The organism is Pedobacter yonginensis, assembly GCF_003173595.1.
Lineage (GTDB): Bacteria > Bacteroidota > Bacteroidia > Sphingobacteriales > Sphingobacteriaceae > Pedobacter > Pedobacter yonginense.
This window is the reverse complement of sequence record NZ_QGNZ01000001.1, coordinates 1-57,671: the sequence shown is the minus strand read 5'-3', so window position 1 is coordinate 57,671 and position 57,671 is coordinate 1. Positions and strand designations below refer to the sequence as shown.

General features: G+C 39.0%; 50 protein-coding genes (1 of these 50 running past the window's edge). 30 read left to right on the top strand and 20 right to left on the bottom strand.

The window, feature by feature from the left end; genetic code table 11:
* The 3 genes from dnaE to DHW03_RS00255 all read right to left on the bottom strand — a co-directional run.
* Positions 1-3,245, bottom strand: partial view of a DNA polymerase III subunit alpha gene (gene dnaE, locus DHW03_RS00265; RefSeq protein ID WP_109923775.1) — the 5' portion only. 1,189 nt of this gene lie to the left of the window's left edge; 3,245 of the gene's 4,434 nt are visible here — the first part of the coding sequence; it begins with the start codon at positions 3,243-3,245; the stop codon falls past the left edge of the window.
* A 433-nt stretch (positions 3,246-3,678) separates the two neighbouring features.
* A complete protein-coding gene (locus tag DHW03_RS00260; RefSeq protein WP_109923774.1) occupies positions 3,679-4,131 on the bottom strand; it encodes a lipocalin family protein in 453 nt (150 codons plus the stop codon).
* Positions 4,132-4,155: 24 nt separating this feature from the next.
* Complete coding sequence (locus DHW03_RS00255; RefSeq protein WP_240618434.1) at positions 4,156-4,704, bottom strand: lipocalin family protein; 549 nt, start codon at positions 4,702-4,704, stop codon at positions 4,156-4,158.
* A 119-nt stretch (positions 4,705-4,823) separates the two neighbouring features.
* Between DHW03_RS00255 and mdh the strand changes: the two genes are divergently transcribed.
* The 10 genes from mdh to DHW03_RS00205 all read left to right on the top strand — a co-directional run bounded on the left by mdh (position 4,824) and on the right by DHW03_RS00205 (position 13,114).
* Positions 4,824-5,762, top strand: a complete 939-nt coding sequence (mdh, locus tag DHW03_RS00250) for a malate dehydrogenase (protein WP_109923773.1) — start codon at positions 4,824-4,826, stop codon at positions 5,760-5,762.
* Entirely contained in the window at positions 5,763-6,188 is a 426-nt protein-coding gene (locus tag DHW03_RS00245) for an aspartyl protease family protein (RefSeq protein ID WP_109923772.1), read from the top strand. It abuts the gene before it with no gap.
* Between the two features lie 73 nt (positions 6,189-6,261).
* A complete protein-coding gene (locus DHW03_RS00240) occupies positions 6,262-6,657 on the top strand; it encodes a group III truncated hemoglobin (RefSeq protein WP_109923771.1) in 396 nt (131 codons plus the stop codon).
* Positions 6,658-6,717: 60 nt separating this feature from the next.
* The gene (locus tag DHW03_RS00235) at positions 6,718-7,254 is read left to right on the top strand and encodes an SRPBCC family protein (protein WP_133248473.1); all 537 of its coding nucleotides are present in this window, start codon (positions 6,718-6,720) and stop codon (positions 7,252-7,254) included.
* 279 nt (positions 7,255-7,533) lie between these two features.
* Entirely contained in the window at positions 7,534-8,211 is a 678-nt protein-coding gene (locus tag DHW03_RS00230; RefSeq protein WP_109923769.1) for a response regulator transcription factor, read from the top strand.
* Complete coding sequence (locus DHW03_RS00225) at positions 8,211-9,563, top strand: sensor histidine kinase (RefSeq protein ID WP_109923768.1); 1,353 nt, start codon at positions 8,211-8,213, stop codon at positions 9,561-9,563. Before DHW03_RS00230 ends, DHW03_RS00225 begins: the two co-directional genes overlap by 1 nt.
* A gap of 132 nt (positions 9,564-9,695) precedes the next feature.
* Positions 9,696-10,193: a hypothetical protein gene (locus tag DHW03_RS00220; RefSeq protein WP_109923767.1), complete on the top strand. Its 498-nt coding sequence runs from the start codon at positions 9,696-9,698 to the stop codon at positions 10,191-10,193.
* Between the two features lie 25 nt (positions 10,194-10,218).
* Positions 10,219-11,145, top strand: a complete 927-nt coding sequence (locus DHW03_RS00215; protein WP_109923766.1) for a bestrophin family protein — start codon at positions 10,219-10,221, stop codon at positions 11,143-11,145.
* 191 nt (positions 11,146-11,336) lie between these two features.
* Positions 11,337-11,858 (top strand): acyl-CoA thioesterase, encoded by a 522-nt coding sequence (locus DHW03_RS00210; RefSeq protein WP_109923765.1) that lies wholly within the window; start codon positions 11,337-11,339, stop codon positions 11,856-11,858.
* Between the two features lie 68 nt (positions 11,859-11,926).
* On the top strand, positions 11,927-13,114 hold the full coding sequence (locus DHW03_RS00205) for a cation:proton antiporter (RefSeq protein ID WP_109923764.1): 1,188 nt from the start codon (positions 11,927-11,929) through the stop codon (positions 13,112-13,114).
* A 54-nt stretch (positions 13,115-13,168) separates the two neighbouring features.
* Here DHW03_RS00205 and DHW03_RS00200 read toward each other — a convergent pair whose 3' ends face one another.
* Positions 13,169-13,582, bottom strand: a complete 414-nt coding sequence (locus DHW03_RS00200) for an EVE domain-containing protein (protein WP_109923763.1) — start codon at positions 13,580-13,582, stop codon at positions 13,169-13,171.
* A 407-nt stretch (positions 13,583-13,989) separates the two neighbouring features.
* On the opposite strand from DHW03_RS00200, the gene DHW03_RS00195 reads away from it, so the two are divergent.
* The 4 genes from DHW03_RS00195 to DHW03_RS00180 are packed head-to-tail and all read left to right on the top strand — an operon-like array spanning position 13,990 to position 20,108.
* Positions 13,990-14,742 (top strand): ImuA family protein, encoded by a 753-nt coding sequence (locus DHW03_RS00195; RefSeq protein ID WP_205940948.1) that lies wholly within the window; start codon positions 13,990-13,992, stop codon positions 14,740-14,742.
* Entirely contained in the window at positions 14,739-16,235 is a 1,497-nt protein-coding gene (locus DHW03_RS00190; RefSeq protein ID WP_109923762.1) for a Y-family DNA polymerase, read from the top strand. The genes DHW03_RS00195 and DHW03_RS00190 overlap by 4 nt, the downstream gene beginning before the upstream one ends.
* Positions 16,236-16,253: 18 nt before the next feature.
* Positions 16,254-19,490 carry an error-prone DNA polymerase gene (locus DHW03_RS00185; protein WP_109923761.1) on the top strand — a complete coding sequence of 1,079 codons (3,237 nt, stop codon included), beginning with the start codon at positions 16,254-16,256 and terminating at the stop codon, positions 19,488-19,490.
* A 9-nt stretch (positions 19,491-19,499) separates the two neighbouring features.
* Positions 19,500-20,108, top strand: coding sequence for an alpha-ketoglutarate-dependent dioxygenase AlkB family protein (locus tag DHW03_RS00180; protein WP_109923760.1), 609 nt, complete (start codon positions 19,500-19,502; stop codon positions 20,106-20,108).
* 82 nt (positions 20,109-20,190) lie between these two features.
* On the opposite strand, the gene nhaA is transcribed toward DHW03_RS00180, so the two are convergent.
* The 4 genes from nhaA to DHW03_RS00160 are packed head-to-tail and all read right to left on the bottom strand — an operon-like array spanning position 20,191 to position 23,202.
* A complete protein-coding gene (gene nhaA, locus DHW03_RS00175; RefSeq protein WP_109923759.1) occupies positions 20,191-21,342 on the bottom strand; it encodes a Na+/H+ antiporter NhaA in 1,152 nt (383 codons plus the stop codon).
* 55 nt (positions 21,343-21,397) lie between these two features.
* Positions 21,398-21,925: a DUF892 family protein gene (locus tag DHW03_RS00170; RefSeq protein WP_109923758.1), complete on the bottom strand. Its 528-nt coding sequence runs from the start codon at positions 21,923-21,925 to the stop codon at positions 21,398-21,400.
* An 11-nt stretch (positions 21,926-21,936) separates the two neighbouring features.
* Positions 21,937-22,299 (bottom strand): response regulator, encoded by a 363-nt coding sequence (locus DHW03_RS00165; protein WP_109923757.1) that lies wholly within the window; start codon positions 22,297-22,299, stop codon positions 21,937-21,939.
* 54 nt (positions 22,300-22,353) lie between these two features.
* Positions 22,354-23,202 (bottom strand): PAS domain S-box protein, encoded by an 849-nt coding sequence (locus DHW03_RS00160; protein WP_109923756.1) that lies wholly within the window; start codon positions 23,200-23,202, stop codon positions 22,354-22,356.
* A 255-nt stretch (positions 23,203-23,457) separates the two neighbouring features.
* On the opposite strand from DHW03_RS00160, the gene DHW03_RS00155 reads away from it, so the two are divergent.
* The 7 genes from DHW03_RS00155 (at position 23,458) to DHW03_RS00125 (ending at position 30,987) form a co-directional block, all read left to right on the top strand.
* Positions 23,458-25,302, top strand: coding sequence for a PAS domain-containing sensor histidine kinase (locus DHW03_RS00155; RefSeq protein ID WP_165825334.1), 1,845 nt, complete (start codon positions 23,458-23,460; stop codon positions 25,300-25,302).
* Positions 25,303-26,204: 902 nt separating this feature from the next.
* Complete coding sequence (gene folE, locus DHW03_RS00150) at positions 26,205-26,885, top strand: GTP cyclohydrolase I FolE (RefSeq protein WP_109923754.1); 681 nt, start codon at positions 26,205-26,207, stop codon at positions 26,883-26,885.
* Positions 26,885-27,601: an SDR family NAD(P)-dependent oxidoreductase gene (locus tag DHW03_RS00145; protein WP_109923753.1), complete on the top strand. Its 717-nt coding sequence runs from the start codon at positions 26,885-26,887 to the stop codon at positions 27,599-27,601. Before folE ends, DHW03_RS00145 begins: the two co-directional genes overlap by 1 nt.
* 75 nt (positions 27,602-27,676) lie before the next feature.
* On the top strand, positions 27,677-28,930 hold the full coding sequence (locus DHW03_RS00140; protein WP_109923752.1) for an NAD(P)/FAD-dependent oxidoreductase: 1,254 nt from the start codon (positions 27,677-27,679) through the stop codon (positions 28,928-28,930).
* Positions 28,927-29,991, top strand: a complete 1,065-nt coding sequence (locus DHW03_RS00135; protein WP_109923751.1) for an oxygenase MpaB family protein — start codon at positions 28,927-28,929, stop codon at positions 29,989-29,991. The genes DHW03_RS00140 and DHW03_RS00135 overlap by 4 nt, the downstream gene beginning before the upstream one ends.
* A gap of 19 nt (positions 29,992-30,010) precedes the next feature.
* Positions 30,011-30,694, top strand: coding sequence for a MarR family winged helix-turn-helix transcriptional regulator (locus tag DHW03_RS00130; protein WP_109923750.1), 684 nt, complete (start codon positions 30,011-30,013; stop codon positions 30,692-30,694).
* Positions 30,694-30,987 carry a TIGR03643 family protein gene (locus tag DHW03_RS00125; RefSeq protein ID WP_109923749.1) on the top strand — a complete coding sequence of 98 codons (294 nt, stop codon included), beginning with the start codon at positions 30,694-30,696 and terminating at the stop codon, positions 30,985-30,987. The genes DHW03_RS00130 and DHW03_RS00125 overlap by 1 nt, the downstream gene beginning before the upstream one ends.
* Positions 30,988-31,846: 859 nt before the next feature.
* Here DHW03_RS00125 and DHW03_RS00120 read toward each other — a convergent pair.
* The 3 genes from DHW03_RS00120 to holA all read right to left on the bottom strand — a co-directional run bounded on the left by DHW03_RS00120 (position 31,847) and on the right by holA (position 36,435).
* Entirely contained in the window at positions 31,847-34,414 is a 2,568-nt protein-coding gene (locus DHW03_RS00120) for a zinc-dependent metalloprotease (protein WP_109923748.1), read from the bottom strand.
* Between the two features lie 562 nt (positions 34,415-34,976).
* The gene (locus DHW03_RS00110) at positions 34,977-35,342 is read right to left on the bottom strand and encodes a VOC family protein (RefSeq protein ID WP_109923746.1); all 366 of its coding nucleotides are present in this window, start codon (positions 35,340-35,342) and stop codon (positions 34,977-34,979) included.
* Positions 35,343-35,412: 70 nt separating this feature from the next.
* Complete coding sequence (gene holA, locus DHW03_RS00105) at positions 35,413-36,435, bottom strand: DNA polymerase III subunit delta (RefSeq protein ID WP_109923745.1); 1,023 nt, start codon at positions 36,433-36,435, stop codon at positions 35,413-35,415.
* 82 nt (positions 36,436-36,517) lie between these two features.
* Between holA and DHW03_RS00100 the strand changes: the two genes are divergently transcribed.
* A complete protein-coding gene (locus DHW03_RS00100) occupies positions 36,518-36,976 on the top strand; it encodes a type I restriction enzyme HsdR N-terminal domain-containing protein (protein WP_109923744.1) in 459 nt (152 codons plus the stop codon).
* A 17-nt stretch (positions 36,977-36,993) separates the two neighbouring features.
* On the opposite strand, the gene DHW03_RS00095 is transcribed toward DHW03_RS00100, so the two are convergent.
* From DHW03_RS00095 to DHW03_RS00060, 7 genes are all read right to left on the bottom strand, one after another.
* Positions 36,994-38,187 (bottom strand): Gfo/Idh/MocA family protein, encoded by a 1,194-nt coding sequence (locus DHW03_RS00095; protein WP_109923743.1) that lies wholly within the window; start codon positions 38,185-38,187, stop codon positions 36,994-36,996.
* Positions 38,188-39,552, bottom strand: a complete 1,365-nt coding sequence (locus DHW03_RS00090) for a 3-keto-disaccharide hydrolase (protein WP_109923742.1) — start codon at positions 39,550-39,552, stop codon at positions 38,188-38,190. It abuts the gene before it with no gap.
* Positions 39,553-39,570: 18 nt separating this feature from the next.
* On the bottom strand, positions 39,571-40,926 hold the full coding sequence (locus DHW03_RS00085; RefSeq protein ID WP_109923741.1) for a Gfo/Idh/MocA family protein: 1,356 nt from the start codon (positions 40,924-40,926) through the stop codon (positions 39,571-39,573).
* 284 nt (positions 40,927-41,210) lie between these two features.
* Positions 41,211-43,877, bottom strand: coding sequence for a valine--tRNA ligase (locus DHW03_RS00080; protein WP_109923740.1), 2,667 nt, complete (start codon positions 43,875-43,877; stop codon positions 41,211-41,213).
* Positions 43,878-44,337: 460 nt separating this feature from the next.
* The gene (locus DHW03_RS00075) at positions 44,338-44,973 is read right to left on the bottom strand and encodes a Uma2 family endonuclease (RefSeq protein WP_109923739.1); all 636 of its coding nucleotides are present in this window, start codon (positions 44,971-44,973) and stop codon (positions 44,338-44,340) included.
* Positions 44,974-45,375: 402 nt separating this feature from the next.
* Positions 45,376-46,011, bottom strand: a complete 636-nt coding sequence (locus DHW03_RS00065) for a Uma2 family endonuclease (RefSeq protein ID WP_109923738.1) — start codon at positions 46,009-46,011, stop codon at positions 45,376-45,378.
* A 27-nt stretch (positions 46,012-46,038) separates the two neighbouring features.
* Positions 46,039-48,027: a heavy metal translocating P-type ATPase gene (locus DHW03_RS00060; protein WP_109923737.1), complete on the bottom strand. Its 1,989-nt coding sequence runs from the start codon at positions 48,025-48,027 to the stop codon at positions 46,039-46,041.
* A gap of 434 nt (positions 48,028-48,461) precedes the next feature.
* Here DHW03_RS00060 and DHW03_RS00050 point away from each other — a divergent pair, with 434 nt between their 5' ends.
* Together DHW03_RS00050 and DHW03_RS00045 are read left to right on the top strand one after the other, a co-directional pair.
* Positions 48,462-50,498 (top strand): M13 family metallopeptidase, encoded by a 2,037-nt coding sequence (locus DHW03_RS00050; RefSeq protein WP_109923736.1) that lies wholly within the window; start codon positions 48,462-48,464, stop codon positions 50,496-50,498.
* Positions 50,499-50,641: 143 nt separating this feature from the next.
* Positions 50,642-51,421 (top strand): DUF2625 domain-containing protein, encoded by a 780-nt coding sequence (locus tag DHW03_RS00045; RefSeq protein ID WP_205940947.1) that lies wholly within the window; start codon positions 50,642-50,644, stop codon positions 51,419-51,421.
* A 303-nt stretch (positions 51,422-51,724) separates the two neighbouring features.
* Here the strand turns inward: DHW03_RS00045 and DHW03_RS00040 are convergent, their stop codons facing one another.
* Entirely contained in the window at positions 51,725-52,063 is a 339-nt protein-coding gene (locus DHW03_RS00040; protein WP_133248471.1) for an MmcQ/YjbR family DNA-binding protein, read from the bottom strand.
* 133 nt (positions 52,064-52,196) lie between these two features.
* On the opposite strand from DHW03_RS00040, the gene mnmD reads away from it, so the two are divergent.
* The 6 genes from mnmD (at position 52,197) to DHW03_RS00010 (ending at position 57,509) form a co-directional block, all read left to right on the top strand.
* On the top strand, positions 52,197-52,892 hold the full coding sequence (gene mnmD, locus DHW03_RS00035) for a tRNA (5-methylaminomethyl-2-thiouridine)(34)-methyltransferase MnmD (protein WP_109923734.1): 696 nt from the start codon (positions 52,197-52,199) through the stop codon (positions 52,890-52,892).
* A gap of 50 nt (positions 52,893-52,942) precedes the next feature.
* Positions 52,943-53,890 carry an aldo/keto reductase gene (locus DHW03_RS00030; protein ID WP_109923733.1) on the top strand — a complete coding sequence of 316 codons (948 nt, stop codon included), beginning with the start codon at positions 52,943-52,945 and terminating at the stop codon, positions 53,888-53,890.
* A gap of 79 nt (positions 53,891-53,969) precedes the next feature.
* Positions 53,970-55,079: an AI-2E family transporter gene (locus tag DHW03_RS00025; protein ID WP_109923732.1), complete on the top strand. Its 1,110-nt coding sequence runs from the start codon at positions 53,970-53,972 to the stop codon at positions 55,077-55,079.
* 1 nt (position 55,080) lies between these two features.
* Positions 55,081-55,377: a hypothetical protein gene (locus tag DHW03_RS00020; RefSeq protein WP_109923731.1), complete on the top strand. Its 297-nt coding sequence runs from the start codon at positions 55,081-55,083 to the stop codon at positions 55,375-55,377.
* A 16-nt stretch (positions 55,378-55,393) separates the two neighbouring features.
* Positions 55,394-55,849, top strand: coding sequence for a DoxX family protein (locus tag DHW03_RS00015; protein WP_109923730.1), 456 nt, complete (start codon positions 55,394-55,396; stop codon positions 55,847-55,849).
* 73 nt (positions 55,850-55,922) lie between these two features.
* Positions 55,923-57,509, top strand: a complete 1,587-nt coding sequence (locus DHW03_RS00010) for a M20/M25/M40 family metallo-hydrolase (RefSeq protein WP_240618433.1) — start codon at positions 55,923-55,925, stop codon at positions 57,507-57,509.
* A 70-nt stretch (positions 57,510-57,579) separates the two neighbouring features.
* Here DHW03_RS00010 and DHW03_RS19645 read toward each other — a convergent pair whose 3' ends face one another.
* A complete protein-coding gene (locus DHW03_RS19645; RefSeq protein ID WP_394340900.1) occupies positions 57,580-57,666 on the bottom strand; it encodes an IS3 family transposase in 87 nt (28 codons plus the stop codon).
* Between the last annotated feature and the right edge of the window lie 5 nt (positions 57,667-57,671).

Genomic DNA, 57,671 nt, shown 5'->3' with positions numbered 1-57,671 from the left:
CTCATGTTATTGGAAAGTACGGCTGCCATGTATTCTGCTGGGTAATGTGCTTTTAAGTAGGCAGTTTGGTAGGCAATCCACGCATAACAGGTAGAGTGTGATTTATTAAATGCATAGGATGCAAATGCTTCCCAATCTTTCCAGATTTTTTCGAGGGTTGCAGCATCGTGTCCTTTTTCTGCGGCCTGCTTCACAAATTTAGGCTTCATCTTATCCAGAACATCCTTTTGCTTTTTACCCATCGCCTTACGCAAAACATCGGCCTCGCCTTTTGTAAAACCTGCCAACTTTTGCGATAAAAGCATTACCTGCTCTTGGTAAACGGTAATACCATAGGTTTCTTTTAGGTATTCTTCGCAGGCATCTAAATCGTACTTAATTTCTTCTTCCCCATTTTTACGTTTAACGAAACTTGGGATATATTCCATCGGGCCCGGCCTGTACAGCGCATTCATGGCAATTAAATCGTCGAAAACCGTAGGCTTTAACTCTTTCATGTACTTTTGCATGCCCGGACTTTCATATTGGAAAATCCCGATGGTTTCGCCTCGTTGGAAAAGCTCGTAAGTGGCCACATCATCAATCGGGAAATTATCTGGATCGATTACTACGTTATGCCTTTTCTTAACAAGTTTAACGGTATCTTTAATTAAGGTTAGGGTTTTTAAGCCCAAAAAGTCCATTTTTAATAAGCCTGCGCTTTCTACAACAGAGTTATCAAATTGGGTTACGTATAAATCGGAGTCTTTTGCGGTGGCTACGGGAACAAAGTTGGTAATATCGCTAGGCGTAATGATTACACCGCAGGCATGGATTCCGGTATTCCTTAAAGAACCTTCTAAAACCTGCGCTTGCTGAATGGTTTCGGCACTCAAATCTTTCAGAAGCCCCAAGGCTTTTAACTCTTGTACTCGTTCATATTCATCCGGGCGCAAAGCATCTTTCAAACTCTTTTCATCGAGATTAAAGATTTTGGCCAGTTTCATATTTGGAATAAGTTTGGCAATTTTATCGGCTTCGAAGAGCGGCAAATCTAATACTCGTGCTGTATCACGAATGGATGACTTCGCCGCCATGGTTCCATAGGTGATGATTTGCGCAACCTGACTTGAGCCATATTTATTGATCACGTATTCCATTACCCTACCTCTGCCCTCATCATCAAAATCGATGTCGATATCGGGCATGGATACACGATCGGGATTTAAAAAACGCTCAAAAAGGAGATCGTACTTGATCGGATCGATATTGGTAATCCACAAACAATAGGCCACTACCGAACCTGCTGCTGAACCACGACCTGGCCCTACCGAAACATCTCTGCGGCGGGCTTCGGCTATAAAATCCTGAACGATAAGAAAGTAACCCGGATAACCAGTTTTCTCGATGGTAGCCAATTCGAAATCTAAACGATCGACAATTTCGGGAGTTAAAACTCCATAGCGTTTTTTTGCGCCTTCGTAAGTGAGGTGGCGTAGATATTTATTCTCGCCTCTTTTACCTCCGTCCGCTTCATCTTCAGATACCAAAAATTGTTCTGGAATATCAAATTTAGGCAATAGCACTTCGCGGGCGAGTTTGTAAGTCTCAATTTTATCTACAACCTCTTGAATGTTTAAAATTGCCTCTGGTAAATCAGCAAAAAGTGCCTTCATTTCCTCAGGAGATTTAAAGTAATACTCCTGATTGGGCAAACCGTAACGATAGCCACGTCCTCTACCAATTGGGGTAGCCTGCTTTTCGCCATCTTTTACGCAAAGTAAAATATCGTGGGCGTTTGCATCTTTTTTATTGATGTAATAGGTATTATTTGTTGCAACCAGCTTTACATCATGTTTTTTAGCAAGGGTGATGAGGGATGCGTTAACGCGATCTTCATCTTCTTGATTGTGGCGCATAATCTCGACATAGAAATCGTCGCCGAATTGCTCTTTCCACCAAATTAAAGCTTCTTCTGCTTGGGCTTCGCCCATGTTGAGCAGTTTGTTTGAAACTTCTCCCGACAGGTTTCCAGACAGTACAATAATATCTTCTTTATACTGCTCAATAACTTTCCGATCAATCCTCGGAACGTAGTAAAATCCTTTTGTATAGGCTATTGAAGACATTTTGGCTAGGTTATGGTAGCCATTTTTATTTTTAGCCAACAGCACCATTTGGTAGCCATTATCTTTTGCAGTTCTATTTAAGTGGTCATCGCATACAAAAAATTCTACCCCAACAATTGGCGTCATAATCACCTCGGTTGGTCTTTCTCCAGCTTCTATGGCTGCAGCATTTTTCGCCTCAGCAGTTTTGTTGTAATTTAAAACTTGGCTTACAAAGTGGAAAGCCCCCATCATATTGGCATGATCCGTCATGGCAACTGCTGGCATTTTGTACGCCGCCGCCGCTTTAATTAAATCTGGAATGCTAATGGTACTTTGCAGTACTGAAAATTGGGTGTGGTTGTGCAAGTGTACAAAACTTGCCGCAGCAAGTTCTTGTTTGTTTTCGCTAAGGGTTTGCTTAGAAATACCTCCGCCTTCGGCCTTTTGCAGGCGTTTGCGAATTTCATCTGAAGCAGATTTTAAATTGATGTGCTGAATGCCAAAACTTGGAATCGTGGCCGGATTAATTTCTCTGAAGCGAGGAAAATACTCGGCGTCAACCAGCAGTTCTTCTTTTGTAAAAACTTCTTTTTTAATCAGCTCTAAAAAACAGCGTGTGGTTGCTTCCACATCGGCAGTTGCGTTGTGTGCTTCGTTAAAGGGTACACCAAATAAATAGGCATGCAATTCGGTTAAGGTTGGCAATTTGAATTTCCCTCCCCGACCGCCTGGCAGTTTCAATAGGCTGGCCGTAATTTCTGTACAGGTATCTAAAACGGGCATTTCTGCCATGCGGTTTTCAATACCAAAACGATGAAACTCACAGCCCATAATGTTAACATCAAAGCCTACGTTTTGCCCAACAATAAATTTTGATTTTGAAAGGGCAATATTAAATTTCTCTAAAACTTCGGCAAGTTTAATACCCTGTTCTTCTGCTAGTTCTGTTGAAATACCATGAATTCGTTCTGCATCGTAAGGAATGTTAAAACCCTCTGGCTTAACCAAATAATCTTGATGTTCAACCATCCGTCCCATCTCATCGTGTAGCTGCCATGCAATTTGAATACAGCGCGGCCAATTATCGGTATCGGTAATGGGTGCGTTGTAATTGCGTGGCAAACCTGTGGTTTCTGTATCAAAAATTAAGTACATAGTGTGCGGTAAAGAATTAGCCGTTTCAGATATAAACGGTTCTTCAAAAATAAGGAATTTGACTAGGTGATTTGTCAAATTTTATCAACAAAACGCGATTGTATTTTTGGATGGATGGGGGGTATTAATTGAGAATGGGTTGTATCTGGTTGGCGGGTAGAGGCCGTATCAAAAACCAAAATAATGATAGCAAACAAAATTTTATTTTGAACCACAAAAGAACAAAAGGGCATAAAAGTAGCGATGCAATATCCGCAATCATAATTTGACTTTTAAAAATCATTGTTGATTTCTATTGCAAAATATTATTTGGCTACCTTAAACAAGAATGAATTTTGATACAGGCTGTTTTCCTAAATTAATTCTATTTCGACGAGACACTGAGAGGTTGGAAAAAGTGGTTGGCGTATCACCAACCACTAAGTTTATCAAATTAAAAATGTTCTTGACTAACCAATTGGCTTACATCATAACCTTTTTCTCTACATCTTTCAATAATATCAACCAATAAATCAGCTTCCATTTTTGGTTCTCTTGCCATGATAAAAAGATACTTCTCATCTGGGTGTCCAACAACCACATAACTGTAGTCATCAGCCAATTCGATGATCCAATAACCAATTTTAAAAGGCCATAAAAACTGCGCTTTCATGTCGCCATCTGGCTTTTCTGGATCAAAAAAGAGTTTAGAGGTGATTGATTTTTCTTCAGCCTTGCCTTCCTTATGATAGGTTGTAAACACATCAAAATGATCATCATCTTGCAAGGTGTAGGTTTCGGTGGTTTGTCTCCAATTTTTATCCATTAATGTTGGAATAGAATAAAGAGAATACCATTTTCCTTCAAAGGCTTTAAAATCTATGTTGCTAATTGGCTTATTTTCCATTTGTACTTGTTTATTTGTTAATATCTATTGATTATGTTCCTGACTCACTAGCTTCTCCACATCATAGCCTTTTTGCTTACATCTATCAGCTATCGCCTTCATTAATTTCGAATCCAAGGTGGGCTTTCTGCTCATAATGAACAAATACTTTTGATCGGGATGACCGATAACTACATAACTGTAATCCTCTGGCAACTCGATTACCCGATATCCGATTTTGATTGGCCAAACAAATTGGGCTTTCATTTCGCCGTCTGGCTGATTTTTGTAAAAAAATAATTTCGATTTTATGGATTTCTGCTCATCATCTCCAATTCGATAGTAGGTCGTATAAACATCGAAATACCCATCTTTCAGGGTGTAATTTTCTATCGTTTTACGCCATTTCTTATCCAATGCAGTAGGGATACTGGTTAACGAATACCATTTGCCCTGAAATTTGTTGAAATCGATTTTATCTACAGGCTTATTTTCCATTTGGGCAAATGATACGGAGTTGGTGAAAGAGAATAAAAAAGAACTAGAAATTAAAAGAATGATTAAGGAAGCAAATTTGAGTTTCTTTGATTTCATATTGAAGTTTCGATGTATAACAGTTTGAGAATTATAAAGTTTTGAAAAGCATTTTTTAAGCTTAGATTTATTTTTAACTTCGATTGATAATTAACAACAGCAAACCAAAATTTAAATATATGAAAGTAACGGTTGTAGGTGCAGGCGCAGTTGGCGCAACTTGTGCAGATAATATTGCCCGTAAAGAACTCGCGAACGAACTTGTTCTGTTGGATATTAAAGAAGGCTTTGCAGAAGGCAAGGCCATAGATATGATGCAAACCGCAACCCTTTTAGGTTTCGATACAAAAATTACTGGTGTAACCGGCGATTATAGTAAAACTGCTGGTTCAGACGTTGTTGTGATAACTTCTGGCTTACCCCGTAAACCTGGAATGACACGCGAAGAGCTCATTGGCATTAATGCTGGTATTGTGAAAGGCGTAGCGGAAAATATATTGAAATTTTCTCCAGAAGCCATCATTATTGTGATTAGTAACCCAATGGATACGATGACCTATTTGGCCTTGAAATCTCTCGGATTGCCAAAAAATCGCATTATTGGTATGGGCGGAACTTTAGATAGCGCTCGTTTTAAATTCTACCTATCACAAGCCTTAAACTGTAACCCTAATGATTTACAAGGTTTTGTAATTGGAGGCCATGGCGATACAACCATGATACCTTTAACCCGTTTGGCAACTTACCAAAGTTTACCTGTAAGCCATTTATTGGATCAAGCGCGTTTGGATAAGGTTGCAGCAGATACCATGGTGGGTGGCGCTACCCTAACCGGATTAATTGGAACTTCGGCTTGGTATGCTCCAGGTGCTGCAGGTGCTGCGCTTGTTGAGGCCATTTTGCGCGATGAGAAAAAATTATTTACCTGTTGTGTTTCATTAGAAGGAGAATATGGACAACAAGATATTTGCCTTGGCGTACCTGTAATTATTGGCCGCAACGGATGGGAAAAAATCATTGATTTTAAACTAACAGAAGATGAGCAAGCCGCGTTTAATAAAAGCGCCGATGCTGTTAGAAACATGAATAGTGTGTTGGCAGAAATGAAATTGGTGTAGATGAAATCGTTTTCTATCCCATTAAAAATTATAAACTTACAAGACGATGGTTTCCACCTTTTGGTGGAAATTGTTGTTTTTAAGCAAAAGCATTTTGCCGTTTTAGATACGGGCGCATCAAGAAGTGTATTTGATAAGGCTTTAATCGAAACCCACTTATCAGAAAGTTTGCAAATTTTTGATGAAATTAACGCAGCAACACTTTTTACCACCACCACAACCATTCAGGCAACCCTTCCAGAGCTCAAAATAGGAAAACTGAAAATTAAGGATTATGAAACGGTAGCTTTTGATCTTCAATCGGTTAGCGAAACTTACCAGCAATTCGGCCATCCACCAATTATCAGCATCATTGGCGGAGATATTTTAATGCAATACCAAGCCGTAATTAATTACAATACATTAGAGCTGATCTTAACCAAGTAAGCCACAATTGTGATGCAAATCATTTTCTTTTATTGAATAGTAAAGATATTTACGGTTATCAAACAAAATTTCAATGAAAGCCGATATAGAGAATAGAGCTGACATCATAACTCTTGTAAATGCCTTTTACCAGAAGGTTCAACAAAACCTTACCATTGGTCCAATATTTACCGAGGTGGTTCAAGTGGATTGGTCTCATCACCTACCCAAAATGTACGATTTTTGGGAAAGCATTTTATTTGGAAAAGCCATTTACAAAGGCAACCCTATGCTTACCCACTTTGCTGTAAACCAAAAAGCATCATTAAAACAAGAGGAGTTTAACACTTGGAAATTAATCTTCTTTAACACTGTTGATGAATTGTTTGAGGGAGAAAATGCCCAAATAATCAAACAAAAGGCTCAGTCGATTGCAGATTTAATGCATTTTAAGATTAATAATGCCGAGGCGAAGATTAAAATCGTTTAAAAATATTCTTTTGATTTGATTGGCATTCTTTATAAATTTAGTGAACCAAACAAATTAAATATGAAATTTTTAAAAGTACTCATCGGAATTATCGTTGTACTGGCGGTGATTTTCTTTGGCGGGAGCCTATTCCTTCCTAAAACGTATTCGGTTTCTAGAAGTGCCATTATAAAAGCACCTGCCGATACCCTTTATAAAAACATTGCCAATTTCAACGAATTTTATAAGTGGAATCCTTGGGCGAAAATGGAACCCTCTGCCAAAATAAAAATTTCTGGTGTAGTAGAACAACCCGATCATTTATACGAATGGCAAGGCAAAGAAACTGGCTCTGGTTATATGAAAATCTTAAAAGCAGAACCCAATAAAATGGTAGATATTGAGTTAAAATTCCTTGAACCCATGGAAAGCTTAGCAGATACAAAATTCGACATCGAAAAAATGGGTGATGGAAACAAAGTAACTTGGACCATGAGTGGCGAAAACAACAGTGCATTTAGCAAGTGGTTTGGCTTTTTGGCTATGGATAAAATGATTGGAAAAGATTTCGAAAATGGTCTCCAATATTTGAAAGAAAAATCAGAAAAAGTTAACTAAGATAAGCTTCAAACAACTTGATTTCGTTGAAGTCCGAAGGGAAAAAGACTAAGGCAAAAAAATAAAGCATTAAGATGCTGAAATGAATTCGGCATGACAGATTGCGGAAAAGCTTAATAACAATAGGCCTCTTGAATTTCATTTCAAGAGGCTTTTCTTTTTACCTCAATTTCAAGGCTTTTCAAACAATAGTGCTTACTTTGCGTTAAAAAACTATAATTTCAAACTAAGCTGATTTGAAACCTCTATTTTGCCAATTTTTAGTTGATTGACCAATACATGAATTTATTAATCGTAGAAGACGAACCTAATGTGGTGTCTGTAATTTCAAGAGGTTTAACAGAAGAAGGTTTTACGGTGAGTGTTGCCCCCGACGGCTTAATTGGTGAGCAAATGGCCAAAAACAATCACTTCGACTTAATTATTTTGGATATTATGCTACCGGGAATTAATGGTTTGGAGCTATGTAAAATTATCAAAGCGGAAAAGCCAAATACTCCCATTATTATGCTCACCGCCTTGGGCACTACCGAAAACGTAGTTAATGGGCTTGATAATGGTGCGGATGATTATTTAATAAAACCCTTTAAATTTGCAGAGCTTTTTGCACGGATCAGAACCTTGCTTAGGCGCTATAGTGGCATTGTAAGTCAAGATCAAATCATCAACATTGCCGATTTACAAATCAACATCACCGCGAAAAGTGTAAAGCGGAGTAACACAGAAATTATTCTTACAGCAACTGAATACCGTTTGCTGGAGTACATGGCGAGAAATAAATCCAAAATACTATCCAGAATAGACATTTTAGAAAATGTTTGGGATATAGATTTTAACTTAGGAACGAACGTGGTTGATGTGTATGTTAACTACCTCAGAAAGAAAGTAGATAAGAATTCTGAGCAAAAATTAATTCACACGGCTGTTGGATTGGGCTATGTTTTAAAAGAGAAATAATGCAAATTGCCAAAAAAATCACCTTATTGTTTGCCATTCTATCTGCCATAATCATTTCATTATTAAGTGGTTTTGTATGGTATTTCGCTAACGATTTTGCTTTTGAGGATTTTTACAAGCGATTGGAGGCTCGGGTTAATATTGCTGCACAGATTAAACTTTATCCGGATGGTAATAATGATGTTTATGCCAAAATGCGCAACCAATATTTAGAACGCCTTCCCTCAGAAAAAGAATTTATCATTGAAGCTGGAAAAACCCAAAGCACAGTAAATCAAGGTCTTCCGAATGGCTTTTACAATCGGATTAATGCTGGCTATATGGCAAGGTATCGCGTAGATAATCAGTTCTATGCCGGAAAATACTTCAAAACTTCACAAAAAGCTTATATAGTGATTGTTTCTGCTAAAGATCCATTTGGTTTTAGAGAACTAAAAGATTTACAAAAAATTCTCATTATCGGTTTTTTCCTCTCTGTTATTCTTTCTTTCCTAGTGGGTTGGAGATTCTCCAATTATATGCTGGTGCCATTAAGGAACATCATTAAAAGCGTAAAAAGAATCAAGGCAGAAAATTTGCATTTGCGGTTGGATGTAAAAAATGGAAGCGATGAAATGTCGCAACTTGCACAAACCTTTAACAACATGCTGAATAGATTGGAAACTGCTTTCGAAACGCAAAATAACTTCATCAGCAATGCTTCGCATGAATTGAGAACGCCCCTAACCATCATTAGTGGAGAGGTTGAATTGGCTATAAAAAACAAGGAAGATGCTGAAAAGCAACATCTTGCACTCGTTAAAATCAAAGATGAATCTGAACGATTAGAACACATCCTCACCAGCTTGTTGGGCTTGGCTCAATCGGGTTTTAACGGCAAAAACCAACCTTGGGAGGAAGTTAGAATGGATGAATTGCTTTGGGAAATCAAGCAGTCTGTTAATCAGGTACATCCGGATAGCTCAATCGAAATTGATTTTGCCACCTTGCCAGAAGATGAGGAGCAGCTTAACCTTCGGGTAAACCGGAACTTAATTAAACTCGCCATTTCAAATATTGTAAGCAATGCCTGTAAATATTCAAACAATAATCCTGTTGGCATACAATTAGAAAGTAAAGGGAACATTTTGTCCATCACGGTTACGGATAAGGGTATCGGGATCCCACAAAGCGATATTCAGCATATTTTCGAACCTTTTTACCGGGCTTCAAACACTAATGAGTTTAAAGGATATGGCGTGGGTTTGCCCTTATCACTCAATATTATTCGCTTACATAGAGGCAGCATCGGAATTAAATCGCAGGAGGGTGTGGGTACAGAAATCAAAGTAATCCTACCTGTAAATATTTAGTTTACCGATAAATAAGCTAATATTTTTGAAATTCTAATCTCATTTTAATCTCGTTCTTATTTCGCTGTAATAACATCGGGCTAAACTTGTATAAATCATTTATCTAATTAAATATTTAAACGAGAAGCACCTATGAAAACGATATTAATTCCAACCGACTTTAACCTTGAAAGCACAAAAATTATTGATGCATTGGTTCAAAATCAACCTAACGAAACTTTAACGCTTATTTTCGTTCATGCATTCAAATTATCAGATTCGATAACAGATATGTTGATGCTGAGCAGACGCAGCAGAGACTACGAAAACGTAAGTGACGCCTTTTATCAAAGCTTAAACGAAAAAAAGGCACATTATGCGCAACACCTCAATAAAATTGGGATAGAATACTTTTATGGAAGTACGGTTTCTGCCTTTAAAAACTTTCTAGATACGTTTGAGGTGGACTGTATTGCCTATCCAAAAAACTACAACTTCAGTCCGATTAACAAATTCAGTATCGATCCGAAGTTTTTAACGGAACGTGCCGGTTGTGAGTCGATTCAAATAGATACCAGTAACGTACACACACCTGAAAATTTAATTGAGACCAAAATTCAGGAAAACCAATTCCAAGAAGTAAATAGTTAATTGCACCCGAAAACCTTTTTATATCATGCTGTTACGTAATAATATTCCGCTCACTTATATTTTTGGCAAAATCAAGAAAGAATTGCTCTTTGTTATTGCCTATTCCATTGGTATTGTAGTGTTGTACCAAAATTTTCATGTAACCAGAATATCAATTCCCGTGGCAGTACCGGCTTTATTGGGAACAGTTATATCGCTTTTATTGGCATTTCGATCTAACCAGGCATACGATAGATGGTGGGAGGCAAGAATTATCTGGGGTTCCATAGTTAATGATTCAAGAACCCTCTCCCGCCAGATATTGTACCTGGTAGAAAATACCTATGGATCTGATGAAATTGAGCGCTTCAAAGCCAAGTTTGTAAAGCGTCAAATTGCCTGGTGTTATGCTTTGAGTCAGTCGCTAAGAGGTTTTAGTCCGTACAAAGGATTGGAAAGATACATGAGTGAGGATGATATGATCTTTATTAAAAGACATCGCAATGTTACACTTTCTATTTTGGAGCTACACGCAATGGATTTAAGAAAAGCTTTAAACGAGGGTTGGATCAATCAATATCAACAGATAGAAATTGATAAAACCTTAACGGCTTTGTGTAACCACATGGGTGCATCTCAACGGATAAAAAACACCATTTTTCCGGTTACTTACAGTAAGTATATTAACATGTCTATCCATTTATTTATTGTTTTATTGCCTTTTGGTTTAATAGAGTATTTCGGATATATGGAAGTTCCTTTGGTTGTGGCGCTGGCTACCTTCTTCTTATTGGTAGAGAAAATGGCTGTTCATCTTCAAGATCCATTCGAGAATAAACCAACGGATACACCAACAACAACCATTTGTAGAACGATAGAGTGTGATCTTTGCCAGATGCTGGATGACAACAAGTTATACGAAGATAAACCTCAAACGGAATTGGCCGCAGTTGGGTCTTATTATATTTTATAATTGGCTTTTAAAGTCTAGTTTTTAAGGTTTGACATTCCGACATCTTTTTTTTGGATGGCGTTGTCAAACCTTAATTTTTTATCAGACATTTTTTGCGTTTAACTCATTCGATATTCCTTTTAACATTTAGCAAAACTTAACACGCCGTTATGCCATTTTAAGCCACATTTTAATTACTTTTGCGCTCGATTATGAGTCTTAAAAAGAAATTTGCTAGAGAAAGTTTAACAATAATGAACGAATTGGTGTTGCCTAACGACACCAACACCCTAAACAATTTAATGGGTGGACGTTTATTGCACTGGATGGATATTGCCGCCGCAATTTCTGCTCAAAAACATTGCAATCGTATTGTGGTAACGGCTTCCGTAGATAATGTTTCTTTTAAGCACCCCATCAAACTTGGTGATGTAATTACCATTGAAGCTAAAGTTACACGGGCTTTTAACACTTCTGTAGAAGTTCGCCTTGATGTGTGGGCCGAAAACATTCCGAGTGGTGCCCGTCAAAAAAGTAACGAAGCCTATTATACTTTTGTTGCGGTTGATCAAAGTGCCCGTACCATTCCTGTACCCGAATTAACTCCAGAAACGCCTGAAGAATTAGAACTGTTTCATGGTGCATTAAGACGCAGACAGTTGCGTTTGGTGTTGGGTGGGAAAATGCATCCTGATGATGCAAATGAACTGAAGGCACTTTTCTTTAAAGCGTAATTTTTACATTAATTTTCCTGCACCTTAATGGGATTGTGTTATTTTAGCGATGAACAATACGCTGAAATATGACAACTTATACCATTCTTATCATTTTAAGCGGATTAGTAATTTTTTCTTATCTGTTTGATTTAGTGGCTAGTAAAACCAAAGTACCCTCGGTTTTGCTTTTACTTTTGTTGGGTATCGGTCTTCGTTTATTAATCGATAACTTAAAAATACACACCTTTAATTTTTTAACCATTTTACCCACCCTAGGTACGGTAGGTTTGATTTTAATTGTTTTTGAAGGATCGTTAGAATTAAAGTATGATAAGCAGAAAAACAAGATTATTAAAAGTGCGTTCTTTTCTGCCTTGAGTATTTTATTGGGAACGGTAACCCTAATTACAATCATTATCTATCAAATCAGCCATAAAGATTTGTACACCTGTATTGCCAATGCCATACCCTTCAGTGTAATCAGTTCGGCAATAGCCATCCCTTCGGCTGCCGCCCTAAACAAAAGCAATAAGGAATTTGTAATTTATGAATCTTCATTTTCTGATATTCTGGGCATCATTATTTTCAATTTTGCCATAACGAACCCATCCATTTCACCCTCATCTTTCATCACTTTGGGCTTGAGCACCTTTCTCATCGTTTTGCTTTCGGCCATTGCCTGTATCGTATTGCTGTACATTATGGGCAAGCTGGTGCATCACATCAAATTCTTTTTAATTATTTCCATTTTGATTTTGGTTTATGCCATCGGTCAATCCTATCACCTATCTTCTTTGGTGCTTATTTTAAGTACTGGATTGTTTTTAAATAATGCAGATACCATACAAAATGCTTGGTTTAGAAGTGTTTTTCTGTATAAAAACTTAACAGCAGATTTATCTCAGCTTTATCAGCTCTCTGCGGAAAGCGCCTTTATATTAAGAACCTTTTTCTTTGTCATATTTGGCTTCACCATGAATATTTATGAATTGAATGATAAGCCTGTACTGGCCAACGGTTTCTTTATTTTAGCCTCTATTTACGGCATCAGACTCCTCTGCCTAAAGTTCTTTAAAAAAGACGGACTTTCGCCTATTGTTTACATCGCTCCAAGGGGCTTAATTAGTATTTTGTTGTATTACAATTTACCCGCTTCATTAAAAATTCCAGCAGTAGGGCCTTCCTTTTTGTTTTTAGTGGTATTGGGATCGAGCATTGTGATGACCTTAGGCATCGCTTTTAGCAAAAGAAAAAAAGAAGGTGTAATGGTTTAAACCTTCATTTGAGTATTTAGAGCAAAAAAAATCTATTGACTTAATGGGTACTGATTAGCTACCCATTTCTAAAATTTTATCAAATTCTTCTGCTTTTAAAGGCATTACCGATAAGCGCCCTTGGCGAACCAACGAAATATCGGCCAAGCTTGGCTCTGCTTTAATTTGCTCTAAAGAAACTGGATTTTTTAAAGATTCAACCGGAGCGAGATCAACCACCACCCAATTTGCATCATCCGTTGTAGGATCTTGATAAAATTCGCGAACCACCTTTGCAATCCCAACCACATTTTTGCCTTCGTTACTGTGGTAAAACAATACCAAATCGCCTTCCTTCATGGCTTTAAGATTGTTTCGTGCTTGATAATTTCGAACGCCATCCCAAAAAGTACGACCATCTTCGTTAAATTTTTCCCAACTGTATTTAAAAGGTTCTGATTTGACTAACCAATATTGCGTTTTTTCCATGCTTAGAGAAGTTTAGTAGATTCTGAATCATTATATAACCCCCACTCTAAAGTGATGGGGTGTTAGGGCACTGATCTTTAAATCTGCGCAAAAATAATATATTCAACCAAAGGTTTCATAAATATTTATTGACCACATCAGTAGAAATTCAAGGCTCAATAGAGATTGGCTTTTTTTATTGAAGGTATTGCCGGAAAGCGCGATTATAAGCGATTTATCTTAATCAAAATGGAATGAGTTAACCAACGTTTTCTTTAGTTTGATGATTTTAATCCTCAAAATTTGCTAATCAACTTTCAAAAGGGAAAAAATCAATCCGAAAAATTACTAACATTATTAGTAATTACTAAATATTTTGGTAATTTTGATATTTCTTAATCCATACGCAAATCAAGGGAATTAGTGGAATGATGAACGTAGAAAAACAGGAAATATTAACTCGGCTTAGGTCGCAGATTTCAGCAGCGCAGGGATTTAAACCTGCTCCTATCTCCGCTGGAAAAGGCTTTGGGCTGGATGAAATCGAAGCCTGTTTTCCTAATGGTGTTTTTCCTACGGGCACCATTCACGAGTTTTTAGCAGAACAACCCGAGGATGCCGCAGCCAGTGAAGGTTTCATTGCAGGGCTACTCGCCAAACTCATGGAAAACGGGAGCAGCTGCCTATGGATCAGCAGAAACAGAAAACTTTTTCCACCATCGCTTGAAGCTTTTGGAGTAGATTCCCAACAAATCATTTTCCTCGATCTATACTATACGAAAGATATTTTGTGGGTAATGGAGGAAGCCTTGAAATGCGAGGGCCTTGCCTGCGCAATTGCCGAAATACCAGATATTGATTTTGCACAAAGTAGAAGACTTCAGCTGGCTACGGAGAAAAGTCATGTAACCGGAATATTGCTCCGCAAAGAACCAAAACGCAGTCGTTCGGCAACGGCCTGCACCGCAAGATGGCAAATTAAACCCCAACCAACTGAAATACTGAATGGAATACCTGGTGTAGGCAACCCGCGTTGGGAAGTAAACTTGCTTAAGGTTAAAAATGGGGAAGGCGGCAAATTTTACATCGAATGGGCGGAAGATAAATTTGCTCAATTTGAAAACCCAAACACAAAAGCTCAACAACCCATCCAAATTGTAGAAAGGGGGCTAATTGCATGAGCAGGTATGTAAGTATATATTTCAGCAATCTTCTTGCAGATTATTTGGCCATAAAAAAACCAGAACTAAAAGACAAGGTATATGTATTTACCATGCCCCAAAGCAACCGCATTATGGTTACTGCATCATCCAAAGCGGCAGAAAAGCAGGGCATATTTGCAAATACCGTATTGGCTGATGCTAAGGCACTTGTTCCAGATATATTGGCCTTTGATGACAAAGCAGATTTCAATAAAAAATTACTGGTTAGAATTGCCAAGTGGGCCATACGTTATTCGCCCATAGTTTCTATTGATTTGCCTGATGGGATCATTTTAGACTCAAGTGGCTGTTCTCATCTTTTAGGTGGCGAAGCCAAGTATTTAGAAACGTTATTGGCCAAACTTAAAGAATCGGGCTACCATTGTCGTGGTGCCATTTCAGATACCATTGGAACCTCTTGGGCAGTGGCTAGATTAGGCAAAAAATCTCCCATTATCGAAAAAGGCCAGCAATACAACGCATTGCTCAATTTGCCACCAATGGCTCTACGCCTTGAACAGCACATTATCCAACGGCTGCATAAACTCGGTTTTGATAAAATCGGCAAATTTGTTCAATTGCCAGCCTCCATGCTGCGCAGAAGATTTGGACAGGATTTGCTAATCCGACTTGGTCAGGCGCTCGGAACCGAAGCGGAAAGCTTAACGCCAATTATCGTTAAAGCAGCATATGAAGAAAGGCTGTTTTGTTTGGATCCCATCCGCACCCGACCTGCCATCGAAATTGCGATTGAAAAACTTTTGGAAGCGCTTTGCGCAAGGCTTGCAAAAGAGGGCTTGGGGATTAGATCTGCCGAACTTAAGGGCTACCGTTTGGATGGTCGGGTAACGGAAACTAAAATTGGCACCAATCAGCCTACGCACCAAATCGCCCATCTGGCAAAGCTCTTCGGACTCAAAATTGATCAGATAGAACCAGATCTCGGTATCGAAGTTTTTTTAATGACCGCCACCAAAACGGAACCTGTGCATGTAAACCAAGAAAAACTCTGGAACGGAAAACCTGGTCTTGCCGACCAGAGTTTGGCTCAGCTGTTAGACAGGCTTGCGGGAAAAGTAGGCCCTGAGGTCATTAGGCGGTATGTACCACAGGCTCACTATTGGCCAGAACGCTCCCTTCGCCCAGCGGTATCACTTGAGGAGAAAACAGAAATCAAATGGCAAAAATCAAATCCTCGGCCAATGGAAATGCTCCATAAACCTGCAACCATACAAGTAACCGCACCCATACCCGATTACCCACCCATGAACTTTAGGTACAAAGGCGAGCTGCATTTGATAAAAAAAGCTGATGGCCCCGAACGTATAGAGCGCGAATGGTGGATGGAACCGGGAGAGCATCGAGATTATTACGTTTTAGAAGACGACAAAGGTAGGCGATATTGGGTATTTAGATCGGGGCATTACGATCAGGAACATTCTGCGTGGTTTCTGCACGGATTTTTTGCGTAAAAAATATTAGAAAAGATTATGGGCTACTGCGAACTACAAGTCACTTCCAACTTCAGTTTTTTAAGGGGTGCCTCTCATCCAGAGGAGCTTATTGAACAGGCCGCTGCGTTTGGCTACCCAAAAATTGCCATTACCGACGTAAACACCATGGCAGGGATTGTGCGTGCGCATTCAGCTGCAAGAAAACACAATATCGAAATTATACCGGCATGCCGATTGGATTTGCTCGATGCACCTAGCCTACTCGCCTATCCCACCAATCGGGAAGCCTATGGAAGATTATCTGCCATGCTTAGTGAGGGCAATTTTCGTGCAGAGAAAGGCAAATGCTTCCTCTATAAAGCCGATGTTTTTGCCAATCAAAAAGATATTATTTTTATTGCCATCCCACCAGATGCCTTAGGCAAAGGCTTTGATTTTGAAATCAACTTTCCCACAGCGCTAAAAGAATTTAAGGAAAACTTAGGCCATTCATTATACCTAGCCGCAAACCGAAGCTATCAAGGGCAAGACCAAAAGAGATTGTTCAGATTAGATGAATTGAGCAAAAAGCTGAATGTGCCCTTGGTTGCCACAAATGATGTGTATTACCACAATGTGGAAAGAAGAGAATTGCAGGACATTCTAACTTGTGTGAGAGAGAAATGCACCATCCAGACGGCAGGCTTTAGGTTAATGATGAATGCTGAACGACACTTGAAACCGATTGAGGAAATGCATCGCCTCTTCCGCAATTATCCACAAGCAATTAAAAATACCCTCCTTATTGCTGAGAAATGCCAATTTACTTTAGATGCTCTGGAATATGTGTACCCCGAGGAAATTCTTTCGGGCAATCGGGAACCGCAGGAAGAACTGGAATTTCTGACCTGGAAGGGGGCAGAAGAAATGTTTGGACTTCCTCTCCCCGAAAAGGCCATCAACAACATCAACCATGAAATGAAGTTTGTTAAGGAAATGAACTATGCAAGTTACTTCCTAACCGTTTATGATATTGTGAGATTTGCCCGTGAACAGAAAATTCTCTGTCAGGGTCGCGGTTCTGCGGCAAACTCCACCATTTGTTACTGCCTTGGAATTACCTCGGTTGATCCGACAAAGTTTGATTTGCTTTTCGAGCGATTCATATCCTCTGCCCGAAATGAACCTCCTGATATTGATGTTGATTTTGAGCATGAGCGTCGGGAAGAAGTGATTCAGTACATCTACAATAAATATGGAAGAGATCGGGCTGCCATTGTGGCTACAGTAACTCAGCTCCATCAAAAGGGAGCACTTCGAGATGTGGGTAAAGCCATGGGTCTATCAACTGATACCATAGATAGATTGTCGGCTTCCATCTGGCAATTTACCGATGAGTGGTTTGAGCACAATCGGGTAACCGAGCAAGGACTGAACCCACGTGATCCGCTCTTGGTTAAGGTGTTAGACCTAACGCGGCAAATGATGGGTTTCCCCAGGCAACTTGGGCAACATACTGGGGGCTTTGTAATTACCAGGGGGAAGCTTACCGACCTTTGCCCCATTTTCCACGCCAGAATGGAAGATCGCACCAATATTGAATGGAACAAGGATGATATTGATGCGCTCGGTTTTTTAAAAATTGATGTACTTGCCCTCGGCATGCTCACTTGCATTCGTAAAGGATTTGATCTGGCGAAAAAACATTACAACCTTGACCTCACACTCGCTTCGATTAATAAAGAAGATGACCCGAAAGTGTATAAAATGATCAGTGCAGCCGATACCATTGGGGTGTTCCAGATTGAAAGCCGTGCGCAGCAGCAGATGCTTCCAAGATTGCGCCCAAAATGTTTTTATGATTTGGTTATTGAAGTGGCTATTGTGCGCCCAGGGCCAATTCAAGGCGATATGGTACATCCCTATTTAAGGAGAAGAAATGGCGAGGAATTGGTTGAATATCCCTCAAAAGAGCTGGAAGAAATTCTTGGAAAAACCCTTGGCGTACCGCTTTTTCAGGAACAGGCCATGAAGATTGCCATTGTTGCGGCAGGATTTACCCCAGCTGAAGCCGATGAACTCCGTAGAAGCATGGCGACTTTTAAGATGCACGGGATGGTGACTAAATTTGAAACCAAGCTCGTGGAAGGGATGACCTCCAGAGGATATACTGAAGATTTTGCAAGACGTGTGTTTAAGCAGCTAGAAGGATTTGGTAGTTATGGTTTTCCAGAAAGTCATGCAGCAAGTTTTGCCCTCTTGGTTTATGTGTCGTGTTGGTTAAAGTGTTATTATCCTGATGTTTTCGCCTGCGCCATCCTAAACTCCATGCCCATGGGCTTTTATCAACCTGCCCAACTGGTTATCGATGCCAGAAACCACGGTGTAGAGGTTCGGGAGATTGATGTAAACCTTTCATTTTGGGATAACATTTTGCAGGAAAAATCGGGAAAGTATTGTGCCCTGCGGTTAGGGTTTCGGCAAATTAACGGCATTCGTGAAGACGACATGGAAGCTTTGGTATTGAGCAGAGGAACTGGATACCGCAACTTGCATTCACTTTTAGATGCAGGTGTATCCTTAGCGGCTTTAGAAAAATTGGCTGATGCAGATGCCTTTCGCTCGATGGGATTGGATAGAAGGCAGGCCTTATGGGAAGTTTCCGCGCTCAAAGATAGACCAATAGCACTGTTTGAAGGTCAGCCTTCAGAATCAGATCAAGAGCAACAGATTGAATTGCCCCTCATGTCAAAGGGCGAACATGTGGTTCAAGATTATGCATCCACGGCCTTATCGCTTAAAGCGCATCCAGTAAGTTTGGTGCGTGAAAAACTCCAGCTTTTTAATGTGAAATCCTCACAAGAAATCCGCGATACCGAAAACGGCAAAACTGCAAAAGTTGCGGGGCTCGTTATTGTACGCCAAAGACCAGGAACCGCGGGCGGGGTTTGTTTTATTTCCATTGAAGATGAAACAGGCTTTTCAAATCTTGTGGTGTTTGAAAAGCTCTTTGAAACCTATCGCAAAGAGATTTTGCATTCTAGGTTACTGATGGTTGAGGGTAAAGTGCAGAAAGAAGGCGAGGTGGTGAACGTAATCGTTTCCAAATGCTTTGATTTTACCAAGCTACTTAAAGGAATGAGCACTAAGGCAGATGATGAGGAGTTGCCAATTTTGACCCTCTCCCGCAGCGACGAAAAATCGCCACCCTATCCCCCTGCCGAAAATAAAAGATCACAAGTAAGAACCACCGAACCGAATGAAGCTTTCCATGGTGGCAGAAATTTTAGATAAAATGAAAAGATGGAACAACTGAGTTTTTTTAAGGATGCTGGGCAAAGCGCAGGGCTCCCAACCGAAGTATTGGAATATTTACCAAATGTGTTTGATGAAGAATTAGGATCGCAACTTATGGAGCGTTTCATTGCCGAAACCCCTTGGACCCAGAAGGTGGTGAGCATGTACGACAAGCAAGTCATCACTCCCCGACTCTCTGCATGGTATGCCGATGCAAACACTTACGATTATTCTTCGCTAAGAAAATCTGCTCCAAATATCTGGACACCAGAACTGCTCATCATTAAAAATATTGTTGAACCGATTGCGGGTGTAATGTTCAACAGTGTTCTGCTGAATTATTATCGAGACGGAAGCGATTCTGTAGCTTGGCACAGCGATAACGAAAAGGCGCTCGGCACTCATCCCACCATTGCTTCGGTAACCTTTGGGCAAGTGCGCGCTTTCGACATACGCAACAAATTGAATCACAGCGAAAAATATTCAGTTAAACTAGAACATGGCTCGCTATTATTGATGAAAGGTAACCTGCAATCCAATTGGGATCATCGAATTGCAAAATCTACCAAAGCCATGAAGCCAAGGCTTAATCTTACCTTTAGGGTAGTGGTGTGAAAAAGTGATCAAAAACCAAGTCGAAAAAGGCATTGAAACCTCAAACGCGCAATTAAATTCGACTGCAATAATGTGATTTGAGCTATTCCTTTTGACTTTTTAAATAAAAGAAGCCTGCCAAACCTGAAATTACCGAAGCAATCAAAATGGCAAATTTAGCCTCCAAAATATGTATGGCTTCGCCGAAAGATAGCATAGCGATAAAAATGGACATCGTAAACCCTATCCCTGCCAACATACCCAAGCCCAAAACGTGTTTCCAGCTTACGCCCGAAGGCAACTCGGCCCATTTTAGTTTTACCGCCAACCACGAAAAAAACGTTACACCTGTAGTTTTGCCAACAAATAAACCTACAACAATGCCAAGACCTAAGGGAGATACTATACCCTGAATCATCTCTTTGGTAAAAGTTATGTTTGTGTTGGCCAATGCAAATACAGGCATAATTAAATAGTTTACGGGTACGGTTAGGCTATGTTCCAATTTCTCTAAAGGAGATAAAACGTCGCTTTCATTAGTAGGTATGGTAAATGCCAAAAGTACCCCTGCTACAGTTGCATGAATACCAGAATGATGAATGAGGTACCATAGCAAAGCTCCCGGAATTAAGTAAAAGATCAGATTTTTGACCCCAAAATAGTTCATTAGGCTAAGCAGAACCAAAACACCACCTGCCATTGCTAAATAATTAAAATGAATTTGGTTGGTGTAAAATATGGCGATAACCAAAATGGCGCCCAAATCATCAACAATGGCTAGGGCAGCTAAAAATATTTTTAAACCTGTAGGTACCCGCTTTCCCAACATACCAATAATGGCTAATGCAAAGGCAATGTCTGTTGCCATTGGCACACCCCACCCTGAAGCCGTTTCAGTGCCTTTGTTAAACATGAAATAAATGAATGCCGGAATAACCATCCCACCGAGTGCAGCCACAACGGGTAGCGCGGCAGTTTTAATTGATGATAATTCCCCTTCAACAAGTTCACGCTTAATTTCTAAACCCACCAGTAAAAAGAAAATCGCCATCAGGGCATCATTAATCCATAATAAAACGGTGTAGTTAAGTTCCCCAAAACCTAGTTTGGTACTGAGCAGCGCCTCAAAGTTATCTTTCGAGGTGGTATTGGCAATAATTAAGGATGTAGCTACGCAGATTAAAAGAATGATACCACCTACTTGGCCTGACCTAAAGAATTTTTTAAAAACTTCGAAATTAATGGTTTTTGGCATAGGGCTAAAAATAGGGAAAATCTACGCTTTAGCCTAAAAAAATAGGGCCGAAAGACTAGTTAATGATGTACTTGGAAGAAATGAGCAAAAACAAGATGCGATCTGATTTGGCTTCTTCGTAATTCTCTTTCAGCAATTGGGCTACTTGCTTATCTTTCAGTTTAATGGCAGCCATTTGAAGAATTTGAAAAGACGACATTTCTACGCTGGCGATATTCTGCAAGTAAAAGATAATCGAAAGATCTTGAAGTTCTGGCTCTCCAACCTGTTCGTTTATGGCTTCAAAAGCATCATCGATCATTCCCGACAGCCCATAAATACTGCCTTTTGAAACCTCTGCATCCAATAGTGTATAAATGAGTTGCATCCTAGCGATTTGCTTTTCTACTTCATCAACCGTATCGTGAATGGCTTTCTTAAGTTCAGAGAATTCAGCCTCATTTGCTAGAGCAGGTAATTTTGACACCAGATGAAGTTTTGCTGCATAAATCCGATCAAGATGCTTCAAAAAAAAGATTTTTAATTTTTCCGACCCTAAATTAATTCGATTCCAAGAATTTGGCATCTCAGATTGCTCGTTCATATTTTTGTTTTTTAAGACACAAAATCTTTTATCTGGTTTACCAGCCCAGTAATATCGAATGGTTTTTGGACAAAGCCATCTGCACCACATGCGGTAGCAAGCGATTTTACATTGTATTCGGCGGAAATCAATAGAATCGGAATGCCGAGTAATTTGGGGTCAGATTTGAATTCACTACAAATTTCTACCCCTGTTTTTGGAAAACCAGCAATGCGTACATCCAACAAAATTAAATCTGGACTCAACTGTGCCACGGTATCTGCGTTGGCGCCAGTGTTGTACAAAATTGACTCATATCCCTCATCACCAAGAATAATTTCCAAAATGGATAAAATATCCTCGTCGTCATCGATCACCATTATTTTTTTTCCCATATAATTGGCCTAAAAAAGGCGCCAAAATTTGATTATTAATGAATAGTTTTTTTTTTAAAGAAGTTCTGAAACATCAAGTCCATACACCTCAAAAAAGAGTTTTTTAAAATGCCCCCTAGAAGAAAAGCCTGCAATATTGGAAATTTCTTTGATTGTACGATATTTTCCGCTGCCAATTGCTTCCCAAGCCAGGTGCAACCGAATAATTCTAACCAACCTATTTGGGGTTATGCCAAGTATTCGATTAATCTGCCTGAAGAGGTTCCGCTCACTCACCGCCAACCCATCGCTAATCATTTTAAGGCTGAGTTCGGTTTTGCCTACATGATCCTTAACAAGCGATTCAAACCGATTTAGAAAAAGTTGGTCTGCTGCAGAAACTCCCCTCGCAACTAGAGGTTTATCTTGAGCTTGTAATTCAATTTTTGGGTCGTTGCCTGATGATATGCTAGGGTTAAACCTAATTCGTTGTTCTTCGTTAAGTTTTGCAAGCACCGCAGAAACGCGCTCATATTCTTCTAATCTTTTTCTATAGGTTACATCTTTCGCAATTGCAAAAACCAATTGGTCTCTTACAATGGGAATAGATGTCCAAGATAACCAAACAATAGCCCCAGCCTTTGTGATGTAGCGATTTTCAAATTCTTTTAACAAGCTACCTTCTCTAATCGATGATCTTCTTTTTTCGGTTAGCGCTTGATCGTCGGGGTGCACAAAAGAGTTTATGGGTGATGCAAAAAGTTCTTCATCCGTATAGCCAAGTGTTTTGGATACCGCAGGATTTATTTTTTTAAAATAGCCATCATAACCAGCTACGCAAAGCAAATCTGGTGAAAGATCAAAAAAATATTCGAGATCGAAATCAGGGACCTTTAATTCGGCACTATCCTGTTTTTTGTTCATTATTTGTTGGTTTTAAAATCCCCATTTGGAACTTGTTAGGCACGCAACACACAGCACTATAAATTGTTTTACCCTGCTTGTTAGCAAGTTGTGGTTTTGTCAGTTTTGGTTACATTTTTGTCAGTTTTCAAAACAATCTAAAGTTGACTTTTACTTTTGCAGGAAATGCATCATTTTTATAAGAAGGAACTAAATTTTTTGATAAATGTTTTTTATAAATTGTTAGTATCTGCTCTTCCCAAATCAAATAGTAAAATGCAATATAGCCATTTAAACGTAGATAACCTTTACACCTATAAAACCATAATCGAACTTTCTCCTTTCCCAATTTATCTTTGCATGGGTGAAGAACTTATTGTTACGGTAGCCAATAGCGCCACACTTAAAGCATGGGGAAAAACGCAGGAGGCTATTGGGAAGCCCTTTGAGCAGGCAGTTCCTGAATTGGAAAATCAACCTTTTAAAAAATTGCTTTTAGGGGTATTACACAATGGAAAGGCCGTTTCTTACTCCAATTACCGAGCAGATATCATTGTTGATGGAATATTGCAAAGCTTTTATTTTACCTTTTCATATCAACCATTTAAAAATACGGCTGGAAAAACAGAGGGGGTATTTTGCATTGCAAATGATGTAACTGAGCTGGTTTTGGCTAAACAAAATCTAAATGCCTCCGAAGAATCATCAAGACTTGCAATTGAGGCGGCTATGCTTGGTACTTTTGATCAAAATCTAATCACTGGCGAAATCATTTGGGACAGAAGATGTAGAACGCTTTTTGATGTTTCATTAGATAGCCCGGTTAGTTACGAAGGCACATTCCTGCCAGCAATACATCCAATGGATCGGGAGCGGGTAAACAACCACATCCTAAACTATACGCTTGTTAAAAGCTTGTCGGATGGCAATTATGACATAGAATATCGTGTAATTGGTGCAGGGAATGGTGCAACCAAATGGGTTCGCTCAAGTGGGAAGGTTTTCTTTAACGAAGAGGATGTACCACTGCGTTTCATCGGAACTGTTTTCGACATTACCAGCATTAAATTTGCCGATGAACGAGAAGCCATGCTATCTGCCATTATAGAATCGTCATACGATGCCATCATCAGTAAGGATTTGGATGGAAATATTAAAAGCTGGAACAGCAGTGCCGAACGAATTTTTGGTTATTCAGCCGACGAAATGATTGGAAAATCCATCTATACCATCATTCCAAATGAACTTCGTGAGGAGGAAAACCAAATCCTTGCCCGTTTGAAAAGAGGTGAAAGTGTTAAATCTTTCGAAACGAGAAGATTATCTGAAACCAAAAAGGAGATCGACATCTCTTTAACCATCTCTCCAGTTAAAGATAAAAGCGGAAAAATTGTCGGCATTTCGAAAATCGCCAGAGACATTACCGAAAAGAAATTGGCCGAGAAACAAAAAAATGATTTTATAACCATTGCCAGCCACGAACTCAAAACACCACTCACAACCATTAAATCATACGTTCAGCTTATTCTCAATCAAGCCAGAAAAGATGGCGACGATTTCAAAACCAATGCACTAAGTCGTGTTGAGCGACAAGTAAACCGAATGACCATCTTAATCGAAAATTTCCTTAACAATGCGCAATTGATAGAGGGTCGGTTTGAAATTAAAGTGGAAAGATTTGATATTCATTTACTCCTTCAAGAAAGCGCCCAGCATGCCCGAATGGTAGCGCCTTCACATCAAATAACCGTTGCAGCGCATATTCCGGTATATGTTATGGCCGATCGAAAAAAAATTGCCCAGGTGATGGAAAACCTGTTGAGCAATGCGATAAAATATTCGCCCATTGGCAGCGAAATAACAATTAATTGTGAAATCAAAAAAGAAAGTGCCACCATTTCTGTTTTAGATCGGGGCTTCGGTATAGATAGAAGAGATCACACCAGACTTTTCGAAAGATTCTATCGCGTGCGAAGCGAAAAATCTAAAAATTCCTCGGGCTTTGGCATCGGACTATTTCTAGTTTCTGAAATACTCAAGTTTCATGATTCCAAAATTGAGATGAATAGCGAAGAAAACAAAGGCTCTGTGTTTTACTTTGATTTGCCCATTATCGAATAAAGAAGCAATTTTTTCTAGCAGATTTCACTTGGAATAACAATTTTCATCGATCATTTCAACCGGAGTGCAGCATCTGCAATCCGTCATCCCGACTGTAGCGCAGCGGAATGGAGGGATTTTTTAAAATAAGTAAAAAACGTCCGCAAAAGACTTCTCTACTAGGGTCGAAAGGACGATCCCTGAATGCGCTCGAAAGGACATTCTATAACCCTTCACCCCAACTGGAGCGCACCCTGCGCAATCCGTCATCCCGACTGGAGCGCAGCGAAATGGAGGGATCTTTTAAAATAAGTAAAAACCTCCTTAAAAGATTTCTCCACTACGGTCGAAAGGACGATCCCTGAATGCGCTCGAAAGGACAATTCTGTAACCCTTCACCCCAACTGGAGCGCACCCTCTGCAATCCGTCATCCCGACTGGAGCGCAGCGGAATGGAGGGATCTTTTAAAATAAGTAAAAACATCTTTAAAAGATTTCTCCACTACGGTGGAAATGACGATCTCTGAATGCGCTCGAAAAGACAATTCTGTAACCCTTCACCCCAACTGGAGCGCACCCTGCGCAATCCGTCATCCCGACTGGAGCGCAGCGGAATGGAGGAATCTTTGAAACAAAAAACAAAAAAATATCTTTAAAAGACTTCTCCACTACGGTCGAAAGGACAATCCTTTGATACGCTCCAAGCATAATTCTGTAACCCGTTCGCTGGGCGGGATTTGCGATTCATCAGTTATATTAAAATACTCAAATCATGCCCATCATTTCGCGCTTGCATCCCTAACGAAGTCTAAGTCCGAATAATGTAAAATGATTTAAAATAATACCACAATATACCATTAGTAAATATTACATACAATAATGTACTATATTTGACTTTTATAAACGACACCCCAAATTAATCAATGATAAATCACAGTAGCTTACAAGAAACGAATTCGATAGAGGAACAGAGTATTTCTGAGCTTCGGGCGGTTAAGCCTAACTTAGATACACCTCTGAAGTCGGATAAAAACAAAATGGACGATGATAAAAAAATTGAGCGCATTGCGGAACATTTTGGACACATAATGGAAATCCTCGGACTTGACTTGAACGATGATAGTTTGAAAGATACCCCTAAGCGAGTGGCTAAAATGTATGTAAAGGAAATTTTCAGTGGACTTAACCCAGCAAACATGCCTACGCCTACTCTATTTGAAAACCCTTACAAATATAATCAGATGTTGGTTGAGCGTAACATTTCGGTGTTTAGTAACTGTGAGCATCATTTCGTGCCGATTGTAGGAAAAGCGCATGTTGCCTACATCAGCAGTGGTCAGGTAATTGGCCTATCAAAATTGAACAGAATTGTACAATACTGTGCGCAAAGACCCCAAGTACAAGAAAGGCTTACCATACAAATTGCTGCAATGCTCAAAGAGGTGCTCAACACCGAAGATGTGGCTGTGGTTATAGATGCGCACCACCATTGCGTATCGAGCAGAGGCATTAGAGATGCTGGAAGCTCAACAGTAACAGCAGAATATAGTGGCAAATTCTTAAGTGCCGAAACCAAAAATGAATTTTTAAAATATATTGGATAATGAAACTTGCAGGAAAAAATATACTTGTTGTTGGCGGGAGTTCTGGAATAGGTTTATCAGTTATTAAAATGTTGCATGAAGAAAAGGTAAATATTTATGCAATTTCTAGAACAGCTGCCGAAGAATGGCCAATAGATGTGCAATTTCTTAAAGGCAATGTAACCGAAAATATAGAGGGCATCGAAATGTTTTTACCGGAAAAAATACATGGTTTGGTATATTCTGTAGGAAGCATAAACTTAAAACCCTTTGGCCGATTAACCGATGAAGATTTTTTAATGGATTTTAACTTAAATGTTCTTGGAGCCGCAAGAATCATCAGGCAAGCCATGCGACCTTTAAAAAATGCAGCCGGATCTTCTATTGTAATGATTAGTACCGTTGCTGCAAAAGTTGGAATGCCCTATCACGCCAGTGTTGCCGCTGCGAAAGGGGCAGTAGAGGGTATGGCTATTACGCTTGCCGCCGAACTTGCCTTTCAAAACATTAGGGTAAACGTGGTGGCCCCTTCATTAACAGATACACCCTTAGCAAGCCAATTATTAAACACCCCAGAGAAAAGGGAGGCCTCCGCAAAAAGACATCCACTAGGTAAAATTGGCATGCCAGACGATATTGGACAATTGATTACTTTTCTATTATCTGAAAATAGCAGTTGGATGACAGGCCAAATTATCGGAATTGATGGCGGCATGGGCGCATTAAAAACAGGCTAACATATCAATTACAACAAACGCGCAAGAAATCGTGTTCATTCAGTATTGAAAGAATAAGAAGCAAAAATACCAAAAATGAAAAATGATGCAGATGTAATTATAATTGGAGCTGGCCTTGCCGGACTCACTGCCGCTAAGGTGCTGAAAACGGCTGGAAAATCTGTTTTGGTAATCGAAGCTTCCGACGGTGTAGGCGGAAGGGTGAGAACGGATGAAGTTGATGGGTTTCTGTTGGATAGAGGTTTTCAGGTACTGTTAACCGCTTACCCAGAAACCAAAAAACTATTGGATTACGATGCACTAGATTTAAAATCATTCGATTCGGGTGCCTTGATATTGGAAGAGCATAAGGTGAGCCAAATCGGCGATCCATTAAGGCAACCAAGTGCGCTCATTGGTACACTTTTTTCATCTGCGGGTACATTCTTGGATAAACTGCGGATGCTCAGGCTGAAATTTAAACTCGTGAGCAAATCCATAGAAGATATTTTTGCAGAGCGAGAAATGACAACGCTTGCCTACTTGAAAAAGCAAGGCTTTTCCAATCTAATCATCAATAAATTCTTTCTGCCTTTTTTTACGGGCATTTTTTTGGAAGATAAGCTAATGACTTCTAGCCGGATGTTCGAATTTGTGTTTAAAATGTTTAGCGAAGGGAATGCAGCTTTACCAGCAAAGGGTATGGGTATGATTCCGTTACAGTTGGCTAGCAGCTTAGCAGAAAGTGAGTTGCGCTTAAATACAAAGGTAACTGCAATTGAACCTATGAGCGTCAAAACAATGGATGGTGGTTCTTTTTCTGCCGATTTCATCCTGATTGCTACTGACCAATTGAACCTGCCCCACCCCTACAAGAAAAACCACGATCAGTTCCATTCGGTAACCAATATGTATTTTACAGCAGCGCATCGTCCATTCAACGAAGCGCTGATTGCACTCAACACGCTACCAGGGAAACTGGTTAACAACATTGCGGTAATGGATAAAATTTCTAGTGCCTATGCAAAAAACGGCCAGTCGCTGATATCCTTATCGCTTATTGGCGATTATTCAAACAGAGAGCAAACCACCTTGCAACAACAGGTTTTATCCGAACTTAAATTGTGGTATCCAGATGCGCCGAATTGGAAGCACCTCAAAACCTATCACATTAATTATGCCCTTCCAAGTGATGAGCAAGTGGTGAACGACATGGAAGATGGGGCGATAAATTTAAGCGACGGATGTTACATCTGTGGCGATCACTTGCTTAACGGCTCGATTAATGCAGCAATGAAAAGTGGACGAGTAGCCGCTGAGGCAATTATTCGAAAAATGGGGGAACTATGACAGCAAAGGCAATTTACAGCGACGATTTTTTAAATGCGAAGAGACAAACGGGAGATTCACAGGCAGATGAGTTTATAAAATATGTATTCTCAAACCAAGAACCGAAAATTCAGCTCCAGAACTGGTTATCTGGACAATCAGAAATTGAGGATTTAAACCGCCTATTTCCTGGTTTTGATTTCATTACGAATGCCACCCAACTTCCAAATTGGGCCAATGCAGAACTCATAAAAGATGGCAACCGCTTTTTCGCCAAACATGCACAAAACATCATGAGCTTGCTTGGCTTACTGTCTTTACCTTATTGTTATACCGCTGCCGATGGGGCTATGGTGCTTTACCTGTCAGAAAAAATTAGAAAAGAAACCACCAAACGTCTGTATGATACAGCCGTTTTCGTTTGGGATGTAATGGCACCCGATGCTTTCGCCAAGGGCGGAAAAGGCTTTAATGAAGTTCTAAAAATCAGAATCATTCATGCAGCCGTACGTTTTTACACCCTCAAAAGCGGCCAATGGAAAAACGAATGGGGTTTGCCAATCAACCAAGAAGATATGGCTGGAACAAACCTTTCCTTTTCACTAATTGTTGTGCGTGGACTTCGGAAATTAGGCATAACCATCAGCAATAAAGAACAGATTGCATTTCTGCACCTTTGGAAAGTGATTGGTTATTTTACAGGTTGCGATGAAGATCTTTTACCAGAAAATGGAAAATTGGCAACCCATCTCGATTTGGCAATCAAAGCCAGACAGTTCCGCATTTCCAATCATGGACAAGAACTCACTCAATCGTTGATCGAGCATATTCTAACCCTGAACAGAAGAAAAGTGAGCAACAATGATATTCTCGGTTTAATGAGACATTTATTAGGAACTGATGTAGCAGATATGCTCGGCATAAATGCACCAGAATTACCTCAATATAAGCTTACTATGATAAGAGGTATAAATTTCTTAAAGAGTTTTAAGCCTCAATCAGATCCAAGAATACTCTATCGAGAAGCCTATTCGGCTTTTAAAAAACAGAGCATGGCCATGCAGCAAAGTAATTTGGTTTAAACGAAAATTAGTTAATAACATGAAATCTTATCCACTCATCCACCAACTGATTACCCTCGTTGAAGAACTCGAAGTTGAACAATCTGGAAAGGAAATATCGCTTCAGCAGTTTACTGGTTTTTTACTGAATAAAGCAAGCAGCGCACCCAATGGCACAAATAGCGAGGTCAGATTTGGAAATAATGACGAAAAGACCCTAGAAATTGCCTTTCAATTGGACAACAATATTGGCAGACTCTTCGTTTTTATGAGTCGTTATGCCAAGTTGTACATTAAAAAAGCCCTCGAAGACACACCTTTGCTAACCGCAGAGGATTTTACAGCGCTTGCCATACTAATGACGCACGACCAACTCTCTAAAACCGAACTCATTAACCACAACCTACAAGAAAAAACTTCGGGTACAGAAGTGATTCGTAGGCTCATCTCGGCAGGCTTGGTAAAACAATGGGATGATACCAAGGACAAAAGAAGTAAGCATATTGCGATAACCGAAAATGGACGAGAACTCCTTTACAATGTATTTAAAGATATGAACAACGTAGGCAAAATGATCACCGGAAAGCTTAGCCTAGCTGAAAAATTTACCCTACAATATTTGTTACAAAAACTTGAGGATTTTCATCTCGACCACTACGAAAGAAAAACCATATCTAGCAAATCCGATTTAAAAAATTTCATAGAAGAAAGTCTGCACGCATAATGAAAACGAAAATAACTTTAAGCACACTAGAAATCGATCGCGTAATCGAAATGGCATGGGAAGACCGAACGCCGTTTGATGCAATTAAACTTCAATTTGGCCTTGGCGAACAGCAAGTTATCGAATTGATGCGTGGCCAAATTAAAGAAACATCCTTTAAAAGGTGGCGTGCAAGAGTTCAAGGCAGAGCAACTAAGCATGGCAAATTATACCTCAAAAATGATTTAACTTTTAAGTGCGACAGACAGCGACAAATCAGTTCAAACAAAATCAGCAAAAGAAACTATCTTTAAGCCAATAACCAAAACCTATACAAGCCAAAACTCCTTTCTTTTTTCTATAGGATTTTATCCTTCCTCCTATTTTTCAGCGTAACCATTCACACTACGTTTTTTTCGTTTAACACAGGCATAACGAAGCCCTGATCTTTAAGTTTTCGGTGTATTATGAGCCCGAAAATCCATTCGCTTTCTCCATAAAGAAAACTGAACATTCAAATTCACGCCAAGTCGTTTGGCCTGTGATGTCCATTCTTTACACCCATTTTTTCCAAACCAAATGAACAAATTTTCAAAAATCGAATTTGCGATTCTCACGGCGATCATCGCGATAATCTTCATCTCAGAGTATTACTACATTGTCCTTAAAGATCATGATAGAGCCATCTTTATTGGGCTTTGGCCACCAACCATGATTGGCTTATTAATTTATTTCAATCTTAAAAGCAAAAACTAAATGGAAAATCTAGATCTCATTATCCTAACCATAGTGGTTGTGGTATTGTATGTTGGCTTTGCATTTATGTTATTCGGTGCGCAAAAAAATCAACAACACTTAAAGAAAGAATAAGCTCACAAATTTGCTTGAGCTGAATCAGCAATTTTCGACCTACTCAGTACAAAAGAAAAGCGCCCCGGATTTTTGGGGCGCTCTTATTTTCAAATTATCGTGAGTTCGGGTTAAGACCAAAGGCCAAAGGGCGAAAGACCAAGCGCAATCAATATCCATTAGGATGCTGAAATGAACTCAACATGCCAGACGAATTTTGAAAGATGGTTAAAAAAAGTAATCATCCTGAATTTATTTTAAGGTCTTAGCATTTTTCAAAAAATCATTTTGATACCCAAACTCACGTTAAATTCATTTCCAAGCTTAGTCTTTTTTAGAATCTAAAGCATTTTCTATACGATCAGAAAGATCTTGCAAATGGTATTTACTTAAACCTGAAGCAGCAGTTGCACTGGTTTTAATCATTCCATCAAGCTCCTTCAACTGTCCTTTGACCACAGAAAGTACATCGCTCTGAGCGGCTGTAATACCAGGTTGTAGAGTTGCGCCACCTCTACCACCTAAAACCACATTAGCTACAGTTGCCGGAGTAGGTTTAAGTATAGTGATTAACTTATCTACATAAGCTTTTTGAAGGTTTCTTCTGTAAACATCTATCGCCTGATTCGATTTGAGTTCGGTAAAGATAGAACCATTCAAATCGCTAAATAAATCAGTTATTTTATACGCTGAAGCTCCATCTGCCGCTTCGGCAGAGATTAGTTTGGTTAATGTATTGTTTGATAATAACCTGCTCAGTGTGGTATTTTGTAGTCTTCCTACCACTTCCAAACCATCTGCATCGATATTATCTAAAATGGGCTTGTTAATTAACCACATTGGCGTTTTAAAAAGTTGAACATCCAAAAAGGTCATCGCTTCTTTTTGTGTTGCTGCAGGAGTACGTTCGTAAACCTCACCAGCCTGTTCTACCGTTTTAGGGTTTTCGTACACACCACCAACATTTTTAGCAACATGGCCCATGTAACGACCAAATTGTGTGGTGAGTTGACCATACATGTTGGATAAATTATCATAACCATCAGCAGGTTCTTTTGTCCAAGCCGGAAGGTTATTTAAAATTACCTTTAAGTTTTTGATGCCATAAGTGCTGGCCACCATTGCATTATCCGATAAATCTTCATTTTGCGAATGCGGATCATCTGGATTGGTTTCTGTACCAAACCACAATCTGCGGTTTTTTGCAGACTCAATCACCATTTTGTTCAACACCGGAACTTCAGCACCAGGAGTTTTCGTTTCAGGGAAATATTTATAGCCCCATTCAATCGCCCATTTATCGTAATCGCCAATGCGTGGATATAATCCCTTAGAACTGATGTTATCTTCTGGCTGTGCTACATAGTTAAAACGAGCATAATCCATAATTGATGGCGTATGACCATTGGCTTCTACCCAATTTTTGTCGCGTAATTTTTCTACAGGAACAGTAGAGCTTGAACCATAGTTGTGGCGTAAGCCCAAAGTATGCCCTACCTCATGCGATGAAACAAAACGAATTAAATCGCCCATTAACTCATCACTAAAAGTCATTTTTCTCGCTCTAGGATCAACCGCTGCGGTTTGAATCATATACCAATCGTGCACCAATTTTTGCACATTGTGAAACCAGTTAATATGGCTTTCCATAATTTCGCCGCTGCGTGGGTCAGAGATACTTGGTCCGCTGGCATTGGCAATTTCTGATGGTTTGTACACAATTGCCGAGTGACGTGCATCATCAATGCTCCAGGTAGAATCTTGGGCATAGGTTGGTGCCTCTTTAGCCATAATTGCGTTTTTAAAACCTGCTTTTTCAAAAGCTTTTGCCCAATCATTCACACCAGCTTTTAAATATGGAACCCATTTTTTCGGCGTTGCCGGATCAATATAAAACACAATTGGTTTGGTTGGTTCTACCAATTCGCCACGTTTGTATTTCGCTAAATCTTGTGGTTTTGGTTCTAATCTCCAACGTTTAATCAATTCAATCTCTTTAACACCTTGAGGGTTAAGATCAAAATCGGTGTAACCAACTGCAAAGTAGCCTACTCTAGGGTCGAAATAACGTGCTTTCATAGGTACCTTTGGCAAAATAACCAAAGATGTATTCAATTCTATTGTCGATGAGCCTGTAGCCGCGCCCCCACCGCCAAAACTTGGTGCAGCAGCACCAAATGGTGATGGAGCCGCAGTTTGTGCATAGGTTTTAACCGTGTTAATCTCTACATTAGTTGGAAAGCTTCTTAAACTTTGGATATAACTTCTATCTGCAAGCTGTGCACCCAATCTAAAACGGGTTTTAGCCATTGGCGAACTGAAATAAAAAATATCGTTATCGCTGTTTAAATAATCAGTAATATCAATAACACTACCTTTTTTATCTGGCGTGTAAGCAGCAATATTAAATGAAGCTGCAATGGCTTGGATGTTTGAATTTTTTAGAGATTGGTACATGGATGTTGTACTATCAGGACCATAAGTTCTATAACTTATTTTACGCATAAAAATGCGGTTACTAGGTCCCTTTTCAAAACGAATAACAGCACTACCAATTTGATCGCCAGCGTAACCTTGTGCATCTCTAACATCAGCTCCTGATTTAGAGATTCGGCTCACCACCAAAATATCCCTGCCAAGGGTGGTATCTGCAATTTCAAAGAAGAACTTGTCTTCGATTTTATGCGTAGTAATCATACCTTTTCTGGTGGTGGCTTTGTTGGTAATCACCTGATCGTAAGGTTTTGGTTGAGCTCTTATTCCCGAACCTAAAGCGGCGCCCGGTGCTCTGCGTGTAGAGTCGGTTGAAACTGTTCCGCCTTGCCGAACTTGCGCCTGGGCAAAGTTAATAGCAGCAACAGCCATTAAAATGGTGAGTAGTTTTTTCTTCATAACAATTTAGGGTGATTTATAAAGCGTAAATATATGATAGTGGCGAACTTACGCTACGATTTATGCAATAACTTTATAGTTACAAAGCAAAAATTTTTAATGAATTAGAGATATTAAGGAGATTATTCGTGCCAATTACTTGTTGTGCTACCGAGCAACGTTCCAAACCCAGTTTAAAATCGATAAAACATTGTTTATTTCTCATTTGGAAAGCAAAACCTGTAAAAATCGGTTGCTTCAGCCCCGCCTTTACTCCAATCTTTTTGCAATCGCATTCCGCAATCACATCGCTAGTGGATAAAAAACGCTAGGGGCAATTCATTTCCTCCAGCCAACAAAAAGTATTTCCGTGCAACCGGGTTTAGTTAAATAAAGCCTGTGTTTCAAATAAAGGCAATTTATGCGTAATGCCTTAAACAATTTGGAGGGAAAAAGGATGAGGTTTTATCCGGTTGGTCGGTAACCTACACACCGACAGCCCAAATTCAACTCAAAGCTTGAAGTTAGGTTCAATGTAAGTAATTTCGGTCGGCAAAGCGCCGACCTTTAGAAACAATAAAAATTATTGAGGTAGCGAAAATGCAGGGTTCTCTATTAAGCCGATCACGTTTCCAAAAGGATCGAAAATACTGCCTACCCAAACAGGACCACCAACATTGTTAGGTTCTTGGTGGATCTCCACATCAAGTGCTTTCAAACAAGCAAACGTTTCTTGAATATCTTGAACGCCCCAATACGTTATAGACTGATTACCCTTACTGTAGCCAGAATCATCTGGGTCTAAACCCAACTCAAACCCTCCAACATTGTAACCAACGTAATAAGGTTCGTTAAAATAAGGTTCTATTTCAAATACTTTTTTATACCATTCTTTAGCGGTATCTAAATCGCTAACATAATAAACTATGGTTCTTAATCCTTGTAACATACTATAGAAATTTGAGTGAATTTACCGGTTTTCAATATTCAAGTAGTTCAAAATCAATTAATAAACCTTATTAATGGATCATTTTAAACACCAACTCCTTTAAAAGTTCTCCATCCTCCACATTGCCACTACTGTCTAAGCCTTTGCTTTTAAGGTCGTATTCACGCAATAAGCTCATCACGTGGAAAACCTTCCCGGCATCATAATTTCGGGCGGCTACTTCGTAATCTTTAACAAAAAATGGAGGTATGCCTAATGCAGATGCTGCCTCAGCCTTATTTGGCAAGTAATGATACCTTAAAATTTTGGTGAAATACCCACCCAAGTTAGCCAAAACCATTACTGTTGGATTAGCCTTCGGGTTGCTGGCAAAGTAGTTAATAATTTTATTGCATTTCAAAACATCTCTTATAGCCAATGCCTTTTGCAATTCAAATACATTGTACTCTTTGCTAATGCCGATATTTTTCTGAACCAAATCGGTATTGATTACAACATCCTTTGGAATATTAAGCATCAGTTTTTCGATCTCGTTGGCTATTTTAGAAAGATCTGTACCCAAATACTCTGCCATTAAGGCTGATGCTTGCTGATCGATTTTATAGCCTTTTTCTTTCACAAAGTCTTCAATCCACGGTACCAATTTATAATCGCGAACCAAATCAGACTGAAAAATTAAACCGCTCTTACTAATGGCTTTATAAATCTTTTTGCGCTTATCAAAATTTGCATATTTATATGCCAACACCAAAATTGTACTGGGCAATGGTTTTTCAAAATAGTTGAGCACAAATTCTGCCTCTTTGCTATTCCCCTCCTCTTTTGCCCATTTTAAATCTTGAGCTTCTTTTACAATAACAACCTGATAATCAGACATCATCGGGTAGCGCTTTGCTGCTCCCAAAACCGTAGCCATATCGGTATCTTTTCCGTAAAGAACAGTTTGATTAAAGCCTTTCTCGGCATCGTTTAGCAACTTATCTTCAATATAATCTGTTACTTGATCGATGTAATAGGATTCTTCACCATGCAACAAATACACGGGTTTAAATTTTCTAGCTTTAATATCTTTAATAATTTCGGCAGCAGTCATTGCTGTAAAATTACAATTTAGCTTTTAGGATTTAGGTAAATGTTTATAAACAATAGTAACTTTGATTTACGACAAATTGTACATGTTCAATCCAATACCCCTCAACCTACCGCCCTATCCTTTCAAAATAAAGCAGAAGGACGATGTGGTTTTTATTTTCGATGAGCTTAGAAAAAAGCATTTGGTATTGACGCCAGAAGAGTGGGTGCGCCAACATTTTATACAAAACCTGATTGTAGATAAGAAATTCCCAAAAACTTTAATTCAAATTGAAGGTGGATTGGTATTAAATCAACTGCAAAAAAGAAGCGATATTTTGGTGTACAACACCGCAGGCGAAAAGTTAATGCTTATTGAATGCAAAGCGCCAAAAGTAAAAATTACACCCGCTGTTTTTGAACAGGCTTCGAGGTACAATTCCATTCACCAAGCCAAGTGGATAGTGCTAACCAATGGTATTCAACACGTATTTGCAAAAATGGACTTAAACAACGGAAGTTTTGTTTTTGTGGAAGATATGCCAGATTATTCGGATTTGTAGTTTAACTTTTGTTTTAATTAAACATCATATTCTTTCTTCCAAACCTGTTTTGTTCCCTTATAAATGGCTTCATTACACATGGCTACACATATTGCCGCTTGTGTGCCTGTATTGATATTGGAAGCAGGCTTTTTATTTGTGGTAATCGACTGATAAAATTCATCCAGGGCATAATTGGTTCCATCTTGGGTTGCGTAATCCAAAATTGGGATTCCACCATCTCTATTCACAACAATTTTCGTGGCGCCACTTACCGCATCAACAATTCCAAGCTCTTTTTTTGTACTTTCTTCTGGGTAAAACAAACCAGTATTGGTTAAAAGCGAAACAGAACCTTTTGTACCTTTTATTTTGAATAGATAGCCATCATGGGCATTGCCGCAGGTTGCTCCGAAGTTTCCAATCATTCCTTTTTCCTGATAACGCAAAACAGCTTGAATGTTATCGTAAGTCTCTCGTCCATCTTTAAAAACATCTATCCCACCAGTACCCATAATGTCTGTAGGTTGCGTTTCAAAAGCCCAGTTGATAAAATCGATCTGATGGGATAAAAGTTCGGCAGCCAATCCTCCAGAATACTCCTTGTACATGCGCCAATTGATTTTTCTTTCCAAAGCCGCATCAGGAACGGCTCTGCGCCAATTTCCATTTCTATCCCACCTACAATCTATTTGAGAAACTTTACCCAAATAGCCACTTTGGATCATATCCTTAACCTTAAAGTATAGCGGCGAGTATCGATATTGATAACCGACTTGAAAAACTTGCTTTGGGTTTTGCAGCACTATTTTTTTCAATTCTAATGCTTGATTGATGTTGTAAGTCATCGTTTTTTCGAGATAAACGTGCTTACCTGCCAAAACCGCATCTTTAGCAATGTGAAAGTGTTCGCTCAAAGGGGTAGCGATAAAAACGGCATCAATACTTTTATCATTCAGAATTTGGCGATAATCTTTTAGGGCCTTTGCATCCGCAGGAACGTGCTTCTCCGTTTCTTTAAGTCTAAAATCCAGTAAGTCGCAATAGGCTTTAATGCGGTATTTGCTTGGCATAGATTTAATTACGGAAAGCACGCCTTTACCCCGATCTCCGCATCCAATCATGGCTACATTCACAACATTATCAGCGTTGTAATGGCCTAAAACATGATTTCCAACCAAAAAAGCAGAACTAAATAAAGCTGTTTTTTTAACAAACGAACGGCGGTGCATTTACAATTTTTTGATTTTGATGGTTCTGAAATCTACCTTATTGCCATGATCTTGAAGCAAGATATGCCCTTTTGGTGCCTCACCGAAGTTTTTCCAATCTTTGTATTTGCTTATGGCAACCAGTTTTCTAAATTCTTCTGATCCTCGCACATATTCGAGTACCTTCACACCATTTAAATAATGCTCTACTTTGTTATTTGGATAAACAATCAAACGAGCATTGTTCCAACTCCCAATGGGGCGAAGGTAACGAGGCTCTTTTTTGGCCGTCATTAAATCGTAAAGTGATGCCAAGGTGCGGTTACCATCTCTACCCAATTTCGCATCGGGGTGCAACACATCATCCAAAACCTGATATTCCAAGCCAATGGCTGAGCCAGTATTTTTTTCGCTCAATGTAACGAAGTATTTTACACCACTGTTGGCACCTGGGCTAAGTTTAAATTCGAAAGACATATCAAATGCGGCAAATTCTTCCTTGGTTACAATATCGCCTCCATTGGTAGATTCTGCACCACCCGAAGGCTCTACACTGATTACTCCATTGGCAATTTTCCAACCCTTAGCCGGGAACTCGGTTTTGTAGGCACCAATCCAACCTGTGTTACCCTTACCATCAAAAAGTAATTTATAACCTTCAGATTTCTCGTAAGCAGATAAGTTATTTGGTGTTAAATTAACAGTATAAATCCCCTTTGGAAAAGCTTTTGCCTTTAAACCTCCCGTTTGGATGTTGATATTTTTGAAATAAACCTTTTTTCCATCATTCCCCAACTCATTACCAATGCCGTGAACTTGCAAACCAATAAATCCAGATTGATCTAAAGTATCGACTACGTACGATACAGGCGTTCCATTTACCCACGTTTTGGTTTCATTGCCAATGCATTCAATTTTATAATGATTAAATTCATTCTTTTTGTATAGGGATTTTGCTGATGGATTTAGCTCTAACGGATATAACCATAAGCGCCTGGCTTCATCGTAAATTCCGCCTGTCCAGGCTCTAGGTGTTGGGTCAATTTCCACTTGTCTGCCATAAACCAAACCTTTGCCGTTATTTCCTTCGGGTTTCAGGTGACTTCGAGTTTGAATGCCTGAATTAGTGGTTTCGCCCTCCAGCTTTACATCCAGTTCGAGCACAAAATCTCCATATTCTTTTTCGGTAATTAGGAATGAATTTGGAGTGCCCTTAGTCATTGTGCCTACAATTGCACCATCCTCTACCTTATAGGGTGCCGCGCCGGCTACTGCTTTCCAGCCGGTGAGCGTTTTGCCATCAAAAAGTGGACTAGCTTTTTGAGCGTAGGCCGATAAACTCATCAAGGAAAGGGCTAAAAAACTATATTTTTTAAGGTTTAACATGGTTGATAATGGGTTATACTAATATTTGAATACTTTACCGTTCGCTATAACTTCCTGTTTACCTTCATCGAAAACCGCTTTCGCCCCAGTTCTCACTGCAGCGTTGGTCATTATGTTGGCAATGGAATGCGAATATCCGGCTTCAACGGGGGCATTTGGTGTTTTTCGGCTTCTAACGCATTCCATCCAATTTCTCATGTGGCCAGATGTTAGTGCATCACCACCCATATTTGCACCAGTAGCGGCTTTTATTTCTGTTTTGCTTAAATCAAACTCGGATAACAGATTAGCCTTCATGCCCATTGCCGATGCTTCTTGTTGCCTTAAGCCGCCCTTAGGAGAAACTTTATTGGTGATTAAATTGAGTTCGCCACCGTTGGAATAATACACTTCACCAACATCTCCAACACTATTTTGCATTCTGGAGGTAAACGTAACTTGAAAACCATCTTCGGCATTGGGCTGTCCATAATCAAAAACGGCGACCATTGAATCCCAATTCCTGCGACCATCTTTCCAAGTATAAATACCTCCATTTGCCACCACACTTCGAGGGTGCTTTAAATTGGTAAACCAATGCACAGTATCAATTTGGTGCGACATCCATTGACCGGGCATGCCCGATGAATAGGGCCAAAACAGTCTATATTCTAAATATTTTCTTGGATCAAAATTTTCAAATGGTCTATTCAACAAGAAGCGCTTCCAATCGATATCTTCTTCTTTCAATTTAGCCACCAAATCTGGTCTTCTCCATCTGCCGGGTTGGTTTACATTCCAAACCAAATCTACAGCGGTAATGGGCCCAAACTTTCCCTCTTGAATGTACCTAGCTGCATTTTGATAGTTTTCGCCACTCCTTCGCTGCGAACCAATTTGCACAATTCTATTGCTCCCTTTAACTGCTTTTAAAGCTGCTTTCGCATCATCCATGGTTTCTGCAAAAGGCTTTTCCACATAGGCATCGCAACCGCCCTTTACCGCTTCAATTAAATGCAGTGCGTGTTGAAAATCGGCCGTGCTGATGATAACCGCATCTAAATCTTTAGTAGCATAAAGCTCTTCGTTGTTTCTACACGCTTTAACATCATGCCCCAATTTTTGCTTTAAATGTGCAATACCTAAATCTCTTCTATAATTCCATAAATCTGAAAGTCCAACAACATCGAAGTTTAATTCTTTATTATGATTTAAAAAACAAGGCAGAAGGGTGTCTTTGAAACGATCCGAAAATCCAACAACCCCCACCCGAACGCGATCATTGGCACCAATAATTCGGCCGTAGCTTTTTGCGCTCATGCCCATTGTACCCACGTAGGTGGCCGCTGTAAATATTGCAGATTGTTTAATGAATTTTCTTCTGGAATTTTCCATAGAATAAATAGGTTTAAATTGAGTTAGAAAGGCGCATAACATTAAACGATTTACTAACGTTTAACGAACCCAAATTAGGTTTTTTAATTGACAGATGAGGTACTGTTTAGTAACATTTTAGAAACTGTTTACCCAGCGAACATCTTTGCTAGCGGGCAGGATGGAGTTGAAAGAAATGCACTAACCCCATTTAATGCTATTCAAAAAGATAGTTTCAAAGCAAAAAACCCTTTAGAAAACGAATTCTAAAGGGCTAAATATATTTTTAAGCGGTTTATGGTAATTTATGCCAATCCCGCTAGGCTTTCTTCAATTATTTTGATTTTAGCTTCGGCATCCGCCTTTTTATTGCGCTCATTTGCAATGATTTCGGGTTTGGCATTTTGCACAAAACGCTCATTACCCAACTTTGCATCTACCGATTTTAGGAAACCTTGAAGATAAACTAAATCGGCCTTTAAACGGCTTCGCTCGGCATCTACATCGATATTTTCAGTTAAGGGAATAAAAAATTCATCTTTTCCAGCCATGAAAGCGGCTGCTCCTGCAACCTTATCATTTACGATTTCAGCTTCAGAAACGTTAGCCAGTTTGAATACAATATTCAAATATTGCTCATAATCGATGTCAGAATTAACTTTCAAACTTAAACGCAAAGCTTCTTTAGGCGAAATTTGCTTTTGGTTACGAACATTTCTAATTTCTGCCACAACCGTTTTAATCACCTCTACGTCTTTCAGCAACTGCTCATCAATTGCACCTCCCTTCGGAAACTCAGCAACAATGCAGCAATCCATTTCTCCGCGTTGCGCGAACAAATCATCATGCCATAATTCTTCTGTTAAGAAAGGCATATTTGGATGCAACAGTTTGATGATGTTTTCGAAGAATGAAATGGTAGCTTTATAGCTCTCCGCATCAATTGGTTTCTGATAAGCTGGCTTCACCATTTCCAGATACCATGCACAGAAATCATCCCATACCAATTTATAGGTTGTCATTAAAGCTTCTGATAAACGGTATTGCTTAAAGTTCGCTTCAATTTCAACCAAAGATTCGTTAAATCGACTTTCGAACCAAGCAATGGCCTGTTTGTTTGGATTTTCCAACTGTTCATCAACCTGCCAACCTTTTACCAAACGGAACGCATTCCAAATTTTTGAAGCAAAATTACGCCCTTGCTCGCAGTAGCTTTCATCAAACATTAAATCGTTACCAGCTGGCGACGACATCAACATCCCAACACGAACTGCATCTGCACCATATTTTTCGATTAAGCCAATTGGATCGGGAGAGTTACCCAAAGATTTGGACATTTTACGACCCAACTTATCACGAACAATGCCTGTTAAATATACATTGGTGAATGGCTTTTTGCCCATAAACTCATGCCCAGCCATAATCATACGCGCCACCCAAAAGAACAAAATTTCTGGTGCCGTTACCAAATCATTAGTTGGATAGTAATAGTTAATATCTTTATTATCAGGATTTTTAAAGCCATCAAAAACAGAGATTGGCCATAACCAAGAAGAAAACCATGTGTCCATTACATCTTCATCTTGCCTTAAAAAAGGTTCTAATTGATGTTTAAATCCAGCTTTCTCTGCATCTGAACAATTTTCATCTAAATGTTTTTTCTTCCAGAATTCTTCTAAAGCTTCATCTTTAGTTTTTGCTACAACCCAGTTTCCTTTATCATCGTACCAAGCCGGTATGCGTTGCCCCCACCACAGCTGACGAGAAATGTTCCAATCGCGAACATTTTCCATCCAATGGCGATAGGTATTTTCAAATTTGTTCGGAATTAGGTTTACTTCGCCATTTAGGACATCATCTAAAGCAGGTTGAGCCATTTCCTTCATCTTTACAAACCACTGCATAGAAAGTTTTGGTTCAATAGCGGCATCTGTACGTTCAGAAAATCCAACCTGCGATTTGTAATCTTCAACTTTTTCTAAATGACCGGCCTCTTCCAACATTTTAGCAATCTTTTTACGGGCAACAAATCTGTCTTCACCCACTAAAATTACCGCCAATTCGTTTAGCGTACCGTCATCATTCAAAATATCGGTTACTGGCAAATTATGCTTAACACCCAACTCATAATCATTCAAATCATGCGCTGGCGTAACTTTTAAACAACCTGTACCAAACTCAATATCTACATATTCATCTTCAATAACCGGAATTTCATGGTTAACAAGCGGCACAAAAACCTTTTTCCCTTTTAGGTAGGTAAAACGCTCATCATTTGGGTTAATGCAAATTGCGGCATCAGCCATGATGGTTTCGGGGCGGGTTGTTGCAATCGTTAAAAATTGATCTTCTGTACCCGAAATCAAATATTTGATGTAGTATAATTTTTGGTTAACTTCTTTACGAATCACTTCTTCATCAGAAACAGCCGTTTTACCTGCCGGATCCCAGTTTACCATGCGGATGCCTCGATAGATCCATCCTTTTTTGTACAAATGGATAAACGAATCGATTACGGCTTCAGAAAGATCTTCCTCCATGGTAAAACGCGTTCGATCCCAATCGCAGCTTGCACCTAGTTTCTTCAACTGCTCTAAAATAATACCACCATATTTCTCTTTCCACTCCCAGGCATATTTCAAAAATTCTTCACGGGAAAGGTCTTTCTTGTCGATTCCCTGCTCTTTCAACATGGCAACCACCTTTGCTTCTGTTGCAATTGATGCATGATCGGTGCCCGGAACCCAACAGGCATTTTTACCCTGCATTCGAGCCTTACGTATTAAAACATCCTGAATGGTATTGTTTAACATGTGCCCCATGTGCAGCACTCCAGTAACATTTGGCGGCGGAATTACAATCGTGTAAGGCTCACGCGCATCAGGCTCTGAGTGAAAAAACTTTTTCGATAGCCAATAGCTGTACCATTTATCTTCGGTTTCTGCAGGATTATAATGTGTGGAAATGCTCATGAAAAATTATTCAATATCAATTTGAGTGGCAAAAATACGTTTTTAAGGCCAAAACTTAAAGCAGAAATGGAAAGAAGGAAGACCGAAGTGGAAAGACCAAAGGCCAAAGCTGAAAGACTAAAGACCGAAGCTGAAAGACCGAAGCTGAAAGACTAAAGGCCAAAGCTGAAAGAACAAAGGCCAAAGCTGAAAGATCAAAGACCAAAGCTGAAAGATCAAAGACCAAAGGCCAAAGCTGAAAGATCAAAGACCAAAGGCCAAAGCTGAAAGAACAAAGATCAAAGCTGAAAGACGAAAGACCAAAGCCTAAAGATTGAAGTAGAAAGACCAAAACTTTTGTCTCTTTTGTTTCTTTTGTGGTTAATTTATTAATAAGCCTAGCCGTGAAAGTCATTCCATCATTCTCTCATTCCATCATTCATTAATTCTCTCATTCGCTAATTCACTAATTCTCTCTTTTCTAATCCAAATCTGCAAAAACATCATCCAGAATAAGCTCAAAGCCAGGCAAAACGGAAGAGGAAATGGTTTCGCTTAGTGTGAATATTTTTGAGGGTTGGAATTTCCCCGATTCATCCAAGGTGTAAATTAGAATGCTTTGATCGCTTTGACTAACCACCCAATATTCCTTAACCCCAAACTCTTCATAAACTTGGTACTTTTGAATAAGTTCTTTTTTGTTATTGCCCGGCGAAAGAATTTCAACCACAAGATCTGGCGCACCGATACATCCTCGATCATCGAGTTTGCTTTTATCGCAGATTACACAAATATCAGGTTGCAAAACCGTAAACACATCCCGATCATCTTTACTGCGTTTTGGAAAACGAACATCAAAGGGTGCTGAATAAACCTCGCAAGATTTACCTTTCAGAAAATTAGCTATCGGGTTTATAATTCGAATGGAGATTTTTTGATGCACTCTCGATGGCGCCGGACTCATTTTAAAGATTTTACCTTTAATAAGCTCCACCCGATCTTCAAAAAGCCAGTTTAAATAATTTGCATAGCTGTAAGTTAATGATGCATCAATATCATTAAATTGATGAACGGGTTCATCATGTAAATTATTAGGATATGGAACTGGCTCAGACATACCCAAATATACTAATTTTTGTAGTATACTGAAACCCTAAGGTGGAACAACTAAAACTGAAAGACTGAAGACCAAAGCTGAAAGACGAAAGACCAAAGCTGAAAGACGAAAGACCAAAGCTGAAAGACCAAAGATCAAAGCTGAAAGGCGAAAGACCGAAGCTGAAAGACCAAAGATCAAAGCTGAAAGACGAAAGACCAAAGCTGAAAGACGAAAGATCAAAGCTGAAAGACGAAAGGCCCAAGCTGAGGAAAGACCAAAGCCTAAAGATTGAAGTAGAAAGGCCAAAAACTTTTGTTTCTTTTGTTTCTTTTGTGGTTAATTTATTAATAAGCCTAGTCGTGAAAGTCATTCCATCATTCATTAATTCTCTCATTCGCTAATTCACTAATTCTCTCTTTTCTAATCCAAATCTGCAAAAACATCGTCCAGGATAAGCTCAAAGCCAGGCAAAACGGAAGAGGAAATGGTTTCGCTTAGTGTAAATATTTTTGAGGGTTGGAATTTCCCCGATTCATCCAAGGTGTAAATTAGAATGCTTTGATCGCTTTGACTAACCACCCAATATTCCTTAACCCCAAACTCTTCATAAACTTGGTACTTTTGAATAAGTTCTTTTTTGTTATTGCCCGGCGAAAGAATTTCAACCACAAGATCTGGCGCACCGATACATCCTCGATCATCGAGTTTGCTTTTATCGCAGATTACACAAATATCGGGTTGCAAAACCGTAAACACATCCCGATCATCTTTACTGCGTTTCGGAAAACGAACATCAAAGGGTGCTGAATAAACTTTACAAACCTTTCGATTTAGGAAGTTTGCCACTGACCGGAAAATATTCCTGGAGATTTCTTGATGCATTCTTGATGGTGCCGGACTCATCTTGAAGATTTTACCTTTAATAAGCTCCACTCGATCTTCAAAAAGCCAGTTTAAATAATTTGCATAGCTGTAAGTTAATGATGCATCAATATCATTAAATTGATGAACGGGTTCATCATGTAGATTATTAGGATATGGAACGGGCTCAGACATACCCAAATATACTAATTTTTGTAGTATTTAAAACTTCATCTTTTGAATCCTTACCGCATTTAATATGGCTAAAAAGGCAACGCCCACGTCGGCGAAAACAGCTTCCCACATGGTGGCAATACCACCAGCACCTAAAATTAAAACCAGCGCCTTTACGGCAAAGGCCAATACAATATTTTGAATCACAACCTTTTTGGTGGCCTTTCCAATTTTAATGGCAGTAGCAATTTTTGAGGGTTGATCGGTTTGAATCACAACATCAGCTGTTTCTATTGCAGCATCGCTACCCATCGCCCCCATTGCAATACCAATATCACTTATGGCCAAAACAGGTGTATCGTTAATGCCATCGCCAACAAAAGCAACCACTTTCCCTTTATCCTTTTTTATTTCTTCCAGCTTAGCCACTTTATCTTCGGGTAATAAATCTCCATAGTAAGCATCGATTTTTAAGATGCCAGCAACTTTTTTAACAATGGAAGTTTTATCGCCGCTCAACATCACAATTTGCTCTACCCCATTGGCACGAAGCTGATTAATGGCTTCTGCTGAATCTTCCTTAATTTCATCAGCAATAAGCACATACCCAACATATTGACCATCAATCGCTACTACAACAATACTTTCTTCTATATCTTTGATTTCTGAATCGGAAGTAATGTTGAATTTCTCTAAAAGCTTAACATTTCCAGCAAGAACCTCTTTACCGCTTACCTTGCCTCTCAAACCCATTCCTGCAATTTCTTCAATATCATCTGCAAGATGAATTTCACGATCTCCTGCATATTCTACAATCGCTTTCGCAATTGGATGAGTAGATTTTGCCTCAACCGCTGTTAGAAAATTTAAAAAATCCTTTTCGTCAATATTGCTTTCAACCTTTTGGACTTTAAAAACACCTTTTGTTAAGGTGCCAGTTTTATCCATAACCACCGTATTCAGCTTGGTAATTAAATCTAAAAAGTTAGATCCCTTGAATAAAATGCCATCGGCAGATGCTGCCCCAATGCCTCCGAAATAGCCCAGTGGGATAGAAATAACCAAAGCGCAAGGACAAGAAATCACCAAGAAAACCAAGGATCGATAAACCCAGGTTTGAAAATGATAATCGTTACCCAAAACCAAAATGGGGATGGTTACCAATGCCAATGCTAAAAAGAAAACAATGGGTGTGTAAATTTTGGCAAATTTTCGGATGAACAGTTCTGTTTTCGCTTTGCGCGTGGTTGCATTTTGAACCATCTCTAAAATGCGTGATAAGGCACTATCTGCAAAAGCTTTGGTCACCTTTATTTCGATTACCTGATCGATGTTAAGCATTCCAGCTAAAACAAGCTCCCCTTTACTTATGGTTTTCGGTTTGCTCTCGCCAGTTAATGCTGCCGTATTGAAACTGCTTTTATCCGATATAAGTTCTCCATCTAAAGGGATTTTTTCTCCAGCTTTGATTTGGATGGTTTCGCCTATTTCCACCGCATCAGGTTTCACCGTTTCGTATTTGCCATTCCTTAAAACATGCGCAACATCTGCACGTACATCCAGCAGCGCTTTAATGTTTCTTTTCGCCCTATTTACTGCCACCATTTGGAAAAGCTCTCCAATGGTATAAAAAAGCATAACCGTAACGCCCTCCGGATATTCACCAATACAAAAAGCTCCAATTGTTGCTATCGACATTAAAGAAAATTCGGTGAAGAAATCTTTTGCTTTAAAAGTTTCCCAAACTTCTTGCAAAACGGGTATCCCAACGGGTAAGTACGCAACAACATACCAATAAGGTCTCACCAGCGCAAAAGCTTCAACCTTAAAAATATTGTCGAAGGCAATGCCAATAAGCAACATTACAAACGTTACCAGTGCTGGTAAATACGTTTTAAAAGCAGTGGGATCGCCCCCATGGTCGTGATCATGTTCATCCCCTTCTTCATGGCTGTGCGAGTGACTATGTTCTGATGTTTGAGTAGCATGTTTTGTACTGCTACAGCAACTGTCTTCTTTATCGTGTTGGTGGCTCATTAAATTTTATTATTTGTTCAATAGGTTGCGGCTTCAATGTCAAATTTACAGAAAATACGATATTAAATGATTGAATGAATGACTGAGTGAATGATTGAATGAATGACTAATTGAAGGATTGAATGTTGAATGATTGAATGAATGACTGATTGAATGATAGAATGATGGGATGATTGATTGTTGGATGATTGAATGATTGATGTAGCATAAATTTTTACTTCGACACAATAATATATGTTAAAAAATGTTAATACAGTATAAGATTTAAAAAATCATGAAATCTATCAAAACCCTATTCTCTCCTGCTGAATTTATCAGAAGACTTGGTCTGGCAAAAATTTACTACTGGTTCAATAAGTAATATTTCTATTATATTGTTTCAGTATCAGTAAGTATTTCATAAATTTCGCTAATAAAACTAACTTATTAAGCGCATGAAATACCAAAATTTGAAAAGATCTTTTGCTGCACTCGGTATTGTGGCGGCGAGCTTTTCAGCAAATGCACAAGTACCAAAAAAATTCATCGATCCAGCAAACATGGATCAATCGGTTAAACCAGGTGATGATTTTTATACCTACGCCAGCGGAAATTGGATTAAAAACAATCCTGTTCCAGCTAAAGAAACCCGTTGGGGAAGCTTTAATGAGTTGCGAGACTTTAACATTAATGCTGTAAAAACATTAGTTGAAGAAGCTGCAGCTGATAAATCTGCTCCCGCAGGATCGGTAAAACGTAGAGTTGGCGATTTCTTTGCCGCTGGCATGGATACCGTTACCATCGAAAAACTAGGCTATACTCCAATCAAGCCCGATTTAGAAAAAGTTAAACAAATTAAAGACATTCAAGGTGTTTTAGACCAAGTTGCCTATATGCGTGTAAATGGCATTGGTGGCGCCATGTTTGGCATTGGCATTGGCCAAGATCGTAAAAATGTAAATAAATACATGGTTAATATCGGTCAAGGTGGTACAACCCTGCCAGATCGTGATTATTATTTAAAAGATGATACCAGAAGTGTGAAAATCCGCGAGGCCTACAACACTTATATGAATACCCTATTTACCTTGGTAGGCAACTCACCAGAGGTAGCAAAACAAAAAGCGGAAACTGTTTTTAAAATTGAAAAGGCATTAGCTGAAGCTCAAATGAGTCGTTTGGAAATGCGTGATCCTTATTCTACATATAACAAACTAACCGTTGCAGAATTAAACAGCAAAACTCCTGATATTAATTGGGCTACCTATTTACCTAAGTTCAAAATTAAAGGACAAGATACCTTATTAGTTTCTTCGCCTAAATTTATGACGAGCTTAGACGGTATGCTTAAATCTGTTCCTGTAGCCGATTGGAAAACTTATTTAGAATGGAACATTTTAAAAAGCTCTGCCGGAAGTTTAAGTTCTCCATTTGTTAAAGCAAATTTCGCTTTCCAACAAGCGCAAACAGGACAAAAAATCCAAACGCCACGTTGGCAACGCATGTCGTCCTTAACAGATGGCACCATTGGCGAATTATTGGGTCAACTATATGTGGAAAGATACTTTAAGCCAGAGGCTAAGGCACGTATGGATGCAATGATTGTAAACTTGCGTAAAGCTTTCGAAATTAGAATTAATGGCTTAGAATGGATGAGCGCTGAGACTAAGAAAAAAGCTTTAGAAAAACTTGCCGCTTTCAAATCTAAAGTTGGTTATACTACCAAGTGGGAAACTTATACTGGTTTAGATTTGAACAGAAATACCTATTTCCAAAACTTACGTAATGCTAGCATTTGGGGATATAATGAAAACGTTAATCGCTTGGGCAAACCGGTAGATCGTAACCGTTTCGGCATGACGCCACCAACGGTTAATGCTTCTTACAGTCCAACAATGAATGACATTACTTTCCCTGCTGGTATTTTACAATTCCCATTCTTCGACCCCAACGCGGATGATGCTGTAAATTATGGCGGAATTGGTGCTGTTATTGGCCACGAAATGAGTCATGGCTTTGACGATAGCGGAAGCCAATATGATGCTGCTGGTAATTTAAAAAACTGGTGGACTAAAGAGGACAAAGCAAAATTCGATGCAAAAACCCAAGCATTAGGCGAACAATTTGATGCCTATACCGTTTTGGATACCGTTCATGTTATTGGTAAATTAACCATGGGCGAAAACATTGGAGATTTAGGTGGCTTAAATGCTGCGTATACCGCTTTCAAAATGACTAAACAAGGTCAAAGTAACGAGAAAATTGATGGTTTTACGCCAGATCAACGTTTCTTCTTATCATGGGCTCAAGTTTGGAGAGGTAATATTTTACCAGAAAGCGCTGCACAATTAATTAAAACCGATCCACATTCTCCTGGTCCGTACCGTACAATTGGTGCACCGGTAAATATGGATGCTTGGTATACGGCCTTTGATGTTAAACCTGGCGACAAGCTATACAAAAAGCCAGAAGACAGAATAAGAATGTGGTAACTCCCATTACCATAAGTACACTCATCCCAAGAGGAATATCAAACCTATAATTAAACGCCCTGAGTTTTCAGGGCGTTTTTTTTTGGCTAAAACATTTGCGATCTTATTTATCATTCTATCTTTGAACATTATATCCATACCCAATGAAAAGTACAATTAAATGTTTAATCCTTTTTAGCTTAACCTTTTTATCGCTGGCAAGTAAGGCCCAAAATAAAATGGAAAGTATCGATGAGTTGATCAATAAAACCGATCCAGCATGGCCAATCGTAAAAAAGTGGATAGACTCTGCCAAAAACAAAGTAGAAGTATTAGAACTGGATTCTGCTAAAGCCAAAGAAGCACTTTACAACGCTCAAGTAAGTACCTACTCCACTTTAGGTGCCATCATTTATAATACAGGTGGCATAATGGTTGATAACGGTTGGATAAGAATATTAGGCTCAGGAAGCACTAGACTGAATAGAAATGTAGCAGAATGGAACAAAGGAAAAACCATCACCGAATATGGAGATAAACCTGGTTATCTGTTGGTTGCTGATGATGCAGTTGGCGGTTTTTTTGCCATTAATTATGGTGCGCTCGGCAAAGACATTAAAAATGTTTATTATCTCGCACCGAATAGTTTAAACTGGGAATCCTTAGGGGCAGGTTACGGCGAATTTATCTTATTCTGTTTCGATAGCGATCTTGCCAATTTTTATAAAGGTTTAAGATGGAGCACTTGGAACCAATTCATTGCCAATTTAGATGGAAATAAATCCTACAGTTTCAGACCCTACTTATGGGCCAAAGAAGGAACCGACATAGAAAAATGTACGAGGAAATTAGTAACTGTTGAAGAACTGTTCAAATTTAATATTGCCAAACAAAAAGAATTACAAGCCGACTCTACTCAAACAAAAGAAGAACCGAAAAATTAAGTTGAATAACATGCCTTCGGCTTAAGCTTTAAGAGAGAAAGACCAAAACAAATCAATAGCCATTAAGATGGGTTTGAGCTAAAAGGAAAAAAGACCAAAGTGAATCAATAGCTATTAAGACGGGTTTGAGCTTAAAGGAAGAAAGACCAAAGCGAATCAATAGCCATTAAGATGCTGAAATAAATTCAGCATGACGGAAACTGAGCTAAATAGCGTGAATTCGGTTTAAGTTAAAAGGAGGAAAGACGAAAGAAAATCAATATCGGTTTGAAAGATATATTTGTTATACTGAATTCAGCTCAATTATAAATATTTGAATTGGGTTTTCTTGGGTAACTTCGCTAAAACCAAAGCCCTTGATTCGGCAACCCTGCGCTTAAGTTCTTGATCTGTAAGCACATCTAAATTAGCCACTTGAATCCATTGCCGTTTTGCTAAATGAAAGGCCTGCGCTATGCCATCTCTAGCGGTTAAGGCATCAAAATCATCAGGATTGCACTTTATTGAGAAGCGACTCCCCTCATCAATGGCAATAATTACATATATTTTTTCTTCGATCATGAAACAGAGATGATCCCATTTCATACCCTCTGTTGTGCCGGGTAAACTCAAACAATAATCTCTGAAAGATTCGATATCCATAGCAAAGTGAAAACCAAAGATAAAAGCAATCAACAAAAAAGCAAAAGTTTTGCCAAGTAAAACAAAGGGGAATGATTCTTTCCCAACACCAGAATGTTGACCTATCTTTGCAAGCTAAGCTTAAATCTTGAATATGAATATCATTACCCCAACCGCAGATGGCTCAAATACACTTTATAACGAAACTATAGGCGAACACTACCACAGTAAACATGGTGCTTTGCAAGAAAGTAAACACGTTTTTATTGATGCCGGTTTAAAATTTGCCAGTGCTGGAAAAACAGAAATTTCTATTTTGGAAGTAGGTTTTGGCACAGGATTAAACTTTATTTTAAGTCATCAGTATTGCACCGAAAACAACATCAAACTTCACTACACAAGCATAGAAGCCTACCCCCTTGCTCGCAACCTGATAGAACAAACGGGCTATGAGGCCTATGTGCCCAAAGAAATATGGGCGAGTTTCATCGCTAATTATGATGCGGCTTTAAAGGGCACTCAATCCTTATCGCCGCTATGCAATTTGGAAATTCCGCACATTCAACTTGCAGATTTTCAATCGACCCGAAAGTTCGATATTATTTACTACGATGCTTTTTCTGTGCAGCACCAAGCCGAAATGTGGAGTGATGAAATTATCGCCCATGCTTGCAGCTTTTTAAAAGCAGGTGGCACCTTTGTAACCTATGCCATTACTGGTAAACTGAAAAGAGCTGTGAAAGCAAATGGTTGCATGATAGAGAAACTGCCCGGAGCACCTGGTAAAAGAGAAATGCTAAGGGCGATAAAAGCTGTTGAGGATAATTCTGACACAATCTATACCACTTAAAAAAACCTAGTGCCAGCAAATTTGTTAAGCAAGTATTAACAAATTACATCATGGAAAAAAGAACCTTAGGAAAATCGGATTTAGATATTGCGCCCATTGTATTTGGAGGAAACGTTTTTGGCTGGACAATAGATGAACAAAAATCATTCGAAATATTAGATCATTTTATTGAAAGTGGCTTTAACTTTATTGATACAGCAGATGTATATTCTCGCTGGAAAGCAGGCAACAATGGTGGTGAATCTGAAACCATCATTGGCAATTGGCTACAAAAGCACAACAAACGCCACGATGTAATCATTGCAACGAAAGTTGGTTCGGACATGGGATCAGGCAAATCCCTAAAAAAAGACTACATCATCAACGAAGTAGAGCATTCGCTAAATCGTTTAAAAACCGATTATATCGATTTATATTTTTCGCATTTTGATGATGAATCTACACCTGTAGAAGAAACTTTAAGTGCTTATGAAACCCTAATTAGGGATGGAAAAGTACGTTGGATTGGGGCTTCGAACTTTTCAGCAGAACGTTTAAAAGAATCGTTAATTTGTTCTAACGAGCACAATCTCCCACGTTATGAAGTTTATCAACCCGGTTATAATTTATTTGATCGAGAAGAATTTGAGCGAGAACACGAAAAAATTTGCTTAGAAAATGGCTTAGGCGTAGTCACTTATTTCTCTTTAGCAAGCGGCTTTTTAACCGGAAAATACAGAAGTGAAGCCGATTTAGATAAAAGCCAACGTGGTGGTGGAGTAAAAAAATATCTAACCGAGAGAGGTTTTAACATCCTAAAAGCACTTGATGAAGTTGCAGATGCACACCAAACTGAGCCAGCATCGGTTGCTTTGGCCTGGTTATTCAGTCGTCCATCCATTACGGCCCCCATTGCGAGTGTAACCAATTTGAGCCAATTAAAATCCTTTACTGATGCAGCAAATTTAACATTAAGCACAGCTGATATTTCATTGTTGGATCAGGCAAGCGCCTATTAGAAATAAACTATTATATTTAAATGCCCGATGATTCAAACAATTAGTCGGGCATTTTGTATTTAACAGGATTTAAAAATTTATGAAAGATAAACTCTCTTTTCTACCCAAACTTGCGCTAATATTATTCTGTTTAATTAGTCTAACCTACATTGCCATTTTAGGGCAAACGCTTTTAGCCCCACTTTTATTCTCTTTTTTAATGGCGATTTTGTTGTTGCCAGTGGGTAATTTTCTAGAACATAAATTAAGATTTAAGCGAAGTTTATCGACCATAATTTCTGTTGTGCTGATGATTCTGGTAATTGGGGGGATTATTTATTTCTTCGGAAACCAATTGAGTGCGCTATGGGCAGATTGGCCATTGTTAAAAAATAAAGCAAATGTTTCTTACCACGAACTGCAAAAATGGATTTCGCACACCTTCGGTGTAAATAGCCAAAAACAGTTGGATTATTTAAACGATAGCACCGAAAAGGCATTGGCTACCAGTGCTGCAATTGTAGCCACAACGCTTGCTACTTTATCTTCTACACTCCTGTTTTTAGGCTTCACCTTGCTATTTACATTCTTCATTTTAAACTACAGAAGAATTTTATTCACTTTTTTAACCTCTGTTTTTAAAGAAGAGCACAAAGAAAAAGTAACAGAAATTGTAAGTCAGATTCAATTCATCATCAAAAAATACATTATTGGTTTATTTCTACAAATGCTTATTGTAACGCTGTTGATGATATCGATATTAAGTTTACTCGGAGTAAAGTATGCGGTTTTACTGGGTTTGGTTGCCGGTATTTTTAATGTTGTACCCTATTTAGGTATATTTTTCGCTTTACTGGTAAGTTGTTTGATCACTTTTGCAACCGCAGGTGCAGGTAAAGTATTATTGGTTTTGGTTGTATATGTTGGTGTGCACGCTGTTGATGGAAATGTACTGATGCCTTTGGTAGTCGGTTCAAAAGTTAAAATTAATGCACTTTTTGCCTTTATCGGGATAGTGGTTGGCGAAATGATTTGGGGCATTTCTGGTATGTTTTTGTGCATCCCCTATTTGGCCATGCTCAAAATTATTTTCGACCGAGTAGATACCCTGAAACCATGGGGAATTTTAATGGGCGAAGAACACAAACCCAATAAAAAGAAAAAGGTATTTCGAATTACTAAAAAAATTAAGCTCGAAGAAAAAGATTAACATGTCCGAGAATCGCTCGCCACATATTTTAAGCACCTCGGCCAATTTATTGGGGATTTGCTTTATTGTGCTCACCTCATTAAGAAAATTAAATTTAACGGATGGATCGTTAATTGATGAATTTGCTGTGGCGGCAGTTATGTTTTTTATGACAAGTTGTATCCTTTCTTTCATATCGATGCGTAGAGACCGAAACCTAAGCCAGCGATTGGAAATGGTTGCCGATTTTGTATTTCTTTCTGGCTTGATTGTACTCTTTGTAGCCACCATTCTAATTGCCTTCAATTTAATTAAATAGGATAAAATAATTTACCATGAAACCGTTATTTGTACTGCTTATTGCTTTTATCTTATTTGTGGCCTTTAACAAATACACCGATTTTGATAAGAACTATCTTTTTGCGGGCAACATTTCAATGAGCATTATGTTACTTTTTACGGCAATGGGGCATTTTAAATTTAAAACCAGCATGGCGGCAATGATTCCACTTTTCATTCCGAAAAAGGTAGAAATCGTAATCATTACCGGTGTGTTAGAAATCATATTTGCGATAGGCTTGGGCATTGAAAACACAAGATATTTTACGGGAATTGGCTTACTCATCTTTTTAATTGCCATCCTTCCAGCTAATGTTTATGCAGCCAAACACCACATTAGTTATGAAAATTTGCATAAACCCGGGCCAGGGATGAAATATTTATGGTTCAGAATACCTTTTCAGCTGTTTTTAATGGCTTGGGTATGGTATTTTAGTATTCGCCCATATTAATTGCTAATGATATTGGGTTGGGTAATCTAAAAGTGTGCAACATTTCCATTATCATCAATTAATCGGCTTCCGAATGCTTAAATTCGCTCATCATTTAAGAACCGAAGTCATTATGAATAAAAAATTCCTATTTTCAACACTTCTTTTATTTTCTAACGCTGTTGCTTTTGCGCAAGATAACAAGGTGATTGATAATCTAATAAAAGAAGTTAATGAAAACTCCCAACTTGAAAAGTTAGCGCACGAGTTATTGGATGTTGTTGGCCCTCGTTTGGTTGGCAGTCCGCAGATGAAGCAAGCCAATGATTGGGCTGTAAAAAAATACAGCGATTGGGGAATATCTGCAAAGAACGAAAAATGGGGCGAATGGCGTGGTTGGGAAAGAGGTGTTTCTCATATTGATTTGGTTAGTCCACGCTTAAGAACATTAGAAGGCACCCAATTGGCTTGGAGCCCATCAACCAATGGAAAACCCATTAACGCAGAAGCCATTGTTTTACCTACCATTACCGATTCTGTAGCCTTTCAGAAATGGCTACCCAATGTAAAAGGTAAGTTGGTACTCATATCTTTAAATCAAATTTCTGGCAGACCTGAAAAAAATTGGGAAGAATTTGCTACAAAAGATTTGTTTGAAAAGTATAAAAAAGAAAAAGCTGATGCTGCAAAAGCCTTCGCTTCGGGTTTATCTAAAACGGGCCTAACGGCTAAAAATTTGGCACTTGCAATAGAAAATGCTGGCGCGGCCGGGATTGTGATTAACAATTGGTCGCAAGGTTTTGGTGTAGATAAGATTTTTGGTGCCAATACCACTAAAATCCCAACGATCGATTTATCTGTAGAAGATTATGGTTTGGTTTACCGTTTGGCAACCAATGGCAACAAACCTGTTTTGAAAATAGAAACCGAATCAAAAGAACTTGGCGTTGTGCCAACTTTCAACACCCTTGCCGAAATTAAAGGCAAGCAGAAGCCAAAAGAATATGTGATGCTTTCAGCCCATTTCGATTCGTGGGATGGTGCAAGTGGCGCCACCGATAACGGATCAGGTACCATTATGATGATGGAAGCAATGCGTGTGTTGAAGAAATTCTATCCGAACCCAAAAAGGACAATTTTGGTTGGCCACTGGGGAAGTGAGGAACAAGGATTGAACGGCTCTAGGGCATTTGTTGAAGATCACCCAGAAATTGTAAACAATTTACAAGCCTTATTTAATCAAGACAATGGTACTGGCAGGGTGGTTAACATTGGCGGACAGGGCTTTGCGAAATCGAAAGATTACATCACCCGCTGGTTATCAAAAGTTCCTGATACCATCAAAAACCAAATCAAAACGAACTTCCCAGGTACTCCAGGTGCTGGTGGTTCTGATTTTGCTTCTTTTGTGGCGGCTGGTGCTTTGGGTTATTCGTTAAGTGCTACCAGCTGGGATTATGGCACCTATACGTGGCACACCAATAGAGACAGTTACGATAAATTGGTATTTGATGAAATTAGAAGCAATGTAATTTTAGCGGCAATATTAGTGTATATGGCCTGCGAAGATCCAGAAAAAACTTCGAATGAAAAGGCAACTGATTTACCTGTAAATGAGCGTACCGGTAAGCCGGCTACATGGCCTGTTCAAACAAAAGCAACCAGAAAAGGTGGCTTGTAATTAAAAACATAAAATTTGAAAAGAGCATTTGGAAATGAAGTGCACCCCAAAAGTTGGACGAAATTAGAAATTAATTATTAATGTGATGAGCTCGATATTTTATCGGGCTCATCCCTTTTAGATTGAGTTTTATTCGATCGTTATTATAGTATTCAATGTAAT

What these genes read in the sequence shown, in the direction of transcription:
- folE (WP_109923754.1), top strand. Translation starts at nt 26,205, where the DNA reads ATGATAAATCACAGTAGCTTACAAGAAACGAATTCGATAGAGGAACAG.
- DHW03_RS00255 (WP_240618434.1), bottom strand. Translation starts at nt 4,704, where the DNA reads ATGAAATCAAAGAAACTCAAATTTGCTTCCTTAATCATTCTTTTAATT.
- DHW03_RS00050 (WP_109923736.1), top strand. Translation starts at nt 48,462, where the DNA reads ATGAAATACCAAAATTTGAAAAGATCTTTTGCTGCACTCGGTATTGTG.
- mdh (WP_109923773.1), top strand. Translation starts at nt 4,824, where the DNA reads ATGAAAGTAACGGTTGTAGGTGCAGGCGCAGTTGGCGCAACTTGTGCA.
- DHW03_RS00240 (WP_109923771.1), top strand. Translation starts at nt 6,262, where the DNA reads ATGAAAGCCGATATAGAGAATAGAGCTGACATCATAACTCTTGTAAAT.
- DHW03_RS00180 (WP_109923760.1), top strand. Translation starts at nt 19,500, where the DNA reads ATGGAACAACTGAGTTTTTTTAAGGATGCTGGGCAAAGCGCAGGGCTC.
- DHW03_RS00125 (WP_109923749.1), top strand. Translation starts at nt 30,694, where the DNA reads ATGAAAACGAAAATAACTTTAAGCACACTAGAAATCGATCGCGTAATC.
- DHW03_RS00190 (WP_109923762.1), top strand. Translation starts at nt 14,739, where the DNA reads ATGAGCAGGTATGTAAGTATATATTTCAGCAATCTTCTTGCAGATTAT.
- DHW03_RS00110 (WP_109923746.1), bottom strand. Translation starts at nt 35,342, where the DNA reads ATGTTACAAGGATTAAGAACCATAGTTTATTATGTTAGCGATTTAGAT.
- DHW03_RS00010 (WP_240618433.1), top strand. Translation starts at nt 55,923, where the DNA reads ATGCTTAAATTCGCTCATCATTTAAGAACCGAAGTCATTATGAATAAA.
- DHW03_RS00230 (WP_109923769.1), top strand. Translation starts at nt 7,534, where the DNA reads ATGAATTTATTAATCGTAGAAGACGAACCTAATGTGGTGTCTGTAATT.
- DHW03_RS00130 (WP_109923750.1), top strand. Translation starts at nt 30,011, where the DNA reads ATGAAATCTTATCCACTCATCCACCAACTGATTACCCTCGTTGAAGAA.
- DHW03_RS00155 (WP_165825334.1), top strand. Translation starts at nt 23,458, where the DNA reads ATGCAATATAGCCATTTAAACGTAGATAACCTTTACACCTATAAAACC.
- mnmD (WP_109923734.1), top strand. Translation starts at nt 52,197, where the DNA reads ATGAATATCATTACCCCAACCGCAGATGGCTCAAATACACTTTATAAC.
- DHW03_RS00185 (WP_109923761.1), top strand. Translation starts at nt 16,254, where the DNA reads ATGGGCTACTGCGAACTACAAGTCACTTCCAACTTCAGTTTTTTAAGG.
- DHW03_RS00170 (WP_109923758.1), bottom strand. Translation starts at nt 21,925, where the DNA reads ATGAACGAGCAATCTGAGATGCCAAATTCTTGGAATCGAATTAATTTA.
- DHW03_RS00135 (WP_109923751.1), top strand. Translation starts at nt 28,927, where the DNA reads ATGACAGCAAAGGCAATTTACAGCGACGATTTTTTAAATGCGAAGAGA.
- DHW03_RS00075 (WP_109923739.1), bottom strand. Translation starts at nt 44,973, where the DNA reads ATGTCTGAGCCAGTTCCATATCCTAATAATTTACATGATGAACCCGTT.
- DHW03_RS00225 (WP_109923768.1), top strand. Translation starts at nt 8,211, where the DNA reads ATGCAAATTGCCAAAAAAATCACCTTATTGTTTGCCATTCTATCTGCC.
- DHW03_RS00195 (WP_205940948.1), top strand. Translation starts at nt 13,990, where the DNA reads ATGATGAACGTAGAAAAACAGGAAATATTAACTCGGCTTAGGTCGCAG.
- DHW03_RS00065 (WP_109923738.1), bottom strand. Translation starts at nt 46,011, where the DNA reads ATGTCTGAGCCCGTTCCATATCCTAATAATCTACATGATGAACCCGTT.
- DHW03_RS00100 (WP_109923744.1), top strand. Translation starts at nt 36,518, where the DNA reads ATGTTCAATCCAATACCCCTCAACCTACCGCCCTATCCTTTCAAAATA.
- DHW03_RS00015 (WP_109923730.1), top strand. Translation starts at nt 55,394, where the DNA reads ATGAAACCGTTATTTGTACTGCTTATTGCTTTTATCTTATTTGTGGCC.
- DHW03_RS00220 (WP_109923767.1), top strand. Translation starts at nt 9,696, where the DNA reads ATGAAAACGATATTAATTCCAACCGACTTTAACCTTGAAAGCACAAAA.
- nhaA (WP_109923759.1), bottom strand. Translation starts at nt 21,342, where the DNA reads ATGCCAAAAACCATTAATTTCGAAGTTTTTAAAAAATTCTTTAGGTCA.
- DHW03_RS00200 (WP_109923763.1), bottom strand. Translation starts at nt 13,582, where the DNA reads ATGGAAAAAACGCAATATTGGTTAGTCAAATCAGAACCTTTTAAATAC.
- DHW03_RS00140 (WP_109923752.1), top strand. Translation starts at nt 27,677, where the DNA reads ATGAAAAATGATGCAGATGTAATTATAATTGGAGCTGGCCTTGCCGGA.
- DHW03_RS00210 (WP_109923765.1), top strand. Translation starts at nt 11,337, where the DNA reads ATGAGTCTTAAAAAGAAATTTGCTAGAGAAAGTTTAACAATAATGAAC.
- DHW03_RS00215 (WP_109923766.1), top strand. Translation starts at nt 10,219, where the DNA reads ATGCTGTTACGTAATAATATTCCGCTCACTTATATTTTTGGCAAAATC.
- DHW03_RS00060 (WP_109923737.1), bottom strand. Translation starts at nt 48,027, where the DNA reads ATGAGCCACCAACACGATAAAGAAGACAGTTGCTGTAGCAGTACAAAA.
- DHW03_RS00145 (WP_109923753.1), top strand. Translation starts at nt 26,885, where the DNA reads ATGAAACTTGCAGGAAAAAATATACTTGTTGTTGGCGGGAGTTCTGGA.
- DHW03_RS00085 (WP_109923741.1), bottom strand. Translation starts at nt 40,926, where the DNA reads ATGGAAAATTCCAGAAGAAAATTCATTAAACAATCTGCAATATTTACA.
- holA (WP_109923745.1), bottom strand. Translation starts at nt 36,435, where the DNA reads ATGACTGCTGCCGAAATTATTAAAGATATTAAAGCTAGAAAATTTAAA.
- DHW03_RS00235 (WP_133248473.1), top strand. Translation starts at nt 6,718, where the DNA reads ATGAAATTTTTAAAAGTACTCATCGGAATTATCGTTGTACTGGCGGTG.
- DHW03_RS00030 (WP_109923733.1), top strand. Translation starts at nt 52,943, where the DNA reads ATGGAAAAAAGAACCTTAGGAAAATCGGATTTAGATATTGCGCCCATT.
- DHW03_RS00040 (WP_133248471.1), bottom strand. Translation starts at nt 52,063, where the DNA reads ATGGATATCGAATCTTTCAGAGATTATTGTTTGAGTTTACCCGGCACA.
- DHW03_RS00160 (WP_109923756.1), bottom strand. Translation starts at nt 23,202, where the DNA reads ATGAACAAAAAACAGGATAGTGCCGAATTAAAGGTCCCTGATTTCGAT.
- DHW03_RS00095 (WP_109923743.1), bottom strand. Translation starts at nt 38,187, where the DNA reads ATGCACCGCCGTTCGTTTGTTAAAAAAACAGCTTTATTTAGTTCTGCT.
- DHW03_RS00245 (WP_109923772.1), top strand. Translation starts at nt 5,763, where the DNA reads ATGAAATCGTTTTCTATCCCATTAAAAATTATAAACTTACAAGACGAT.
- DHW03_RS00205 (WP_109923764.1), top strand. Translation starts at nt 11,927, where the DNA reads ATGACAACTTATACCATTCTTATCATTTTAAGCGGATTAGTAATTTTT.
- DHW03_RS00260 (WP_109923774.1), bottom strand. Translation starts at nt 4,131, where the DNA reads ATGGAAAATAAGCCAATTAGCAACATAGATTTTAAAGCCTTTGAAGGA.
- DHW03_RS00045 (WP_205940947.1), top strand. Translation starts at nt 50,642, where the DNA reads ATGAAAAGTACAATTAAATGTTTAATCCTTTTTAGCTTAACCTTTTTA.
- DHW03_RS00120 (WP_109923748.1), bottom strand. Translation starts at nt 34,414, where the DNA reads ATGAAGAAAAAACTACTCACCATTTTAATGGCTGTTGCTGCTATTAAC.
- DHW03_RS00080 (WP_109923740.1), bottom strand. Translation starts at nt 43,877, where the DNA reads ATGAGCATTTCCACACATTATAATCCTGCAGAAACCGAAGATAAATGG.
- DHW03_RS00025 (WP_109923732.1), top strand. Translation starts at nt 53,970, where the DNA reads ATGAAAGATAAACTCTCTTTTCTACCCAAACTTGCGCTAATATTATTC.
- DHW03_RS00090 (WP_109923742.1), bottom strand. Translation starts at nt 39,552, where the DNA reads ATGTTAAACCTTAAAAAATATAGTTTTTTAGCCCTTTCCTTGATGAGT.
- DHW03_RS00020 (WP_109923731.1), top strand. Translation starts at nt 55,081, where the DNA reads ATGTCCGAGAATCGCTCGCCACATATTTTAAGCACCTCGGCCAATTTA.
- DHW03_RS00165 (WP_109923757.1), bottom strand. Translation starts at nt 22,299, where the DNA reads ATGGGAAAAAAAATAATGGTGATCGATGACGACGAGGATATTTTATCC.